Below are 43,267 nucleotides of genomic sequence, written 5' to 3'. Positions count from 1 at the left end.
CGCACCTGCGGATCTTCGTCACGTTCTTCCGCGTCGTCACCGGGCTGTCGAAACTGCGGCTGTATCACGAGGTTTCCGTCTTCGACGCGAAGCATCAGGTCTACGAATACGTGAACTGCCATCCGCGCACCGGGATGATGCGCGACGCCGTCGCCATCGCCCGCTGAATCCCGCCGGCACCGCCGGGGCCGGCGGTGCCGCTTACCGAACTGGAGAACGTCGATGGCCATCAAACGCCCGACCCGCGAACAACTGTCCGATATGGCAGCCGGCTTCGGCTTCATCTCGATTCCCGGCAACTCGCCGAATACGACGATGCCTTGCAGGCGAACTTCGACGCCTACGATGCGATCGACGCGCTGCCCGACTATCTGCCCGTCGTCGCGTATCCGCGCACGCCCGCTACCGCCCGGAAGGCGACGAGAACCGTTACGGCGCGTGGGCGCGCAAGAGCACGATCCACGGCGCCGCCGACGGCAAGCTGCGCGGCAGGACGGTGGTCGTGAAAGACAACATCTGCGTCGCCGGCGTGCCGATGCGCAATGGCTCGACCACGTTCGAGGGCTACGTGCCCGATGTCGATGCGACCGTCGTCACGCGGGTGCTCGACGCCGGCGGCACGATCGCCGGCAAGTCGACCTGCGAGTACTACTGCTTTTCCGGCGGCTCGCACACGAGCGCGTCGGGGCCGGTGCACAATCCGCGCAAGGCAGGGCACTCGTCCGGCGGCTCGTCGTCGGGCAGCGGCGCGCTGGTTGCGAGCGGCGAGGTCGACATGGCGCTCGGCGGCGACCAGGGCGGCTCGGTGCGGATCCCGTCCGCCTATTGCGGCATCTACGGGATGAAGCCGACGCACGGGCTCGTGCCGTACACCGGCGCGATGCCGATCGAGGCAACCGTCGATCATCTGGGGCCGATGACGGGCAACGTGCTCGACAACGCGCTGCTGCTCGACGTGATCGCGGGCGACGACGGGCTCGATCCGCGCCAACGGACGTTGCCGCCGCGCGCCGACTATCTCGGCGCGATCCGCGACGGCATCGCGGGATTGCGGATCGGCATCCTGCGCGAGGCGTTCGGGCTTGCCAATTCGGAGAAAGTGGTCGACGAGGCCGTGCGGGCCGCCACGCAGCGGTTGCGCAAGCTGGGCGCGCGCGTCGAAGAAGTGTCGGTGCCGCTGCATGCGGCCGGCACCGCGATCTGGCTGCCGATTGCGGCCGAGGGCGCGACGCAGCAGATGATGAAGGGCAACAGCCACGGGTTCAACTGGGGCGGCCTGTATGTGACCGGCATGATCGATCATCACGCGGGCTGGCGCGAGCGCGCCGACGAGTTGCCGGATACCGTGAAGGTGACGATGCTGCTGGGCGAATACTTCACGAGCCGGTATCGCGGGCGTTACTACGCGAAGTGCCAGAACCTCGCGCGACGCTTGCGATCGGCTTACGACGCGGCGCTGCAGTCGTATGACGTATTGCTGATGCCGACCGTACCGATGCGCGCGTCGAAGCTGCCGGAGCCCGGTTGCGCGATGTCCGAGTCGCTGACGCGGGCGTTCGAGATGCTCGCGAATACCGCGCCGTTCGACGTGTCCGGGCATCCGGCAATGTCGCTGCCGTGCGGGGTAGCCGACGATCTGCCGATCGGGCTGCAACTGGTCGGGCGCCCGTTTCGACGAGGCGACGCTCTACCGCGTTGCGTATGCGTATGAACAGTCGTCCGACTGGCGTCGGACGACGTGCGCATGACATGCCCGGAGCGGTAGCATGCCGCCGCCGCGCCGCGTGCCGGTTCGACCGGCCACGCGGTGTACGCGGTCATCGATTGGACAATGCGCTTTTGAACGGGCACGCTGTCGGCTGCGTGTTTGCTAACCCATGTGGGGCACGACCATGACGATGCGTCCTTTCCCGCGCGCCGCACGCGGCGACGCGCCCGTTCCGGCGTCCGGCAGCCCGCTGGACGAACGGACGAACGCGGCCATCGAGGTGCCGATCGACGGCTCGGTCAGCCAGCGTATCGAATTCTGGCGCGAGACGATTCTGCGCCTGTTCGCGGACGTGCAGATCGCGGCCGTGCAGAAAGCCGATTTCTTCGGCCGGGTGCGGCAGCGCAAGTGCGAAAAGATGCGAATCTCGGAAATCCACGCGAGCGAGCAGGCCGTGATACGGCGTTATCGCCAGGCGCGCAGCGAGTACGAGGACAAGTATTTCGGGGTCTTGATGCTCGAGGGCAGCCAGTCGGTCGAACAGGACGGCAAGATCGTCACGCTGCATCCCGGGGATTTCGCGATCTACGATGCGACACGGCCTCACCACCTGCAGTTCGGCCAGTCGTGGCGCGAGATCGTCGTCAGCATTCCCCGTGCGACGCTGAACCAGCTCGTCGTCGGGATGGAGCACCGCACGGCGTGCCCGACGCAAACCGGGGACGGCGTCGGCAGCGTCATGCGTGCGTTTCTCGAGCAGATGTCGTCGCAGATCCGCAGTGTGACCGAGGACGAGATGCGGCAGTTGTCGGATACCGCGATCACGCTGATCGCGATGACGCTCGGGGGCATGCAACGCAACGACCTCGCGCAATCGAGGATGAAGGCGTTGACACTGACGCGTGTGAAACGGCATGTGCTCGAGCACCTGCACGATCCGGAGCTGAACCCGATGATGATCGAGCGCTCGATCGGGATTTCGTCGCGGTACATCAACAAGCTCTTCGAGGCCGAGGAGACGTCGCTGATGCGTCACGTGTGGAACCTGCGGCTCGAACGGTGCGCGCAGGATCTCGCGAATCCGCAATGCGCGTCGCTGCGCGTATCGGACGTCGCATTGCGCTGGGGATTCAACGACATGTCGCATTTCAGTCGTGTGTTTCGCGAGCGGTTTGCGATGTCGCCGCGGGCGTGGCGCGAGCAGGGCGGCAAGCCGCGCGCGTAATGCGTCCCGCGCCGCGTTCGTGGCCGGCAAGCGCCGATCGGAGGCGGCCGGACGTCGACAGGCGCAGCCGCCGTCAGTGCAGCGCCCGCGGCGCGTGCGCCGGCCGCGAATCGGTGGAGTCGACCACGCCGGTTGCATCGGTTGCGTCTCCCGCGCGCAGCGGTCCGCCCGCGCAGGGTTCCGTCGACACCGAGAAGCCGAACGTGTTGACGCCGCCCGAACACGCGACGAATACGCTGCCGCCGTGCATCTCGGCGACGGCCTTGACGATCGACAGCCCGAGCCCGTGGTTCTCCTTGCTGTTCGCGCGGGCTTCCTCGAGCCGGTAGAAGCGTTCGAACACGTGCGAGCGCTGCACCGGATCGATCGGCTCGCCGGGGTTCGACACGGCCATCTCGACGAGCGTGTCGCGGCGCGTGATCGTCACGTGCAACGTCGCGCCGGGCGCGGAATGCTGGATCGCATTGATCAGCAGGTTCGTCATCGCACGACGGAACAGCGACGGATCGACGGCCGCGCGCGCGTCGCCGTGCAGTTCGGCGTGCAATTGCGCCTCGTCGAGCGGGATCTCGAGGAAATCGAGCATGCGCCGCACCTCGTCGGCGAGCGACACGTCCTTCAGGTCGGTTGCCCGTTCGCCGCGGTCGCTGCGCGACAGGAACAGCATGTCGTTGATGATCACGCGCAGCCGCTCGAATTCCTCGAGGTTCGACTGCAGCGTCTGCCGCATCCGCTCGACGGTGCGGTCGCGGCTGGTCAGCGCGACCTGGGTCTGGCCGATCAGGATGCTGATCGGCGTGCGCAGTTCGTGCGCGACGTCCGCGTTGAACGCCTCGAGCCGCGCGTAGGTCTGCTGGATGCGATCGAGCGCGCCGTTGAACGACGTGGCGAGGTCGCGCAGCTCGGCCGGCAGTGCGTCGGTGTGCAGCCGCTGGCGGCGGTTCGCGAGGCTGATGGCCGATGCATCCTGCGACAGCCGGTCGAGCGGCGCGAGCCCGAAGCGGGCTACCGCGCGGCTCAGCAGCAGCGTGATGATCGTCGCGATCGCGATCAGCCCGGCGAGCGTCCAGCCGAAGCGGCGCAGCATCCGCTGCGTGCGCTCGCACGAGCTGGCGACGATCAGCCTCAGTGTCGGCCGCTCGCCGTTGCCGGCCACCGTGACGGTCTTGGTCATCACGTCGTAGCTGCTGTCGTTCAGCGCGTAGCGCTGGAATGCGCCGAACGGCGCGCCGACGGGCACGCCGTCGACGGGCTTGCCGAACCGGAAATCCGGATTCGTGCTGTCGACCTGGTAGCGCGTCGAGCCGTCGGGCGGTTCGAGATCGGCGAGCTTTTCCTGCATGAGGCGCCCGCGTTCGGACGTGAGCGCGTGCGACACGATCATCTCGGCGACCTTGGTGCGCGTATCGAGCGTCGCGCGCAGCTCGGCGAACAGCTGGCGCTCCATCATCACGAACAGCCCGCAGCCCACCAGCGTGAACACGAGCAGCGACACGATGCCGAACATCGCCGACAGCCGCAGGACGATCGAGCGTTTCATGCCGGCCTCTCGGTATCGCCGTCCTCGCGCGCCTCGAGCACGTAGCCCATGCCGCGGATCGTATGCAGCAGCTTGTCCGCGAACGGGCCGTCGAGTTTCGCGCGCAACCGCTTGATCGCCGTTTCGACGACGTTCGCGTTGCTGTCGAAGTTCACGTCCCACACGAGTTCGGCGATGGTCGTCTTCGACAGCACCTCGCCGCTGCGCCGCGCGAGCACGCCGAGCAGCTGGAATTCCTGTGCGGTCAGGTCGAGCCGCGTGCCGTCGCGGGTCGCGCGGCGGCCGATCAGGTCGACCCGCAGGTCGCCGATCGAGATCAGCGTCGATTCCTGCACGCGCGCGCGGCGCGTCAGCGCGCGCAGCCGTTCGATCAGCTCGAGGAACGAGAACGGCTTGGTCAGGTAGTCGTCGGCACCGCCGCGCAAGCCCCGCACGCGGTCGTCGACGCGGTCGCGCGCGGTCAGCATGATGACGGGCGTCTGCTTCTGCGCGCGCAACGCACGCAGCACGCCGAAGCCGTCGAGCTTCGGCAGCATCACGTCGAGCACGACCACGTCGTAGTCGAATTCGACGGCTTTCCACGCGCCGTCCTCGCCGTCGAGCGCGGTATCGACGACCCAGCCTTCCTCGGTCAGGCCGCTCTTCAGGTACTCGACGACTTTCGGTTCGTCTTCGACGATCAGGACTTTCATGTTCGAATCCGTTGTCCGCGTAATCCGGTTAAGGGCCCGGGGGCGCTGGCGCCGGTGCCGGGGCTGCGGCGACCTCGGCCGGCGCCGGGCCGCTTGCCGCCTGGCCGTCCCAGCCGCCGCCGAGCGCCTTCGCGAGAAACACGACGAGCGCCGCGCGCTGGCCCTGGATCTGCACGGCCTGCCGTTCGCTCGTCAGCAACTGCTGCTCGGCTGTCAGCACGTCGATGAACGGCGTCAGGCCGCCCGCGTAGCGATCCTGCGCGAGCGACACGAGCTTGCGCGCGTCGTCGACGGCCGCGGAGGCCTGCTGCGCGGCCTCCGCGAGCACCGACAACCCGGTGACCGCATTCTGCACCTCCTGGAACGCGGTGAGCACGGTCTGCCGGTAATTGGCCTGCGCGGCGACATAGCCGGCCTGCGCGAAATCGACGCCGGCCTTCAGCTTGCCGCCTTCGAACAGCGGCTGGCTGAGCGACCCGCCGACCGACCACAGCAACGCCGGGACGGTGAACAGGCCGGCGAAGCGCGTCGCGTCCCAGCCGATGTCGGGCGACAGCGTGATGCGCGGGAAATACGCGGCGCGCGCGACGCCGATCTGCGCATTCGCGGCGGCCATCGCGCGCTCGGCCGACGCGACGTCGGGGCGCCGCTGCAGCACGTCGCTCGGCAGGCCGGTCGGCAGCGCGGGCGCATTGATCGGCACGACGCGCGGCGCGATCGAGAAGGTGGGGGCCGGCGTGCCGACCAGTGTCGCGATCGCGGTTTCGACCTGCACGCGCTGCTGGAGCAGCAGCTGCGCCTGGGTGCGCGTCGCGTCGAGCTGCGCGCGCTGCTGCAGCAGGTCGAGGCCCGACACCGCGCCGAGGTCGTGCCGCGCGCTCACGTAGTCGAGCGCCTTCTGCTGCAGGTCGATCGAGCGCTTGACGACGTCGATCTCGGTGTCGAATTCGCGCAGCGCGAAATAGCTCGACGCGAGATCGGCGGTCAGCACCAGGCGCGCGTTCGCGAAATCGTCGCGCGCCTGTTCGGTGGTGGCCTGCGCCGATTCGACGCTGCGCCGCACGCGGCCGAACAGGTCGAGCTCGTAGCTGACGCTCGCGCCGACCTGGACGTCGTTCTGCACGGTCGACGCGCTCTGCGTCGCGTAGTTGGTCTGCGGCCGGTCGGCCGAGATCTTGAAGCGCTGGCCGCTCGCGTTCAGGCCGACGGCCGGATACTGCGCCGAGGCGACCGACGCGAGCGTCGCCTTCGCCTGGTCGTAGCGCGCGGCGACGGCCTTCAGGTTCTGGTTGTTGCGCAGCGCTTCGGCTTCCAGCGCGTCGAGCTGCGGATCGCCGAACGCGGTCCACCATGCCGGGTCGAGCGGCGCGCGGGCCGGCGCGGCCGGGTGCCAGTACCCATCGGCCGGATCGAGCCGCCACGCGGCCGGCGTGGCGACGTCGGGCCGCCGGTAGTCGGGGCCGACCGTGCAGCCGGCGAGGGCGGCGGCGAGCGCAACGGCGGTGGCGGAGACGGCGGCGGGCCGCCGGCGGATGCGCATCGCGATCACGACTTCGCCTCCGCGGCGCTCGATGCCGGCTTCGCGGCCGGCACCGAGACGATCACCTGATCGCCGTTGGCGAGGGCGTCGCTCGGGTTCGTGACGAGACGGTCGTTCGGCGTGAGCGGGCCGTCGACTTCGAGCGTCTGCCCGATCGTGCGTACGACCGTCACCTGTTTCAGGCGCACCTGGCCGTTCGCATCGACCGTCGCGACCGTCGGGCCTTCGGCGCGGAACAGCAACGTATTGGCCGGCACCTGCAGGCGGCCGACCGGCGTCATCGGCAACGTGGCCTGCACGTAGGCGCCGGGCAGCAGCCGCCCGTCCGGGTTCGGCAGCGTGATCTCGATCTGCAGCGAGCGCGTCGCGACGTCGATCGCCTCGGACGTGCGCGTGATCGTCCCGTCGAACGTCCGGCCCGGCAGCTCGGCCTGCGCGACGCTCACGTGCTGGCCGACCTTCACCTGCTGCGCGTACGCCTGCGGCACCTGCACGTAGAGGCGCAGCCGGTCGGCCTGCACGACCGTGAACAGCGAACGCCCCGCGTTGCCGGAGCTGACGAGATCGCCGACGTCGACGTTGCGCTGCGTGACGATCCCGTCGATCGGCGCGACGATCCGCTGGAAGCCTTTCAGCTCGGTGAGGCGGCGCATGTTCGCGTCGGCCGCGGCGAGGTTCGCGGTGCCCTGGTTGAACGCGCCTTGCCGGTCGTCGAGTTCCTGCTGCGAGACGGCATCGCGCTGGCGCAACTGCTGCGCGCGGTCGAACGACGTCTTCGCGAGCGCGAGTGCGGCTTGCGCCTGCTGGCGCTGCGCGGTGGCCTGCGCGAGTTCCTGGTTCAGCTCGGGCGTGTCGAGTTCGGCGAGCACCTGGCCCTGCTTCACGTGCGCGCCGATGTCGGCCTGCCAGCGCAGCACGTAGCCGCTCGCGCGTGCATAGATCGGCGCCTCGACGAAGCCGCGCAGCGTGCCGGGCAGCGACAGCTTGCCGCCGGTGGCCGCATCGACCGGATGCGCGATGGTCACGTACTGGCGCGTGTTCTGCTCGGCGACCGTGTCGAGCCGGTTGCGGTTCAGCACGTTGACGACGATCGTGCGCGCGGCGCCGGCGGCCAGCAGCACGCCGATCACGATCAGGACGATGCGTCCGCGTCGCGACACCGACGTGCGTGTCGGCAGGTGCATGCCGTGTTCGTCCACCTGGATGCCGACGGCGCTGTGATGTTTCTCTTCCATGAATTCAACCAATTCAACCGGGTAGTGGGACGAAAGGGGACGAAAGTCAGTGTCCGGCCTGGCGCGCGCGCCGGCGGGCCAGCCGCGCATGCACGCCGCCGAACACGAGCGGCACGAACAGCAGCGTCGAAACGGTCGCGAACAGCAGCCCGCCGATCACCGCGCGGCCCAGCGGCGCGTTCTGCTCGGCGCCTTCGCCGAGACCGAGCGCCATCGGCACCATCCCGATGATCATCGCGAGCGCCGTCATCAGCACCGGCCGGATCCGTGTCGCGCCGGCCTCCAGCGCGGCCGTGAGCGGCGGCGCGCCGGCTTCGAGACGCTGGCGCGCGAACGACACGACCAGGATGCTGTTCGCGGTCGCGACGCCCACCGTCATGATCGCGCCCGTCAGCGCGGGCACGCTCAGGTGCGTGCCGGTGATGAACAGCATCCACACGATGCCGGCGAGCGCGGCCGGCATCGCGCTGATGATGATCAGCGGGTCGAGCCACGACTGGAAATTGACGACGATCAGCAGGTAGACGAGCACGATCGCCATCGCGACGCCCGCGCCGAGGCCGAGGTACGACGTGCGCATCGTCTCGATCTGGCCGCGCATCGTCAGCTCGGTGCCGCGCGGCAGCGTCGCGCGCGCGTCCGACACGATGCGGTCGATCTCGCCCGCGACCGCGCCGAGGTCGCGGCCCTCGACGCTCACGTACACGTCGATCGCCGGGCGGATGTTGTAGTGCGTGATCACGGCCGGGTTCGCGGTGCTGCGCACCTGCACGAGGTTGCCGAGCAGTTGCAGCGGCATGCCCGTGCGGCCGCTCGCCGAAATCGGCGTGCCGAGCAGGTCGTCGACCGACGAGATGCTGTATTGCGGGGTCTGGATCTGCAGCGGGTACTGGACGCCGGTGCGCGGGTTGATCCAGAACGACGGCGTCGTCTGCGAGCTGCCGGACAGGGAGATCAGCATGTTCTGCGCGACGTTCTGCGCGGAGAGATTGAGCTGCTGCATGCGCGTACGGTCCATGTCGGCCAGCAGGGTCGGCTCGTCGTTGCGTTGCAGCACGTGCACGTCGACGGCGCCGGGGATTTGCCTGAACTTTTTCATCAGGCTGCTCGCGATAGTCATGTTACTCGCGAGATCGTTGCCGAGCACCTGCAGGTCGATCGCGGCCGGTTGGCCGAAGTTGAGGATCTGCGTGATGATGTCCGACGGCTGGAAGAAGAACTCGACGCCCGGGAAGCGCTCGGGCAGCACCGTGCGCAGTGCCTGCACGTAGTGCTGGGTCGCGCGGTGGCCGGGCTTCAGCGCGATCAGCAGCTCGCCGTCGAGCGTGCCGATCGTGCCGGCGTTGCTGTACGACAGGTTGATGCCGCTCACCGGCAGGCCGAGGTTGTCGACGATCGCGCCGAGCTCGTCGGGCGGCACGGTTGCGCGGATCACGCGCTCGACCTGGTCGGCGAGGCGCGCGGTTTCCTCGATCCGGTAGCCGGTCGGCGCGCGCATGTGCAGGCGGATGTTGCCCGAATCGGCGTTCGGGAAGAAGTCGCGGCCGAGCACGAATACGAGGCCGGTCGACAGCACGCAGAAGCCGAGGAAGCACGTCGCGTAGAAGCGGCGGCGCACCAGCAGGATGCTGAGCAGCACGATGTACCACGCGCGCAGCCGCTCGAACGCTTCGTTGAACGCGTGATGGATGCGTGCGAAGCGCGACGTCGAACGATCCGGGCCGGCGCTCGCCTGCTGCGGGCGGAACAGCAGCATCGCGAGCGTCGGCACCAGCGTGCGCGACAGCACGTACGACGCGAGCATCGCGAACACGACGGCTTCCGCGAGCGGCACGAACAGGAAACGCGCGACGCCCGTGAGGAAGAACATCGGCACGAACACGATGCAGATGCACAGCGTCGACACGAACGCGGGCACCGCGATCTCGCCGGCGCCTTCGAGGATCGCGTCATGCAGGTTCGTACTGAACGACGACCCCCACGCTCCCTCCGGTCGCTGCCCCCCGAGGGGGGCGCTCGGCACGCTTGGGGCGGCCCGGCGCGTGCCGAGATGCAGGTGCCGCTCGATGTTCTCGATCGTCACCGTCGCATCGTCGACCAGGATCCCGACCGCGAGCGCGAGCCCGCCGAGCGTCATGATGTTGATGGTCTCGCCGAGCGCGGACAGCGCGATCAGCGACGTGAAGATCGACAGCGGAATCGAGATCGCAATGATCAGCGTGCTGCGCCAGTTGCCGAGGAACAGCAGGATCATCATCGCGGTCAGCACGGCGGCGATCAGCGCTTCGTGGATCACGCCCTGGACGGCCGCGTCGACGAACACCGACTGGTCGAACAGCGGCGTGATCGTGAGCCCTTCGGGTAGTGTCGGGATCACCTTCGGCAGCAGCGCCTTCAGGTCCGACACGACCTTGAGCGTCGACGCGTCGCCGCTTTTCAGGATCGAGATGAGCACGCCGCGCTGGCCGTTCTGGCGCACGACGTTGGTCTGCGGCGCGAAGCCGTCGCGTACCGATGCGACCTCGCGCAGATAGGTCGTCGCGCCGTTGACGGTCTGGACCGGCAGGTTGTTGATGTCGGCGACCGTATCGGCCGACGCGTTGGTGTCGATCCGGTATTCGGTCTGGCCCATCTTCGCGGTGCCGGTCGGCAGCACGAGGTTCTGCGCGTTGACCGCGTTGACGATGTCGGCGGGCGTGAGCCCCTTCGCGAGCAGCGCCTGCGGATCGAGGTCGATCGCGACCACGCGCGTGCGGCCGCCGTACGGGAACGGGATCTGCACGCCCGGCACCGTGATCAGCTGCGGGCGCAGGAAGTTGAGCGCGATGTCGGCGAGCGACTGTTCGCTGAGCGTCTTGCTCGACAGCCCGAGCTGGATCACCGGGATGCTCGAGGCCGAATAGGTGATCACGAGCGGCGGCGTCGCGCCCTGCGGCATCTGCCGCACGATCGCCTGCGCGGACGAGACCGTCTGCGCGATCGCCGTCTGCACGTTCGCGCCCGGCTGCAGGAACACCTTCACGACCGCGATGCCGGGCAGCGACGTCGATTCGACGTGCTGGATGTTGTTGACGGTCGTCGTCAGGATCCGTTCATGCACGGACGTGATGCGGTTCGTCATCTCCGTCGCGGAGAAGCCGCTGTAATTCCAGATGACGCTGATCACGGGGATGTTGATCGCGGGCAGCACGTCGACCGGCGTGCGCATCAGCGCCAGCGGGGTGGCCAGCACGATCATGATGGCCATGACGATGAACGTGTAGGGGCGCCTGAGCGCAAGATTGACGATCCACATGGAGGCAGCGGGACAGGCGGTGATCAGGCGTCGGTGAAGGGAACCCGCATGATAGGCGTCGGCGTGGAACGGGTTACTGTCGCGAAACTGGCGGAATTGTCAGGTTGCGGCGGGGCGGCCCGGCGCCGATTCGGCAGAGGAAACGCCGCGGGGCGCGCCGGCCACAAAACGGTCGCGATACCGGGCGGGCCGGCTGCGCCTGCGGCGGTTCCGCTCATGGGCCCGTGCTCAGATCTGCTCCATCCCGACACGCGCGAGCGCCCCCAGATCGACGACCTCGATCTGGTTGTACGCGAGCCGCAGCACGCCGAGTTTCTCGAGCTGCTGCAGCGCCTGGTTGATCCGCTGCCGCGACACGCCGACGAGCATCCCCAGTTCCTCCTGCGAGATCGACAGCGACGGGCCGGTGTCCGGGTACAGGTCGGGATTGAACAGTTGCGCGAGCGACTGCGCGACGCGTGCGTCGACGTCCAGCAGCCGGCTGTTCTGGATCGACGCGATGAATTCGCCCATCCGGTTGTTCAACTGATGAATCACGAAGCGCGTGAACGGCAGGCTCGTGTCGAGCAGTGCGTGGAACGTGTCGACCGGCACGAACAGCACGGTCGAGCGCTGGATCGCGACGACCTCGTACTTGCGCAGCTCGCGCTTGATCACGCTGCCTTCGCCGAACCAGCCGCCCGACGGCACGCCGGAGAACGTGCAGCCGCGCCCGGACGCATTGAAGATCGCGAGCTTCAGCAGCCCGCGGTGCACGCCGATCCAGTATTCGGACGGCGCGAGCCGATGGGCGATCACGTCGCCGGCCTCGCACTGCTCGACGCGCGATTGCGCGAGCACGAGCGCCTGGTGTTCGGGCGCGAGCGTGCGGAACCACGCGCACTGGCCGAACAGCGTGGACAGCGCCGGCAGCGGGCCCGGTGCGGAAAGGGCGTCGGCCGGGTGGGCGGGCGCGTCGGGCGGGGCGGCGAGAGGGTCGTGCATGGGTGCGGGTTTGCGAGGATAGGGATAACGCGCAGCGCGGGAAAGGCACTCTGTCGTTTCGATGACAGACGGCTCACAATAGCGCCCGTTAGGCTGTCGGCAATTGAACCACATCAAAACGATCCGGGGTGGAAGCGCCCCGGTCGACAGAACACGGGAGACAGGATCATGACGCAGATGTTCGAGGCCGGACTCGGCCGCCGCGACGCCAATTACGTGCCGCTCACCCCGATCGACTTCCTGGTCAGGACGGCCGAAGTCTACGGCGAGCGCCTCGCGATCGTGCACGGCGACGTGCGGCGCACCTGGGGCGAGACCTACTCGCGCGCGAAGCAGCTGGCGAGCGCGCTCGCGCGGCTCGGCGTCGGCCGCGGCGACACGGTCGCGGCGATGCTGCCGAACATCCCGGCGATGGTCGAGGCGCACTTCGGCGTGCCGATGGCCGGCGCCGTGCTGAACACGATCAACACGCGGCTCGACGTGTCGTCGGTGCTGTTCATGCTGCGCCATGGCGAGGCGAAGGTGCTGATCGTCGACACCGAATATGCGGAATTCGCGCATCGCGCGGCGCTCGAAGTGCCGGGCCTGAAGATCGTCAGCGTGGCCGATGCGATGCCGGCGGACCCTGCACGCTTCGCGGGCGCGACCGACTACGAGGCGCTCGTGGCAAGCGGCGACGCCGACTACGCGTGGACTCCGCCCGCCGACGAATGGGATGCGATCGCGCTGAACTACACGTCCGGCACGACCGGCGATCCGAAGGGCGTCGTCTACCACCATCGCGGCGCGTATCTCGCGGCGATCAGCAACATCCTCGAATGGGACATGCCGAAGCATGCCGTCTACCTGTGGACGCTGCCGATGTTCCACTGCAACGGCTGGTGCTTCCCGTGGGCCGTCGCGGCACGCGCGGGCGTGAACGTCTGCCTGCGCAAGTTCGACGCGAAGACGGTGTTCGACCTGATTCGCCGCGAACGCATCACGCACTACTGCGGCGCGCCGATCGTGCAGAGCGCGATCGCGAACGCGCCGGCCGAATTCCGCGCCGGCATCGACCACACGGTGCACGCGATGGTGGCGGGCGCGGCGCCCGCGCCGGCCGTGATCGCGAAGATGAAGGAGATCGGCTTCGACCTGCTGCACGTGTACGGGCTGACCGAGGTCTACGGCCCGGCGACCGTGTGCGCGAAGCAGGCGCATTGGGAGGAACTTCCGGATGAGGAGCGTGCGCGGCTCAATGCGCGCCAGGGCGTGCGCTACCACCTGGAAGCGGGCGCGACGGTGCTCGATCCCGACACGATGGCGCCGGTGCCGGCCGACGGCGAGACGCTCGGCGAGATCATGTTCCGCGGCAACATCTGCATGAAGGGCTACCTGAAGAACCCGAAGGCGACCGACGACGCGTTCCACGGCGGCTGGTTCCATACCGGCGATCTCGCGGTGCTGACGCCGGACGGCTATATCCGGATCAAGGATCGCAAGAAGGACATCATCATCTCGGGCGGCGAGAACATCTCGAGCATCGAGGTCGAGGATGCGCTGTACCGGCATCCGGCCGTGGCAGTCGCCGCCGTCGTCGCGATGCCCGACCCGAAATGGGGCGAGGTGCCGTGCGCGTTCGTCGAGCTGCGCGAAGGCGCGAGCGCGACCGAAGCGGAGATCGTCGCGCATTGCCGGCAGTTGCTCGCGGGCTTCAAGGTGCCGAAGGTCGTGCGCTTCGGCGAGCTGCCGAAGACGTCGACCGGCAAGATCCAGAAATTCCAGCTGCGCAACGCGGTCGGCTCGGACAAGGCGATCGACCTGGCGGGCGACAAGAAGTAGGCGAGCCGCCCGGCCCTGGCCGATCGTCCGTCGTCCGCTCCGGTCACGCGTCCCGCTCGAGGCGGAACACGCTGACCGCGTCCGCCAGCTGCGCGGCCTGATCGCGCAGCGCGACGGCCGCGCGTTCGGCGTCCGAGATCAGCGAGGCATTCCGCTGCGTCGCGTCGCCGATCTGCGTGACGGCCAGGTTCACCTGTTCGATGCCGGTCGATTGTTCGCGCGACGCGGCGCTGATCTCGCCGATCAGCGTGCTGACCTGGTCGACGCGCGCAACGATGTCACGCATCGTGCCGCGCGCGGCGTCCGCGATCCGGTAACCCTGTTCGACGGTCGTCGACGATTCGGCGCTCAGCGCGTCGATCTCCTTCACGGCAGCCGCGCTGCGCTGCGCGAGCGTGCGCACCTCGGCCGCGACCACCGCGAAGCCCTTGCCGTGTTCGCCCGCGCGCGCGGCCTCGACGGCCGCGTTCAGCGCCAGGATGTTGGTCTGGAACGCGATGCCCTCGATCGTGCCCGTGATCTCGGCGATCCGGCGTGTTGCGCGGCCGATGTCGTCCATCGTCGCGACCACGCGCTGCACCGCGGCGTCGCCGTTCGTCGCGGCGGCCGACGCGTGGGCGACCAGCGCGTTGGCCTGCGCCGCGTGCTCGGCGCTCTGCTGCACGGCGGCGGTGATCTGCTCCATGCTGGCGGCTGTCTGTTCGACGCTGCTCGCCTGCGTCGCGATCCGCGCGGCCATGTCGCCGCTGCCGGCCGCGATGTCGACGGTGCCGCGCGCGATGTCGGCCGAGCTGTTGCGCACCTGCTCGACGATCCGGGCGAGGCCGTCGCCGATCCCGTCGACGGCCTGCACGAGCCGGCCGATCTCGTCGTTGCCGGCGTGGCCCGCGTGGCCGCGCATGGCTGCGTCGTCGCGGATGCGCACGCTGAGATCGCCCGCCGCATAACGCTCGGAGGCGCGTGCCGCCGCATCGAGCGGCCGGCTCACGACACGGCGGACCACGATGACGAACAGCGTCGCGAACGCCGCGACGAGCAACGCGCCGATCATCAGGAAGCGGTTGCGGGTGGCGCGCATGCCGGCGAGCAGTTCGTCGTCGAGCGCGATGCCGCCGACGAGCCATTGCCACTGCGGAATCGTCGTGAACGACACGAATTTCGCGGTGGGCCCGCTGTCGTGCGCGGCCGGGTCGGTCGACGTGTATGCGAGCTGTCCCGCGCCGGCCGCGAGCATCTGCGCGTACGGCGCGCGCGTGTCGTCGGCAGGCGCGCCGGCCGCATCGGGATGCACGACGAAGGTGCCGCGCGACGGGCCCTGCGATGCGTCGAGCACGAAGTAGTAGCCGTTGCTGCCGATCTTCAGCGAGCGGATGCCGTCCTCGACGAGCTTGAGCTCGGCGCCGATGTCCAGGCCGACGAACAGCGCGCCGATCACGCGGCCGGTCGCATCGGTCACCGGCTTGTATTGCGTGACGTACGGCCGCCCGAACAGCTTCGCGAGGCCCGTGTACACGCGTCCGGCGACGAGCGGGGCGTACGCGGGGCCCGCACGGTCGAGCTTCGTGCCGACGGCACGCGCGCCGTCCTGCTTCTTCAGCGATGTCGTGATGCGCACGAAATCGTCGCCGTCGCGCGCGAAGATCGTCGCGATCGCGCCGCTTTTCTTCAGGAACTGGTCGGGAATCGAATAGTCGAGGTCGAGCGGCTGGCCGCCCGCGAGGAGCGTCGGCGCGGCGACGCCGCCGATGTCGACGGTGCGCGCCGGGTCGATCGAGAACTCGGCCGGCAGGAAGCTCGCGAACAGCGACATCGAGCGATCGGCTTCGGCGGTCAGCGCCTTGTCGAACAGGTCGACCATCGCGCGGATCGACTGCTCGTTGTCGGCGATCCGCAGGTGCGCCTCTTCGGCGAGCTGCCGGCCGGCGAAATGGGCGAGCGTCCATGCGAACACGGTAAACAGCAGGGCGACGAGCGCGCACGCCAGCGCGGCAAGACGCGCGCCGACGCTCACCCGGCCCAATTGGGTCAATCTCATGAAACTTCCTGAGTGGGGAGGGAGAGGGGCGGAACGCACGCGTCACCGCTGATCGACCTTAATACGGCAGCAGCGGCGAATTCTTTAGCGGCGCGTCGTCGATGGCGACGCCGGCAGGTGCGGCGGGAACGCGGCTGTCAGTGCGTGACGAGCCACGCGACGGCCAGGTAACGGCCGACCTTCGCGATCGTCACGATCGCGAGAAAGCTCGGCAGCGGCTCGCGCAGCACGCCGGCGATCATCGTCAGCGGATCGCCGATCACGGGCGCCCAGCTGAGCAGCAGCGACCAGCGGCCGTAGCGCGCATACCAGCGCTCGGCGCGTGCGAGCGCGGCGGGCTTGACGGGAAACCAGCGGCGCGCGCGGAAGTGCTCGATGCCGCGCCCGAGCGCCCAGTTGATCGCGGAGCCGGCGACGTTGCCGACGCTCGCGACGAGCACCAGCGCCCATACGGGTTCGCGCCCGGCAAGCAGCAGGCCGGCGAGCACGGCTTCGGACTGGAGCGGGAACAGGGTCGCGGCGACCATCGACACGGCGAACAGGCCGCCGTAAGTGAGCAATTCGGACATCGCGCGATTGTACCGGGCGCATGCCCGCCGCCGCGGGTCATGCGGTCACGAGGCCATGCGGTCACGGGCTCGACAGGTCATGCGGCATCGGCCGTGCCGAACAGCAGGTGCGAGATCATCGACTTGTCGACCGGTTCGTCGTTGAGCGTGCTCGCGAGCAGTTCGCCCGCGAGCTGCTGCGGCGAAAACACCATGTCGGGCTTCAACAGGCGCAGCCGTTCGAGGTTGCGCTGCTGGTTCACGAGCGCGACCGTGCGCACCGACGGCGCGATCTCGCGGATCGCGAGGATGATGAACGCGTTCTCGGCGTCGTCGGAGCGCAGCGCGAGCACCGCGCGCGCGGTCGCCGCGCCGGCGCTTTCGAGCACCGCATGGTCGGTCGCGTCGCCGACGATCAGGTCGGTCGCCGCCGCGTAGTTGTGCTCGACGCCGGCCGGCACGACGACGGTCACCGCGTAGCCGCGCTTGCGCAGCCCGTCGTGTACCGCATGCGCGACGGGCGTCGCGCCGACGATCAGGAAATGATGCTTGCGGATCACGTTCGAAATGCCTCCCTTGACGATCCGTTTCAGATTGCCGCCGATCACGGGGCCGACGACGGCGCTGATCGACGTCGCGAACACCGTGATGCCGAGCACGATCACCGAGGCGGTGAACAGGCGCGCGGTCGGCGCGTGCGGAACGATGTCGCCGTAGCCGACCGTCGACATCGACACGATCGAGAAATAGACGGCGGTGGCGAGGTCGTGGACGGGCGGCGTGAATTCGTCGCCGAGATACAGCACGCCGAAGGTGGCGTAGATCAGCAGCGACACGATGCTCAGCAACGCGAACAGGCTGCTCGCGGCGATGCTCGCGCGGTCGAAATGCCGCCAGTAATAAAGCAGCGCGACGGCCAGCACGGCCGTGTAGGCGAACACGCCGTGGCTCGGATAGCCGCCGAGCGCGCTGAGCGCGGCGGCCGCGACCAGCAGCAGGATCGACAGCACCCACGCGACGCGCGCACGCAGCAAGATGCCGATGGCCATGGTCGCGAGGCCGGCCGCGATCACGACCTGCGGCAGCACGACGAGCCCCGCGTTGTCGACGAGGTTCAGCGCATCGGCAAGCCACGCACCGTGGCGGCCGAGCTTCGCGTTGTCGACGACCGGGCGCAGCACCATCAGTGCATCGAGCGCGAGGAGAAGGGCGAGATACCAATGCAGGCCGATCGGCGCGAACAGGCGCCGCAGGCGGGTAGTGACGTGCTTCATTCAGTCGCCCGGCAGGCCGGGCATGTCCAACGAACCAGGCGCTACCCTAAAGCATTCCGCGATCGGCTGCTTTTTCGCGGGGCCCGGCGGCGGTGGCGACGACGCGCGCAGCGGCGGCCGTTCAGTTCCAGCCGGCCATGATCGCGCCCATCCCGACGAGCAGCCCGCCCGTGACGCGGTTCATCGCGCGCATCCGCGCGGGCCGCTGCAGCGCGCGGCTCAGCCGGTGCGAGAACAGCGCCATCGACGCGACGCCGCCCGCGAACAGCACCGCGAAGGTCGCCGAGAGCAGCAGGAACTGCTGGTTCAGGCTCCAGTCGGCGTCCGGGACGATGAACTGCGGGAAGAACGACGGGAAGAACAGCAGCGTTTTCGGATTCAGCCCCGAGGTCGCCAGACCGCGCCAGAACAGCGCGCGGTGCGAGTCGGTCTCCGGCGTTGCCGCCCCGGCGGCCCCGGCCGTAGCGGGCGTCCCGGCCGGCGCGCGGCTGAGCCATTGCTTGCAGCCGAGCCAGACGAGGTAGGCTGCGCCGGCCCAGCGCAGCACGGTCAGCGCGCGCTCGTCGAGATGCACGAGCGAATTCAGGCACAGCGCGGTCAGCGCGAGCTGCAGCAGCACGGCGAGCGTGCCGCCCCAGACGCACGGCAGCGCGCGGCGCCAGCCGGCGCGCAGTGCGTGGTTCATGGTGAGGAGGTTGACGGGGCCGGGAGCGTAGACGAGAACGGCGGAAGCAGCGAGAAACGAGAGGTAAAGCCTGAACGACATGACGGGTAGGGCAGGAACAGGAACACGGGCGCCGAAGCCGCGCGGCCGGATAGGCGCGCGGGCGGCGGGGAATCGCATGCCTGCTGGCCGGCACCGCAACTCGTGATTGCGGCCGTGCGTCCCGCTGCGAAGGGGTTGTCGCGGGGAGCGTGCCGGACAACAGGCATGGGGAAAATATATCAAGGGGCCGGATTAAAAGGCTTCCGCATTTCCACACAAACCGACACAAATCCGGAATGTCGTTCAGATAGAATCGCGCTTTTCAGTAGAAGATTCTTCCTGCCATGGCCACACGTGAACGCTCGCCGAAAACGCTCGACAGCCAGGACCGCAAGATCCTGGGTGCACTGCAGAAAAATGCGCGCCTGTCGAACGCCGAACTGGCCGAACAGATCGGCATGTCGACCACCGCGTGCTGGAACCGCACACGGCAACTCGAGGTGGACGGCTACATCGACGGTTATGTCGCGCTCGTCAACCAGCGGAAGCTGGGCTATGCGGACATCGTGATCCTCGAAGTCACGCTCGATCGCCACGAGGACGACGCGCTCGCCCGCTTCGGCGAGGAGCTCGCCGCGCTGCCCGAGGTGCTCGAGGCGTATCTGGTGTCGGGCGAGTACGACTACTGGATCAAGGTCGCGGTGGACGGCACGGCCGGCTACGAGCGCTTCCTGCGAGAAAAGCTGTACAAGATTTCGAGCATCCGTCACAGCCGCTCGATGTTTGCACTGCGCTGCATGAAGGACGTGCCGTCGATTCAGGTGTGAGGAAGGCAGGGGTGAGATGCGGCCGTCGTTGAAACGACGGCGCTTGTGGCTGCGCGTATGCGCGGAGAAAGCCGGCGATCGGGCGGAGGACAGGGCGCGCGGCGCGGTTCGGAACCGCGGCCGGCAACGCGGATGAATCTTCCGTCCGCGATGGTCCGGCCTTCCCACGTGCTGGCTGGATAACGGCTGCCCGCCCGGGCAACCGTCAGACAGAACCGCGCCGAAGCCGATTCGATACCGCGTCGACGCGGATTGCCGCCGGCATCGGCTTCAAAGCGACCCCGACACGCTCCCGACACCGGGAGCGCATTCAACCGGGGCAACTCTTGCCGGTTTCCACGTTGTTTGCCGCGCCAGGCGTTGCCGGGTGCCGCGGCCTTGTGGCGCGCATCCGGGCAAGCGGATCAGGACGGCATCGTGCGGCCGGCTGTTGGCCGGTCGTACCGCTCAGCGCGGCAGGCGTGCGTGTGCTTCAGCGATGACTTCGCAGGTCTCGAGGTGGAGTGCCCAAGCTTCTGCAATCAGCTCGCCCACACGTGCGAGCCAGCCAGCGGATTCGGTGGAACGGTCGGAGACATTAGACGTTTGCATGACGAAGCCCCATATAGGTGGCGAGTTAGGGATAACCCTAATCATAACGAAACGACTCCGTCTTGTGAAATGCGATTTCGTTATATGAGAATTACTGACACTTTGTGTTGCTGCTTCGCAACATGAATATCGGGTGCCTTGGCGCGGCCGTGCTGGCGCGACGAGGCCGTGCCGGCACGGCCTCGCATCGAACAAGAGAGGGGATTCGGGCGCTGCGGAGGATGGCGGAAGCGGGCGTCGGCTTACGGGCCGATCCATCCGAACCGCCACGACAGCCGTCGCGTCGCGGCGAGCAACGCCTGCGCGAGATCGCTGTCCGGCCCGCGCGGGAAGCCGCGCGACGAACCGATGATCGCGATCACGAGCCGGATGCTGCCGGTGTGATCGAACACGGGCGCGGCGACCGTCCCGATGCCCGGCACCGGCGCGTCGAACGCGAAATCGAGCGCGTCCGCGCGGATCGTCGCGAGCCGCGCCCGGAATGCGTCGTCGGTCGGCGGGGCGATGCGGCCCGCGAGGCGCACGGGCTCGTCGGCGAGCAGGTCGGCCAGCACGTCGTCGGACATGCCGGCCGCGAAGATCCGGCCGATCGCCGTATTGACGAGCGACATCACGGTGCCGACCTGAAGGCTCACGTGCTGCGGCCGCGCCGATTCCTCGAGGCGGATCACCGTCGGGCCGAGCGGCCCGAGCGTCGCGGCCGCCACGCTCATGTCGGTCGCGCCGGCCAGCGCGACGATCTCGGCTTCCGCGTCGCGCGTCGGCGACACGCGCTGCATCGCGATCAGGCCGAGCGCCTGCCCGAGCGGGCCGCCGCCGAAGCAGCCGGTGTCGTCGCGGCTCAGCAGGCCGATCTTCTGCAGGCTGACGAGATGCGGAAAAGCCTTCGCGGCCGGCATCCCGGCCGCCGCCGCGAGGTCGCGCAGCGGCAGCGCGCGGCCCGCCGACACCAGCGCGAGCAGCAGCTCGCCGGTGCTGTCGAGCGCGTTGATCCCGCGCTGCGCCTTCGCATCGTCGGCCAGCGCGGGCGGCACGCGCGGAGCGGCCGGGGCTGCGCCGGGTGCGGGCGGCGGGGCATCGTGCGCCGCGCCGAGCGATGCGCTCGCCTGCCGCGCCGCGTCGCGCAGTGCCGCCGCGATCGGGCCGTCCCACGCGACGTCGATCGAGCCCGTCGAACCGATCACCGTCAACGCGAGCTGCAGCGCGCCCGCCGCGTCGAACACCGGCACGCACATCGCGCTGACGCCGGGGCTCGGCAGGTCGACGCCGCGCTCGATCCCGCGTGCGCGGATCGCGTCGAGCTCGGCCTGCGGCACGCCGGTGTCCGGCACGGGCTGCTCGCCGCCCGCAAGCGTGTCGGCCGCGCCGGCCTGGCTGGCGGCCATCGCGCGGAGTTGCGCGGGGTCGCCGAACGCGCGGAACACGCGGCCGGTGGCCGTCGTGTCGAGCGACATCACCGAACCGACATGCAGGTTCACGTGCAGCGGATAACCGCCGTGCTCGATGCGCACGATCGTCGGCCCGAGCGCGCCCGGCACCGACAGCGCGACGCTCAGGCCGACCGCTTCCGCGAGCCGCGCCGCGTGCGGCAGCGTCGCGCGATAGGCCGGCTGGCGCTCGATCGACGTCAGCCCGAGCCGCAGCGACAACGGGCCCGGCTCGTAGTTGCCGGTGAGCGCGTCGCGCTTCACGAGCGCGAGCCGGGTCAGGCTGACGAGATAGGTGTGCGCCTGCGCGGTCGACAGGTCGGCCGCCGCGGCCAGCTCGGACAGTCCGAGCGGCTTGCGCCGGCGCGCGAGCGCGTCGAGCAGCCGGCCGCCGACCTCGACACTCTGGATCCCGCGCTGCGCCTTGGGCGGCGCATCGTCTGCGCTGACTTCGTGGTTCTGCACGCGATGATTCTTCCGTTGACGAAACCCCGCATGGTATCCGACGCCATTTATCGCGCCAGCCCGCAGGTTTACCCGTATTAGACAATAGCAAGCGACTTTGTCATTGACAAATATTCGGCGCGAGAAGATGATCCGCTCACTCCCCTCAACACATGGCTCGCAGCCACGGAACGCAACATGGCCAAAGCATTCGCCTCCCAAGCCGATCTGGAAGAGAAGAAAGTCACCTGGACGAAGCTGTCCGAGAACGCGTACGCGTACACCGCCGAAGGCGATCCGAACTCGGGCGTGATCATCGGCGACGACAGCGTGCTGATCGTCGACACGACCGCGACGCCCGCGATGGCGCAGGACCTGATCGCGAAGATCCGCAGCGTGACCGACAAGCCGATCAAGCACGTCGTGCTGTCGCACTACCACGCGGTGCGCGTGCTCGGCGCGTCCGCGTATTTCGACGAAGGCGCGCAGCACGTGATCGCGAGCCGCGGCACGTACGAGATGATCGTCGAGCGCGGCGAGGCCGACATGAAGTCGGAGATCGAGCGCTTCCCGCGCCTGTTCGCCGGTGTCGAGACGGTGCCGGGCCTGACCTGGCCGACGCTCGTGTTCGAACGCGAGATCACGCTGTTCCTCGGCAAGCTCGAGGTGAAGATCATGCACGTCGGCTCGGGCCACACGAAGGGCGACACGATCGTCTGGATCCCGTCGCAGAAAGTGCTGTTCTCGGGCGACCTCGTCGAATACGACGCCGCGTGCTACTGCGGCGATGCGCAGCTCGAACAGTGGCCGGCCACGCTCGAGGCGCTGCGCGCGCTGAACGCCGAGAAGCTGGTGCCGGGCCGTGGCCCCGCGCTGCTGAACCCGGCCGAAGTGAACAACGGCCTCGACTACACGAAGGATTTCGTCACGACGCTGCTCGCGCAGGGCCGCAAGGCCGTCGAGCAGAAGCTCGACCTGAAGGCGTCGATGGCGCTCACGCGCGAAGCGATGGACCCGAAGTTCGGCCACGTGTTCATCTACGAGCACTGCCTGCCGTTCGACGTGTCGCGTGCGTTCGACGAAGCGAGCGGCATCACGCATCCGCGCATCTGGACCGCGCAGCGCGACAAGGAAATGTGGGCCGCGCTGCAGGACTGAGCGGCTTGCACAGGCGGGGTGTCCGACAGGACGCTCCGCCTTTTTTCTGAAGCGGCGACCGGCCGCGGCATTCCGCCGTCTTGCCGTCCGCCGTGATCCGAGCTCACTAGAAAGCAGGGCGCACGTACGCCCTGGGAGACGGCTGCGCGCCCGAATCGCGCAGCCTGTTTGGAGAGAGACATGCCCCAATCGCTTCATGCCGAAGCGACGCTCGCGCACGCGAGCGCTTCGGCTTCCGCATCCGCCGCCACGGACGACGCGCTGCTGTTCCGCAAGATCGCATGGCGGATCGTGCCGTTCCTGTTCCTCTGCTACGTCGTATCGTTCCTCGACCGCATCAACATCGGCTTCGCGCAGTTGCAGATGAAGCACGATCTCGGCTTCAGCGACGCGATGTACGGCCTCGGCGCCGCTGTGTTCTACGTCGGCTACGTGTTCTGCGAAGTGCCGAGCAACATGCTGCTCGCGCGCTTCGGCGCGCGCCGCACCTTCACGCGGATCATGCTGCTGTGGGGCATCGCGTCGACCGGGATGATGTTCGTGTCGCAGCCGTCGCATTTCTATGTGCTGCGGTTCCTGCTCGGCGTGTTCGAAGCCGGCTTCTTTCCCGGCATCGTGCTTTACCTCACTTACTGGTTCCCCGCGAACCGGCGCGCGGCCGCGATCTCGGTGTTCTTCGCGGGCGTCGCGGTGGCCGGCGTGCTCGGCGGCCTGATGTCGGGCTGGATCATGCGCGACATGGGCGGCGTGCTCGGCCTGCACGGCTGGCAGTGGATGTTCGCGATCGAAGGCGCGCCGGCGATCCTGCTCGCGTTCGCCGCGTTCACGTTCCTGGTCGACCGGCCGCAGGATGCCACGTGGCTCACGGCCGATGAAAAGGCGCGGGTCGCCGCGCTGTGCGCCGACAGCCGCGGCCACGGCCACGGCCACGCGCACGACGGGCGCAGCCTCGTGGCCGCGCTCGCCAATCCGCGCGTGTACCTGTTCGCGTTCATCTATTTCTCGCTGACCTGCGCGTCGCTGACGCTCAACTTCTGGATGCCGCTGATGATCCGCGATTTCGGCGTGACCGACGTCGTGGCCGTGAGCCTGTACACCGTCGTGCCGAACGCGGTCGGCGCGGTGGGGCTGGTCCTGATCGCGCGCCGTTCGGACCGGACCGGCGAGCGCCGCAAGCACTTCGCGTGCTGCACGATCGGCGGCGGGATCGCGCTCGCCGCGCTGACGCTGCACCTGCACAGCTTCGCGGCGATGCTCGCGTGCCTGTCGATCGCGGCGACGCTGATCTTCGCCGCGCTGCCGATCTTCTGGGCCGTGCCGACCCGCTACCTGTCGGGCAACGCGGCCGCGGCCGGGATCGCGCTGATCAGCAGCATCGGGATCACGAGCGGCATCGTCAGCCCGTGGGTGATCGGGATGATCCGCACGCGCACCGGCAGCATGGATCTCGGCGTGTATCTGCTGGCCGCGTTGCTGGTGGCGAGCGGCGTCGCGCTGATGCTCGGCGTGAAGGGCGAAGCCGCGCCGCGCGACTGAACGCGCAACGGCCGGTCGCCGCGCGCGGGCGGCGGCGACCGGCACCCCCTGTTCGCACCGCACCCGAATCCATCGAGGAGACGATCGATGTCAGCCCCTCTTCAAGCCGATGCCGCGCGTGCCGTCGCGTCCGGCGCCGCTGCACAGGACGACGACGCGCTGTACCGGCGCATCGGCATGCGGATCGTGCCGTTCCTGTTCATCTGCTACATCGTGTCGATCCTCGATCGCAGCAACATCGGCTTCGCGCAGTTGCAGATGCGGCAGGATCTCGGCCTGACCGACGCGATGTACAGCCTCGGCGCCGTGCTGTTCTTCGTCGGTTACGTGCTGTTCGAGGTGCCGAGCAACGCCTTGCTGCGCCGCTTCGGTGCGCGCCGCACGTTCGCGCGGATCATGTGCCTGTGGGGCGCGGTGTCGGTCGCGATGATCACCGTCGACAGCGCGAAGCATTTCTACGTGCTGCGCTTCCTGCTCGGGCTGTTCGAGGCCGGGTTCTTTCCGGGCGTGGTGTTCTACCTGACGTACTGGTATCCGGCGCGGCGGCGTGCGTCGGTGCTGTCGATTTTCTACGCGGGCGTCGCGGTGGCGGGGATGGTCGGCGGGCTGCTGTCGGGCTGGCTGATGCGCGGGATGTCGGGCGTGCTCGGGCTGCACGGCTGGCAATGGATGTTCGCGATCGAGGGCGCGCCCGCGATCCTGCTCGGCGTGATCGCGTGGTTCTGGCTGTGCGATCGTCCCGAGCAGGCGCGCTGGCTGTCCGACGCCGATCGCCAGCGGCTTGCGGCCGACCTGGCCGCCGACCGCGCCGGTGCTGCCGGTGCACCGGCGCCGCATTCGCTGCGGCAGGTGCTGGCCGAACCGCGCACGTACCTGTTCGCGTTCATCTATTTCTCGCTGACCACCGCGCTCCTGATGCTGCTGTTCTGGATGCCGCTGATGATCCGCGAATTCGGCATCCACGACGTCGTGCAGATCAGCCTGCTGTCGGTTGTGCCGAACGCGATCGGCGCGGCCGGCCTGATCGCGATCGCGCGGCGTTCCGACCGCAAGCGCGAGCGGCGCCGGCACTTCGCGGCATGCGCGTTCGGCGGCGCGGTGGCGCTTGCGCTGCTGACGCTGCACCTGCCGAGCATCGTCGCGATGATGGCGCTGCTGTCGGTCGCGGCGATGCTGATCTTCGCCGCGCATCCGGTGTTCTGGGCCGTGCCGTCCGCGTATTTCTCCGGCGCGGGCGCGGCCGGCGGGATCGCGCTGATCAGCAGCATCGGCGTGTCGAGCGGCATGATCACGCCCTGGCTCGTCGGGCTGATCCGCACGCGAACCGGCAGCATGGATCCGGCGATGCTGATGATCGCCGCGCTGTTGGCCGCGTGCGCGGTCGCGATGCTGCTGGGGGTGCGGGCGGTGCCGCGGGCGGAGGCGGCGTGACGCCGGCGGCTGCGGTGCGATTCAGTGGAAGGACAGAAACAGCCCGGGCAGGACGAGCAGGCCGTGCACCACCAGCGCCCCGTAGATCACGCCGCCGCGCGCCCGCAGGTCGATCGACAGGCAGGCGATCGCCGCGATGACGCCGATGGCCGAGAGGCCTGCCGCCCAGAACAGCGCGGTAATCAGCACGCGAACGCCGGCGTACGGATCGTCCATCGAACTGGCGAACACGTAGCCGATCAGAAGCGCCAGCAACTCGACGAGCGCGACGACGAGCAGACCTGTCGCGATTCGCGCGGTTCGTTTGGCATTGTCCATGGCAAGTCGTGGTGAGGGGAGCAAGGGGCGCAAGTCTACACGATCGGTTTCGAACCGGTCGCGCAACGGGGGGCGGGAAATCGGGCGGCGGACGCGGCGCGGATGTCGCCCGGCGTGCCGTCGCGCCGTCGCGTCGGCTACGCCCGATACACCTCGATCCGGTTGCGGCCGCGCTCCTTCGCGAGATAGAGCGCCTTGTCGGCGCGTGACAGCGGCTGGTACGCGCCGAAGTCCGACGCCCGCATCGCGTCGATGCCGATGCTGACGGTCAGCGTGACCTGCTGGTCCTCGTGCATCAGCCGCGCCTCTATCGCGCGTTGCTGCACGCGCTGCGCGAATGCCAGCGCGGCGTCGAGATCCGCCTTCGGCAGCACGACCGCGAATTCCTCGCCGCCGACCCGGCCGACGATCCCGTCGGGCCCGGTTTCCGCGAGCAGCAGCCGCGCGAAATGCCGGAGCGCGCGATCGCCGACCGGGTGGCCCCAGCGGTCGTTCAGCGCCTTGAAGTGATCGAGATCGAGCATCAGCACCGCGGCGGCCAGGCCGGTCGTGCGCACGTTGCGCAGCGCGGCTTCGCTTTGCCGCATGAACGCGTGGCGGTTCGACAGTTGCGTCAGGTGATCGGTCGTGGCCATCCGGTGCAGCTCGGCCTCGATGTGCTTGCGGTCGGTCGCGTCGGTGATGAAGCCGTGCCACACGGTGCCGCCGTCGGCCGTGCGCTGCGGGCGTGCATCGCCTTCGCGCCAGCGCAGGCCCTGGCCGGGCAGCAGCACGCGATATTCGAGGCGCCACGGGGTCAGCCGCACCGACGAGTCGTGCAGCGACAGCCGATAGGCGACCAGGTCGGCCGGATGAATCCGCGTCTCGACCGCCTCCGCACTGTGGGCGACCTGCTCGGGCGTCAGTTCATAGATGTCGCTGACACCCGCGCTCGCGTAGGTAAAGAAGCGGTGCCCGTCGGCCGTTTGCCGCAGCTGGAACACGAGCCCGGGAACCTGGTCGGTGAGATCCGTGACGAGCGCGGCCGAGTCGCGCAACCGCGTGGCGAGCTCGCGCAGCGCGGTGATGTCGGTGGTCGTGCCGACCATCCGGAGCGCGCGGCCGTAGGCGTCGCGGGTGATTACCTTGCCGCGGCTGCAGATCCATTTGTAGGTGCCGTCCTTGCAACGGATGCGGTGCTCGACCGCGTAGCGGTCGGTGCGGCGCTCGAAGTGCGCGAGCATCGCGGCTTTCACGTCGTCGACATCGTCCGGATGCAGCCGTTCGTATGCATCCTCGATCCGGGTGCCGAGCTCGTGCGGCGCGTAGCCGAGCAACGCTTTCCAGGCCGGCGAGTAATGGATCTCGCCGGTTTCCACGTTGCGATCCCACACACCGGTGCCGCTTTCGGTGAGCGCGAGCGTGGTCAGCGTGCTGTGTTCCTCGACGATGTCGAGCCGTTCGCGCAACGCGGCGGCTTCGATCGCGCGGCAAAGCGCGCTTGCCGCCAGCATGGCGAGGTCGCGGAGCAGCGTGCGTTGCGTGGCGTCGAGCGAGCGTTGCGGATCGTCGACGACGCACAGCATGCCCAGTGTCGCGCCATCGGGCGCGGCCAGTTCGCAGGCTGCGACGATCCGCGGCGCGTGAGGCGGGCCGCCGTCGCGTTGCCCGTTCGCATTCGCATTCGCGTTCGTGTCGTCCGGCGCGAACCGCGCATCGGCAGCCGGACCCGGCTCGACCCGGGGTGGCAAGCCATCGGCGAAAAGGGGATCGGGCAGCGCGCCGTCGACGGCGAGCACGCGTGGCGCATCGGCATCCGCGTGCGCAATGAACGCGCCGGCGGCACCGAAATGCGCCCGCGCGACACGACAGACGGTGGCCAGTTCCGGCACGGGCGGGAGCGCGGGCTGAAGGTCGGCCGAACCGCGCGCGGAGGCCGGCGCGTCGCCGGTCTCGGTGATGAACATACGGACCCGCATGGTCGAGTTTGCAACGGACGATTGCCCTCGTGATCGGACGAATGCCGGTCGGACGAGGCCGCTTGGGGGCTGCAATCGCAGAGCTTACTGTTGCGCGGAATGTGTGGCAAGCGAACCGGAATCGTCTGTCGGTATGCGCCATTTGCGCCGATCGGGAAAGAATCCGGTGCATGTTTCGGCAGACGAATCCACCGATCGGCACCCGCCGGGAAACGTGCCGCGGAACCCGGGATGATCGTCAGCGATGCGCTGCATGTCACCGGGTTCCGCGGCGCGTCCCGGAGGGCGACGCGCTTGCTGCCTTCGACCTGCGGGACGTCGGGCGGTCAGCGTGCCGTCGCGTAGCGCGGCGCAGGCGTATCGGCCGACAGGTGCGGGGCCATCGTGCGGCGCGCGGCCTCGTAGGCGGCCCATTCGTCACCCGCATGCAGCGACGGGATCGTCACGAGTTCGCCGCGCTCGAAGCCGATCAGCGCCGCGTCGACGAGGTCGGACGCCGACATCACGATTTCCTTCGGCAGATGCTCGAGCGGCAGGCCGCCCGTCTGCCAGAAATCGGTGGCGGTCGCGCCGGGCAGCACGGCCTGCACCTGCACGCCCTTGTCGGCGAGTTCGTGATGCAGCGACTGGCTGAACGCGAGCACGAACGCCTTCGTGCCGCCGTACACGCCGTTCAGCGTTTCCGGCGAGATCGCGACGATCGACGAAATATTGATCACCGCACCGCGGCCGCGGGCGACGAAGCCGGGCACCGCCGCGTAGGTGAGGCGCGTGAGCGACGTCACGTTCAGGTCGATCATCCGGGTCATCGCGTCGACGTCGCTGTCGAGCAGCGGCGCGTGCGTGCCGACGCCCGCATTGTTCACGAGCAGCGTGATGCTCGCATCCTGCTTCAGCTTCGCCTCGACGGCGGCGAGGGCCGCGCGGTCGTTGAGGTCGGCGTCGACGATCTCGACGCTGCGCTGCGTGTCGTTCGTGATGCGTTCGGCGAGGGCGGCCAGCCGGTCGCGGTTGCGGGCGACCAGGATCAGGTCGTAACCGCGGCGCGCGAGGCGGTCCGCGTAGACGGCGCCGATGCCCGACGAGGCGCCGGTAATGAGGGCGGTACCGCGATGTGCTTGCGTCATGATGTGCTCCGTTTCGATGGGATTGGCCGGATGGCGTGAAGCCATTCTGGCCGTGAATCGATGTGACACAAATGACGTAGATGGGTATGATTCAGGACATCAGGCCAATTCACTGGCCAGGGACGGGAGAACGCACATGCACCGCATCGGCTTTCTGATCAGCGACGGCTTCCAGATCATGGCGCTCGCCGCGCAGTCGGTGTTCGAATACGCGAACATGGGCATGAGCGAGCCGTTCTACGTGATGGGCAACTATTCGGTCGACGGTGGCGACGTGCGCTCGTCGCTCGGGCTGCCGGTCGCCACGCACGCGCTGCGCGGGCAGCTTGCCGTCGATACGTGGATCGTCGCGGGCGTCAACGATCCGGTCGCGTCGCCGGCGCCGCCCGGCGTCGTCGCGTTCCTGCGCCGCGCCAACGCGCGCGCGCGGCGGATCGCCGGCATCTGCACGGGCGCGTTCGTGCTGGCCGAGGCCGGGCTGCTCGCGCAGCGCCGCGCGACGACGCACTGGGCGTTCGGCCGCGACCTGCAGCGGGACTACCCGGAGATTCGCGTCGAGGAAGACCGGATCTACATCGTCGACGGCCCGATCTGGACGTCGGCCGGGATGACGGCCGGCCTTGACCTCGCGCTCGCGATGGTGGAAAAGGACCTGGGCGCGGATGTCGCCCGGTCGGTCGCGCACAAGCTCGTGATGCACCAGCGGCGGGCCGGCGGCCAGTCGCAGCATTCGGAAATGCTGGATCTCGCGCCGAAATCCGACCGGATCCAGAACGCGCTGAACTACGCGCGGCAGCATCTCGGCCGCGCGCTGACCGTCGAGGATCTCGCCGAAGCGGTGCACCTGAGCCCGCGCCAGTTCAGCCGCGTGTTCACGCTCGAGACGGGGCAGTCGCCCGCGAAGGCGATCGAGCGGCTGCGGCTGGAGTCCGCGCGGCTGATGATCGAGCAAAGCCGCCATTCGCTCGACGTGATTGCGAAGGAAAACGGCTTTCGCGACCGGCGGCACATGCGCGAGGCGTTCGTGCGCGGGTTCGGCGTGCCGCCGCAGGCGGTGCGGCGCGACGCGCGGGCGGATGAGCGGTCGGATGAGCGGTCGGATGGGCGGGAGGCGGGCTGACGCGTGTGCCCGAGCCGCTCTGCGCGCGCCGGAAAAATCGCGCAGAATCTCGTCGACCCGCTTCGCGAGGAGACCCGATGCACACCGCCCCGTTCGACATTGCGATTCCCGATCACGCGCTCGATGACCTGCGCCGGCGCCTGCGCGCCACGCGCGCACCGACGCTGACACCCGCGGAGCCGTGGCAGCAGGGCGTCGACGGCGCCTGGTTGCGCGAACTGACCGCGTACTGGGCCGAACGCTTCGACTGGCGTGCGGCGGAGCGTGCGCTGAACCGGCTGCCGCAGTTCGTCGCAGACGTTGGCGGGCAGCGCGTGCATTTCATCCATCGACGCGGCGTCGGGCCGAAGCCTTATCCGCTCGTCATTACGCACGGCTGGCCCGGCTCCGTATTCGAATTCGACGCGCTGATCGATCGCCTCTGCGACCCGGCGGCGTTCGGCGGCGATCCGGACGATGCGTTCGACGTCGTCGTGCCGTCGCTGCCCGGTTTCCTGTTCTCGCCGGCGCCCGCGGCACCCGGCATGTCGGCGTTTCAGGTCGCCGACCGCTGGGCGGCACTGATGTCCGGTCTCGGATACCGACGCTTCGGTGCGCAAGGCGGCGATCTCGGCGCAGGCGTGTCGATTGCGCTCGGCGCGCGGCATGCCGGCGTGGTGGACGGCATCCATCTGAACTTCCTGCCCGGCAGCTACGAGCCGCCGACCGACGCGGCCTTGCCGCTGACCGACGAGGAACGGGCGTTCGTGACGCAGCGCGGCGAGTGGGCCGCGCTGGAAGGCGGATACGCGCACGTCCACACGACGAAGCCGCAGACGCTCGCCGTCGCGCTCAACGATTCGCCGGCCGGGCTGGCCGCGTGGATCGCCGAGAAATTCCGCGCGTGGAGCGATTGCGACGGCGACCTGGCGCGGCGGTTTTCGCACGACACGCTGCTGACCGGCATCTCGTTGTACTGGTTCACCGGCTGCATCGGCTCGTCGATGCAGATGTATTGGGAAAACCGGCTGCAGCCCATGCGCTTCGCGGCCGGGCAGCGCGTGGCGGTGCCCGTCGCGTTTGCGCGTTTTCCGAAGGAAATCGGCCGCCCGCCGCGCAGCTGGCTCGAACGGGTGTTCGACGTCGTGCAGTGGACCGACATGCCGAGCGGCGGCCATTTTGCGGCGATGGAGGAGCCGGATCTGCTGGCCGACGATGTCCGGCGGTTTTTCCGGCGGCTTCGGTAACGCTCAGGCAGGCCGGGGACGTTGGCGACGGGCGCCGGCTGCCATCCGCACATCAGCGCGAGCCCGCACCGCACGGATCGCGACGCGGCGATGCCGCCAGTGTTACCGCGTGACGAACGGCGCGGCGTCGTCCGGCGCGGTGCGCGCATGCTTGCGCTGGCGCAGCAGCGCGACGCGGCAGTTCTCGCGCGCGGTTTCGCGGCCTTCGTCGTCGAGCAGCACCAGATCGCCGCGCATCACGTTCAGCGTGATCACGTCCTCGCCCGGCGCGCCGAGCGTTTCCGGCGTATGCACCGAGCCGGCCGGTTCGAGCACCGTCGAGCCGGCGTGCGCAATCCAGTCGTATTCGAGGTAGCGCCACGCACCCTGCAGCGTATGGACGAATACCTCGCCGTCGTGGCGATGGCGCGGCAGCGTGCCGCCGGCCGGCATCTTCAGCAGCGCGGTGAGCGTGTCCTCGGCCGCGTTGATGTGCAGGTACTTGATCGCGAGCCCGGGCAGGTCGGCGCTCATCGGCAGCCACGGCAGCGCGTCGCCGGGCAGGCACGAGATCGGCGGCAGGTCGGTGGAGAGCGGAGCGGACGGCTGCGTCATGGCGGGAAGCGGAGCGGAAATGGGGAGCCCGCATTATCGCAGAGCTGGCTTGCGCGGCCGAACGCGACGTTTCGCATCGGCTCGAGCGTACGCGAAGGGACGATCCTTACAAGGTGAAATATGCAGCTAAACTGTACAGTTTGACTGTATACCTGCTATCTTGAATTCATGAACCCGCCTTTACCTCCCTCCGACGCGCTCCCACTGGCCGGTCTCGCCGGCGAACTCCGCATCTCGGTCGGCAAGCTGATGCGGCGGATGCGGGAACAGATCCACCCGAACGACCTCACGTCATCGCAGAAGTCGGTGCTGTTGCGGCTCGACCGCGACGGCCCCGCGACCGTATCGGCCTTGGCGCGCGCCGAAAGCGTGCGCCCGCAGTCGATGCGCGTGACGGTCGCGACGCTCGAGGCGCTGGGCGCCGTCAGCGGCGAGCCCGATCCGTCCGACGGCCGGCAGACGCTGATCGCGGTCACGCCCGGTTTCCGCAAGGTGCTGCAGGCGAACCGCGCGGCCAAGGATGACTGGCTGTTCCGCGCGCTGCATGCGCAACTGTCGGCGGCTGAGCAGGCCGAGCTCGCGTCCGCCGTGAAGCTGCTGCAGCGGCTAGCCGAATTCCAGGAAACGCCGCGCCCTTGAACCGCATCGACCCGCTTGTCGAAAGGACAACCCGAACATGAACCTCCCGCATCTCGTCGCGTATTTCTTCGGCGGCGCGTTTCTCGCGAACGTCGTGCCGCATCTCGTCAGCGGGTTGCGCGGGGAGCCGTTCCAGACCCCGTTCGCGAATCCGCCCGGGCGCGGGTTGTCGTCGTCCACCGTGAATGTCGTGTGGGGCGTCGCGAACCTCGTGATGGCTTATGTACTGGTGTGCCGAGTGGGCGATTTCGACCTCCGCGTCACGGCCGATGCGGCGGCGTTCGGTCTCGGCATCCTCGCGCTCGGCCTGTTTCTCGCGCGGCACTTCGGCGAGCTGCACGGCGGCAACGAGCCCGACCGGGAGCGGCCATGAGCGTGCCGGCGGCGGGCGTGTTCCGTTCGCTTCGCAGTTTCAACTATCGTGTGTGGGCGATCGGTTCGCTGGTGTCGAACATCGGTACGTGGGTCCAGCGCACCGCGCAGGACTGGCTGGTTCTCACGCAGCTCACGCATCACGACGCATCGGCCGTCGGCACGGTGATGGCGTTGCAGTTCGGGCCGCAGTTGCTGCTGTTGCCGTGGACCGGCTACGCGGCCGACCGCTTCGACCAGCGCAAGCTGCTGATGGTGACGCAGGCGCTGATGGGCGTGCTGGCGCTGGTGCTCGGCGCGCTGACGGTCACGGGTGTCGCGCGGCTCGAGCATGTCTACGTGTTCGCGTTCCTGTTCGGCTGCGCGGCGGCGTTCGACGCGCCCGTGCGGCAGACCTTCGTCGCGGAACTGGTCGGCGATCGCGAACTCGCGAACGCGGTCGCGCTCAATTCGACGTCGTTCAACGCCGCGCGGATGATCGGCCCGGCGGCAGCGGGTTTCATGATCGCGTCGGTCGGCACGGGCTGGGCGTTTGTCGCCAACGGGCTCAGTTTCTTCGCTGTGCTGGTGTCGTTGTTGCTGCTCCGCGAGGACGAACTGCGCGCGAACCTGCGGGCGGGCCGCTCGCGCGGCGGCCTGCTCGACGGGTTCCGCTACGTGTGGCGGCGCGACGACCTGAAGGCGATCCTCGTGATGCTGTTCCTGATCGGCACGTTCGGGCTCAATTTCCAGCTGTTCATCTCGACGATGGCGGCCAGCGTGTTCCACGTCGATGCGCGCGGGTTCGGGGTGCTGTCGTCGATGATGGCGGTCGGCACGGTGTCGGGTGCGCTGCTCGCCGCGCGCCGCGAGCAGCCGCGCTTCCGGCATCTGTGGTTCGGCGCGGCGCTGTTCGGGCTCGGCTGCACGCTCGCCGCGCTGGCGCCGGGCTATTGGCTGTTCGCTGCCGCGCTGGTGCTGACCGGGATCGCCGCGATCACCTTCATGAACTCGACCAACAGCCTGATGCAGTTGTCTACCGAGCCGGCGATGCGCGGCCGCGTGATGGCGCTGCGCCTCGCGGTCGCGCTCGGCGGCACGCCGATCGGCGCGCCGGTGGCCGGCTGGGTCGCGAACCATCTCGGCCCGCGCTGGGCGCTCGGCGTCGGCGCGATGTCCGGTTTTGGCGCGGCGCTCGTCGCGACGCATTTCGTGAAGCGCAGCCGCGCGCAAGCACAAGCCGACCGCGCGCGCGACCGGTTCGACGGCGTGTGACCGGGGCGACCGGGCGGGGCGCTGGTGCCGCCGCCGCGCTTGTCGGTCCCTTCATTGCCGGCACGCCGCCGCACGACGGGCGGCCGGGAGCCCGATCCTTTGCGTGAGTCGCCTACGCCGCCGGCCGTGCGGTTGTCGCGTGCGCGGCTTCCAGACACGACTGGAACAGCAGCGCGGCCCGCGACGGCCGCGGCGAGCGCCGCAGCAGGCTCACGAACCGGCACCGGTAATTGAACCGGTGCGGCGCGATCGGCTGCATCAGCCCCTTGTTTTCAAAACTTTCCGCGTAATGGTCGGGCAGGAAGCCGAGATAACGACCGGACAGGATCAGCGTCGCGATCGACTCCTGATCCGACGCGGTCGCGCTGCGCGTGAGCTTCGCGCGGTGGCTCAGTTCCATGTTCGGCGAATGGAAGCCGAGCCCCGCGAATGCGTGGTTGCGGATCGTCGTCCACGTGAGCTTGCCGTGCGGCGCGTCGTAAAGCGGATGCTGGCGGCCGCAGTACAGCAGCATCCGTTCGTCGAACAGCTCCGAATACACGAGGCTGCCGGAGTTGCGGTGCGCGGGAATGATCCCGACCTGATAGCTGCCGTCGATGATCCCGCGCTCGACCTCGTTGATCGACGCGACATGCAGGTTCAGCGCGACGTCGGGCGCCTCGTCGGCGAACTGGCGGATCGCGTCGCCGAGGCGGGCGTTTGCGTTGGTGGCCGTCTTGTCGAACACCGCGACGTGCAATTCGCCGCCCATCCGGTCGTGAATGCCGTCTATCCTGCTTCTAAACGCTTCCATCGACGCGAGCAGCCGCAGCGTCTCCTCGTATACGGTCTGCCCCTCGGGCGTCAGCGTGAAGCCCGCGCGGCCGCGCCGGCACAGCACGAGGCCGACGCGCGTTTCCAGGTCCTTCACGTGCCGGCTGATCGTCGAGATGCCGATATTCAGTTCCAGTTCGGCCGCCGCCATCCCGCCGCACTGCACGACGCCCTTGAAGACCCGCAGCAGGCGGAGATCCATGTCGCTGAGCTGCCCGAGCAGCGCGCGGCTCTTCGGTTTCTTTGCTTGCATAGTTGCGCAAGTGAACATTGATATTGCGATATTGAAGAGACTAATTGGCCTCCCGACAATGCGCAACATCATCACAAGAAGGAGGGGCGCGCCGCGCCGACCGACATGACCGACATCACCACCGCCGCGCAGCAGGACGACACGACCATCCGCACCGACGCCGCGTGGCTCGACGCGCACTGGATGCCGTTCACGGCCAACCGCCAGTTCAAGGCCGACCCGCGCATGATCGTGTCGGGCAAGGGCGCGTATTACACGGACGCCGAAGGCCGCAAGATCTTCGACGGCCTGTCGGGCCTCTGGTGCACGGGCCTCGGCCACGGCCGCACGGAAATCGTCGAAGCCGTGAGCCGCCAGGTCGCGCAGCTCGACTACGCGCCGGCGTTCCAGTTCGGCCATCCGAAATCGTTCGAGCTCGCCAACAAGATCAAGGAACTGACGCCGGCCGGCCTCGACTACGTGTTCTTCACGGGGTCGGGCTCGGAAGCGGCCGACACCTCGCTGAAGCTGGCCCGCGCGTACTGGCGCGCGAAGGGCAAGGGCACGAAGACGCGCCTGATCGGCCGCGAGAAGGGTTATCACGGCGTGAACTTCGGCGGTATCTCGGTCGGCGGGATCGGGCCGAACCGCAAGCTGTTCGGCCAGGGCCTCGACGCCGACTTCCTGCCGCACACGCAACTCGCCGAAAACAAGTTCTCGCGCGGGATGCCCGAGCACGGCGCCGAGCTGGCCGACCGCCTGCTCGACCTGATCGCACTGCACGACGCATCGAACATCGCGGCCGTGATCGTCGAGCCGTTCTCCGGTTCGGCGGGCGTGGTCGTGCCGCCGAAGGGCTATTTGAAGCGCCTGCGCGACATCTGCACCGCGCACGACATCCTGCTGATTTTCGACGAAGTCATCACGGGCTTCGGCCGTGCCGGCGCGATGACGGGCGCCGACGCATTCGGCGTGGTGCCGGACATCCTGAACTTCGCGAAGCAGGTGACGAACGGCGCGCAGCCGCTCGGCGGCGTGGTCGCGACGAAGGAAATCTACGACACGTTCATGGCCGCGGGCGGCCCCGAGTACATGCTCGAGTTCCCGCACGGCTACACGTACTCGGCGCATCCGGTCGCATGCGCGGCCGGCGTCGCGGCGCTCGACCTGCTGGTGAAGGAAGACGCGGTGGCCCGCGTGCGCGATCTCGCGCCGCATTTCGAGGCGGCCGTGCACGGGCTGAAGGGCCAGCGCCATATCGCGGACATCCGCAACTACGGGCTGGCTGCCGGCCTGACGATCGCGGCACTGCCGGGCGAGCCGGCACGGCGCCCGTACGAGATCGCGATGCGCTGCTGGGCGAAGGGCTTCTACGTGCGCTACGGCGGCGACACGATCCAGCTGGCGCCCCCGTTCATCTCGGAGAAGCGCGAGATCGACAACCTGGTCAACGCGCTGTCCGACGCACTGAACGAAGTGGACTGAGCCGCGGCGCGCACCGACCGACAACCGCATTCACGAAAGAGCCTCAACGATGAAACACGACAGCAATGTGACCTCCACCGTCGGCCACCTGATCGACGGCAAGCGCGTCGACGGCGGCAGCCGCGTCCAGCCGGTGTTCGACCCGGCGACCGGCGAATCGCACAAGAGCGTCGCGCTCGCCGACAAGCTGACCGTCGAAGCCGCGATCGCGTCCGCGCAGGCCGCGTTCCCGGCCTGGCGCAACACGCCGCCGCTGAAGCGCGCCCGCGTGATGAGCCGCTTCAAGACGCTGCTCGAGGAACACGCCGACGAGCTGTGCGCGCTGATCACGGCCGAGCACGGCAAGGTGCTCGCCGATGCGATGGGCGAACTGCAGCGCGGGATCGAGAACGTCGAATACGCGACCTACGTGCCCGAGCTGCTGAAGGGCGAGCACAGCAAGAACGTCGGCCCCGCGATCGATTCGTGGAGCGAGTTCCAGGCGCTCGGCGTCGCGGCCGGCATCACGCCGTTCAACTTCCCGGTGATGGTGCCGCTGTGGATGTGGCCGATGGCCGTCGCGTGCGGCAACACGTTCGTGCTGAAGCCGTCCGAGCGCACGCCGTCGTCGACGCTGCGCATGGCCGAGCTCGCGCTCGAAGCGGGCCTGCCGCCGGGCGTGCTGAACGTCGTGAACGGCGACAAGGAAGCGGTCGACACGCTGCTGACCGACCCGCGCGTGAAGGCCGTGAGCTTCGTCGGCTCGACGCCGATCGCCGAATACATCTATTCGACCGGCTGCGCGCACGGCAAGCGCGTGCAGGCGCTCGGCGGCGCGAAGAACTTCGCGGTCGTGATGCCGGACGCCGACATCGGCAACGCGGTGAACGCGCTGATGGGTGCCGCGTACGGGTCGTGCGGCGAACGCTGCATGGCGATTCCGCTGGTCGTCGCGATCGGTGACGAGACGGGCGACAAGGTCGTCGCGGGCCTGAAGGCCGAGATCGAGAAGATGAAGGTCGGCCCGGGCAACGGCGCAGGCGTCGACATGGGCCCGCTCGTCACGCAGCAGCATTTCGAGAAGGTGACGGGCTTCGTCGACGCGGGCGTGGCGGCGGGCGCGACGCTCGTCGTCGACGGCCGCGGCGTGAACGTCGACGGCCACGACGGCGGCTACTACCTCGGCCCGTGCCTGTTCGACAACGTGAAGCCCGGCATGCCGATCTACCAGCACGAGATCTTCGGGCCTGTGCTCGGCGTGATCCGCCTGAAGTCGCTCGACGAGGCGATGGCGCTGATCGACGCGCACGAGTACGGCAACGGCACGTGCCTGTTCACGCGCGACGGCGAGGCCGCGCGCTACTTCAGCGACAACATCCAGATCGGCATGGTCGGCATCAACGTGCCGCTGCCGGTGCCGGTTGCCTATCACTCGTTCGGCGGCTGGAAGCGGTCGCTGTTCGGCGACCTGCATGCGTATGGCCCGGACGCCGTGCGTTTCTACACGAAGCGCAAGACGATCACGCAGCGCTGGCCGTCGGCCGGCGTGCGCGAAGGAACGGTGTTCAGCTTCCCGTCGAACCGCTGACGCGCTACCCGGCCGCATGAATCGCCCGCTTGCGGGCGGACGATGCGACGCGGCCGGCAGGCCCGCCCGGATCGACGATCCGGGCGGGCTTTTTTACGTCCTCGAGGCGGGCGCGGAAGACGGCGGGACGACGCTTACGGCGCGACCACGTGCCACATGTCCTTGAAGTTGTCGCCGTTGCGGTCGCCCTGTTTCATGTCCTTCGAGAAGAAGTACAGCGGCTTGCCCTTGTATGCCCATTGCGGGCTTCCGTCGTCGCGCTTGACGATCGTGTAGGGCCCGACCGGAACGTCGGTCGCGCTGGCCTTGTAGGGCGGCCAGAAGGATTCGCACTGGCCCGTGCACGCGCTGGTGCCGGCGTTGGCCTTGTCCTTGTCGAACGTGTAGACGGTCATCCCGTTCGCGGCGACGAGCGAACCGTTTTCGACTTTCGTGATCGAGCCTTGAGCCGACGCCGATGCGGATGCAATGGCGAGCAGGGCGGAGCTGACGAGCAGCGCGGCTTTCATGAGGGCCTCCTGTAATCCGGTGGGCGGCCGCGATCGTGCACGGGCGAGCGTGCGCCGGATCGCGGTGAATGGTGCCGGAGCGCGGGGCCGTCGCCGCCGGTGCGAGCGACGCAGGGTCGAATGGCGGCGAACGGAGCGCTCCATTCACGATAGGCGGTTTTTGGCGGGGCTGCGAGAACATCGGGGGCGTATCGGGGGGGCATATCGGTAGCGGCCGCCCGGCTGCGTCGCGGAACCGGGGCGTGATCGCCGCCGCGCGCCGCTCCGGTATTCGGCATCCGTCCCCGAGCGCGCGTCGCGCACGTCCATGGATCAGCGTTTCGCGCGATTGGTCAGCGCGACGCCCGCGATCACGAGCGCACCGCCCGCCAGCATCGACGGCGACAACGGCTCGCCGAGCAGCGCGACCGACAGCAGCACGCCGAACACGGGCACCAGGTTGGTGAACACGGCCGCGCGGGCCGGCCCGAGTTCGCGGATGCCCTGCGAATACCAAACGAACGCGACCACCGTGCCGATCGCGCCGAGATAGAGCATCGACGCGACGGCCTGCCACGTCAGCGGCGTGCCGCTGCCGGCGGGTGAGCCGAACAGGTGCGCGACAACCAGCAGCGCGAGGCCCCACAGCGCCGCATACGTCGTCGCCGCCAGCGGCGACAGCCCGTCGAGCGCGCGCCGGCCGATCACGGTGTAGGCGGCCCAGCTCAGCACCGCGCACAGCATGAAGCGTTCGCCGGCACCGAACGTGTTGCCGAGATCGGTCAGCACCCGCAGCAATTCGCCGCGGCTGATCACGACCAGCGCGCCGAACAGCGCGACGGCGATGCCGGCCCAGCGCGACAGCGACAGGCGTTCCCCGCGCACGACGATCGACAGCAGCACGGCGGTGGCGACCGGGTTCAACGCGACGAACAGCGCGGTGCGGCCCGCCGGCATCCGCGCGAGCGCCGCGAAAAAACACACGTTGTACAGGAAGATGCCGGTCGCGCCGAGCCCGAAGGTCGTCACGACCTGGCGGCCGCTCAGCTTCGGCAGCCCGCCTTCGATCTTCCACGTCAGCACGACCAGCATCAGCGCGGCGATCGCGAAGCGGCCGGTGGCCGCCGAGGTCGCGGACATCGTCGCGGCGAGGATCCGGCCCGCGATGAACGTCCCGCCCCAGAACAGCGCGACGAGCGTGAGCTTCACGTAGACGGCCGCGTGCGGCCGGGTGGCGGCGATGGCGGCGGGCGGGGCGGGAGCGTTCATGTGACGGGGTTTCTCGGTGAGCGCCTGCGGCAACGCGCGAACGAGCACGCGCGGCCGGTTATGCCGAATCGCGCGATGGCCCGCGTGTAGGCTGGATTCAGGGGGAAATGGGCGGTCGTTGCGTCGTCAGCGAAACGCGGGTGCCGACGCGAGCGCGGTCAGCACGACGGGCATCGCGAGCGCCGCCGCGATCGTCTGGAACGCGGTGATGCCGGCCATCAGCGGCGCGTCGCCGCCGATGGCCGCGATCGTCTGGAACGCGGTGATGCCGGCCATCAGCGGCGCGTCGCCGCCGAGCTGGCGCGCCATGATGTACGACGCCGACGACGTCGGCAGCGCCTGAAACAGCAGCGCGACCGTCAGCGCCGCATCGCCGAGCCCGAACAGGCGGCCGGCGGCGAGCGTGATGAGCGGCATCGCCATGAACTTGAACGCCGACGCGACGCAGACCGGCTGCAGCCACGCACGCGCAGCATCGAATTTCAGTGCCGCGCCCACGCACAGCAGGCCGAGCGGCATCGACGCGACGCCGAGCGCGCGCACGGCCGGCTCGACGGCCGTCGGGAACGTGACGCCGCCGGCCTGCATCGCGATCCCGAGCGCGCACGCGACGACGAGCGGATTCGACAGGATCTGGCGCACGAGGGCCGCCGCGCCGAGCCGTGTGTCGCCGTAGCGCGCGAATACGAGCACGCACATCAGGTTGACGGTCGGGACGATCGCCGCGACGCACACGGCCGCGAGCGCGATGCCTTTTGCGCCGAACAACCCGGCCGCGAGTGCGGTGCCGACATAGTTGTTGAAGCGCACGGCACCCTGGAACACCGACGTGAAGCCGGCGCCGTCGACCCGCACGAACGGGCGAACCAGCAGGAGAAGCGCCGCGGCGAGTGCGGTCGAACCGACCAGCGCCGCCGCGAGCGGTAAAACGGGCAGTGCCTGCAGCCGCGCGTTCGCGAGCCCGTCCGCGAACAGCGCGGGCAGCAGCACGTAGTAGCACAGCCGCTCGGCCTGCGGCCAGAAGGCGTCGGCGATGAAGCCCGTGCGCCGCAGGCCGTGGCCGCATGCGACCAGCAGCGCGACCGGCGCCAGCGCGAGCAGGATCGGGCCGATCATCGGAGCGCCTTTACGCGAGGCGGGATGACCGTGCAGGCCGCCGTGAGCGGCAGGCACGCAAAACGGCGGAACGAGGCGGGCATCCATCCGGCGGGCAACATGGCGACACGCAAGCGAAAGAGTGACGATGCCGCCAAGTTAACACGCGCAAACAACAGGAATAATGGTTAATTATCGGGTGTTCAATGAGAAATTCTCATCGATGACGCGGTGACTTCGGCCGCCAGCGCACGTGCGAAACGTTCGGCCGGACGCGACTGGTGTTCGAGCAGGACGACCGCGCGCCCCATCTGCGGCTGACCGAACGGCAGGCGCGTGACGGGCGGCAGGCGCGCGAGCGTCGAATCGGGGAGTGCGACGATCGCCGCGCCGAGCCCTCGCGCGACCATGCGCGCGATCGTTTCCGCGCTGTCCAGCACCATCTCCTCGCGCACCCGCACGCCGATGCGGCGCAGTTCGGCGGCGATCATGCGGCCGGCCCACGCCTGCGCATCGAAGCGGATGAACGGCAGCGCGCCGAGCAGCGTGCCCGCGTCGCGTTCCGTCTGGTCCGGCGGCGCGAGCAGCCAGAAGCGATCCTCGTACAGCGTGGTCCACGTGAGTTCCGCCGGATGCGGGCGCACGGGGCGTGTCGTGATCGCCGCATCGAGTTCGCCGGCCGCGACACGGTTCGCCAGTTCGGCCGACATGCCGGCCGACACGTGTACGCGCAGCCCCGGGTGCGCTGCGCGCAGCGCGAGCAGCGCGTCGGGCAGCGGGCCCGACAGCGCGGTCTGGATCGCGCCGATCCGCAGGCGGCCGACGAGCTTCTTCTCGTCGCTGAGCGCATCGGGAATCCGGTCGACCATCGCGAGCACCTGCTCGGCCTGCGCGAGCAGGATGTTGCCGGCCTCGGTAAGCACCGGCTGCCGGCGCGAGCGATCGAACAACTGCACGTTGTATTCGCTTTCCAGCGTCTTGATCTGCAGGCTCACCGCCGATTGCGTGAGGCCGATGGCTTCGCCGGCGCGCGCGAAAGTCCGGTATCGGGCGATGGCGACCAGCGTTCTGAAGGCGCGGAGTGACATGGGCGAAGTGAGGTGAGCGGGAGGGCCGGCATGCGGATTGCCCGCATGACAGGCCGCGGAGGCGGTGAACTTGGCGAGACGCGCAAGCGGACACACCAGGCGGCAAGGTCGCGGACATCATGCCCGTGGCCGCCGAATCGGGCAACCGCGGGAGCGCCGGCATGCGACGGAACGCGCGGGCTGCCCGCCAAGACGCTTGCCGGCATGGTTGCCGCCGGGCGGGTTCCGCCGCACTATCCGAAGCGACGCGAGCGACGCTTGCGCCGATCGTTGAAGGAGGGCCCGACGATACTGCCGAATCCCGGCGACGTGGCGCGTGCGTGCTATCGCGCATACGCCGACAAGAACCGCGACGCGATTAAAGCGCTGATTGCGCCGGACTTTCATTTCACGAGCCCGCTCGATAACCGGCTCGACCGCGACACCTATTTCGCGCGCTGCTGGCCGAACAGCGCAATGCTCGCGGGAGTCGACTGCGTCGATGTCGTCGTGCACGGCGAGCACATATTCGTCGTGTACGGTGCCGAAACGCGTGGCGGAAGGCGGTTCCGGAATGCGGAGCGGTTGCGTGTCCACGATGGCCGGATCGTCGAGGCCGAGGTGTA

35 protein-coding genes and 1 pseudogene (1 of these 36 cut by a window edge) are annotated in these 43,267 nt (G+C 68.8%); 16 read left to right on the top strand and 20 right to left on the bottom strand.

Features of this window, described 5'->3' with window-relative positions; genetic code table 11:
* From APZ15_RS40210 to APZ15_RS32385, 3 genes and pseudogenes are all read left to right on the top strand, one after another.
* Positions 1–167 (top strand): phenylacetaldoxime dehydratase family protein (locus tag APZ15_RS40210; RefSeq protein WP_167562620.1); only part of this gene is annotated, 167 nt, incomplete at its 5' end.
* A gap of 55 nt (positions 168–222) precedes the next feature.
* A pseudogene (locus APZ15_RS32390) lies at positions 223–1,748 on the top strand (amidase).
* Between the two features lie 144 nt (positions 1,749–1,892).
* Positions 1,893–2,933 carry an AraC-like ligand-binding domain-containing protein gene (locus APZ15_RS32385; RefSeq protein ID WP_027791488.1) on the top strand — a complete coding sequence of 347 codons (1,041 nt, stop codon included), beginning with the start codon at positions 1,893–1,895 and terminating at the stop codon, positions 2,931–2,933.
* A gap of 73 nt (positions 2,934–3,006) precedes the next feature.
* On the opposite strand, the gene APZ15_RS32380 is transcribed toward APZ15_RS32385, so the two are convergent.
* The 6 genes from APZ15_RS32380 to APZ15_RS32355 form a co-directional block, all read right to left on the bottom strand.
* Positions 3,007–4,473 (bottom strand): heavy metal sensor histidine kinase, encoded by a 1,467-nt coding sequence (locus APZ15_RS32380; RefSeq protein WP_027791489.1) that lies wholly within the window; start codon positions 4,471–4,473, stop codon positions 3,007–3,009.
* Positions 4,470–5,165, bottom strand: a complete 696-nt coding sequence (locus APZ15_RS32375; RefSeq protein ID WP_021159240.1) for a heavy metal response regulator transcription factor — start codon at positions 5,163–5,165, stop codon at positions 4,470–4,472. Before APZ15_RS32375 ends, APZ15_RS32380 begins: the two co-directional genes overlap by 4 nt.
* 28 nt (positions 5,166–5,193) lie before the next feature.
* A complete protein-coding gene (locus tag APZ15_RS32370; RefSeq protein WP_080981945.1) occupies positions 5,194–6,705 on the bottom strand; it encodes an efflux transporter outer membrane subunit in 1,512 nt (503 codons plus the stop codon).
* A 5-nt stretch (positions 6,706–6,710) separates the two neighbouring features.
* Positions 6,711–7,940, bottom strand: coding sequence for an efflux RND transporter periplasmic adaptor subunit (locus APZ15_RS32365; protein ID WP_027791491.1), 1,230 nt, complete (start codon positions 7,938–7,940; stop codon positions 6,711–6,713).
* A 46-nt stretch (positions 7,941–7,986) separates the two neighbouring features.
* Positions 7,987–11,235, bottom strand: a complete 3,249-nt coding sequence (locus tag APZ15_RS32360) for an efflux RND transporter permease subunit (protein WP_027791492.1) — start codon at positions 11,233–11,235, stop codon at positions 7,987–7,989.
* A gap of 228 nt (positions 11,236–11,463) precedes the next feature.
* Positions 11,464–12,219: a Crp/Fnr family transcriptional regulator gene (locus APZ15_RS32355; RefSeq protein WP_027791493.1), complete on the bottom strand. Its 756-nt coding sequence runs from the start codon at positions 12,217–12,219 to the stop codon at positions 11,464–11,466.
* A gap of 168 nt (positions 12,220–12,387) precedes the next feature.
* Between APZ15_RS32355 and APZ15_RS32350 the strand changes: the two genes are divergently transcribed.
* Positions 12,388–14,040 (top strand): acyl-CoA synthetase, encoded by a 1,653-nt coding sequence (locus APZ15_RS32350; RefSeq protein WP_027791494.1) that lies wholly within the window; start codon positions 12,388–12,390, stop codon positions 14,038–14,040.
* 43 nt (positions 14,041–14,083) lie between these two features.
* On the opposite strand, the gene APZ15_RS32345 is transcribed toward APZ15_RS32350, so the two are convergent.
* The 4 genes from APZ15_RS32345 to APZ15_RS32330 form a co-directional block, all read right to left on the bottom strand.
* Positions 14,084–16,075 (bottom strand): methyl-accepting chemotaxis protein, encoded by a 1,992-nt coding sequence (locus APZ15_RS32345; protein WP_027791495.1) that lies wholly within the window; start codon positions 16,073–16,075, stop codon positions 14,084–14,086.
* A 137-nt stretch (positions 16,076–16,212) separates the two neighbouring features.
* On the bottom strand, positions 16,213–16,644 hold the full coding sequence (locus APZ15_RS32340) for a YqaA family protein (RefSeq protein ID WP_027791496.1): 432 nt from the start codon (positions 16,642–16,644) through the stop codon (positions 16,213–16,215).
* 77 nt (positions 16,645–16,721) lie between these two features.
* Positions 16,722–17,897 (bottom strand): voltage-gated potassium channel protein, encoded by a 1,176-nt coding sequence (gene kch / locus APZ15_RS32335; protein ID WP_027791497.1) that lies wholly within the window; start codon positions 17,895–17,897, stop codon positions 16,722–16,724.
* Between the two features lie 121 nt (positions 17,898–18,018).
* Positions 18,019–18,663 (bottom strand): LysE family translocator, encoded by a 645-nt coding sequence (locus APZ15_RS32330; protein WP_027791498.1) that lies wholly within the window; start codon positions 18,661–18,663, stop codon positions 18,019–18,021.
* Between the two features lie 284 nt (positions 18,664–18,947).
* Between APZ15_RS32330 and APZ15_RS32325 the strand changes: the two genes are divergently transcribed.
* Positions 18,948–19,430, top strand: coding sequence for an Lrp/AsnC family transcriptional regulator (locus APZ15_RS32325; protein WP_021159229.1), 483 nt, complete (start codon positions 18,948–18,950; stop codon positions 19,428–19,430).
* An 833-nt stretch (positions 19,431–20,263) separates the two neighbouring features.
* On the opposite strand, the gene APZ15_RS32320 is transcribed toward APZ15_RS32325, so the two are convergent.
* Positions 20,264–21,913 carry an IclR family transcriptional regulator gene (locus APZ15_RS32320; protein ID WP_027791499.1) on the bottom strand — a complete coding sequence of 550 codons (1,650 nt, stop codon included), beginning with the start codon at positions 21,911–21,913 and terminating at the stop codon, positions 20,264–20,266.
* A gap of 177 nt (positions 21,914–22,090) precedes the next feature.
* On the opposite strand from APZ15_RS32320, the gene APZ15_RS32315 reads away from it, so the two are divergent.
* The 3 genes from APZ15_RS32315 to APZ15_RS32305 all read left to right on the top strand — a co-directional run bounded on the left by APZ15_RS32315 (position 22,091) and on the right by APZ15_RS32305 (position 26,017).
* Positions 22,091–23,050 carry an MBL fold metallo-hydrolase gene (locus APZ15_RS32315; RefSeq protein WP_027791500.1) on the top strand — a complete coding sequence of 320 codons (960 nt, stop codon included), beginning with the start codon at positions 22,091–22,093 and terminating at the stop codon, positions 23,048–23,050.
* 180 nt (positions 23,051–23,230) lie between these two features.
* Positions 23,231–24,586 (top strand): MFS transporter, encoded by a 1,356-nt coding sequence (locus APZ15_RS32310; RefSeq protein WP_027791501.1) that lies wholly within the window; start codon positions 23,231–23,233, stop codon positions 24,584–24,586.
* A gap of 87 nt (positions 24,587–24,673) precedes the next feature.
* A complete protein-coding gene (locus APZ15_RS32305; protein WP_027791502.1) occupies positions 24,674–26,017 on the top strand; it encodes an MFS transporter in 1,344 nt (447 codons plus the stop codon).
* A gap of 21 nt (positions 26,018–26,038) precedes the next feature.
* On the opposite strand, the gene APZ15_RS32300 is transcribed toward APZ15_RS32305, so the two are convergent.
* The 3 genes from APZ15_RS32300 to APZ15_RS32290 form a co-directional block, all read right to left on the bottom strand.
* The gene (locus APZ15_RS32300; RefSeq protein WP_027791503.1) at positions 26,039–26,335 is read right to left on the bottom strand and encodes a hypothetical protein; all 297 of its coding nucleotides are present in this window, start codon (positions 26,333–26,335) and stop codon (positions 26,039–26,041) included.
* Between the two features lie 137 nt (positions 26,336–26,472).
* Positions 26,473–28,293, bottom strand: a complete 1,821-nt coding sequence (locus APZ15_RS32295; RefSeq protein WP_027791504.1) for a sensor domain-containing diguanylate cyclase — start codon at positions 28,291–28,293, stop codon at positions 26,473–26,475.
* A gap of 326 nt (positions 28,294–28,619) precedes the next feature.
* Positions 28,620–29,420: an SDR family NAD(P)-dependent oxidoreductase gene (locus APZ15_RS32290; RefSeq protein ID WP_027791505.1), complete on the bottom strand. Its 801-nt coding sequence runs from the start codon at positions 29,418–29,420 to the stop codon at positions 28,620–28,622.
* A gap of 136 nt (positions 29,421–29,556) precedes the next feature.
* Here APZ15_RS32290 and APZ15_RS32285 point away from each other — a divergent pair, with 136 nt between their 5' ends.
* Complete coding sequence (locus APZ15_RS32285; RefSeq protein ID WP_027791506.1) at positions 29,557–30,540, top strand: GlxA family transcriptional regulator; 984 nt, start codon at positions 29,557–29,559, stop codon at positions 30,538–30,540.
* Between the two features lie 77 nt (positions 30,541–30,617).
* Entirely contained in the window at positions 30,618–31,766 is a 1,149-nt protein-coding gene (locus APZ15_RS32280; RefSeq protein WP_027791507.1) for an epoxide hydrolase family protein, read from the top strand.
* Positions 31,767–31,868: 102 nt separating this feature from the next.
* Here APZ15_RS32280 and APZ15_RS32275 read toward each other — a convergent pair whose 3' ends face one another.
* Positions 31,869–32,360 carry a 2,4'-dihydroxyacetophenone dioxygenase family protein gene (locus APZ15_RS32275; protein WP_027791508.1) on the bottom strand — a complete coding sequence of 164 codons (492 nt, stop codon included), beginning with the start codon at positions 32,358–32,360 and terminating at the stop codon, positions 31,869–31,871.
* Positions 32,361–32,528: 168 nt separating this feature from the next.
* Between APZ15_RS32275 and APZ15_RS32270 the strand changes: the two genes are divergently transcribed.
* From APZ15_RS32270 to APZ15_RS32260, 3 genes are read left to right on the top strand one after another with little or no spacing between them, the layout of a single operon-like run.
* The gene (locus APZ15_RS32270) at positions 32,529–32,999 is read left to right on the top strand and encodes a MarR family winged helix-turn-helix transcriptional regulator (RefSeq protein ID WP_027791509.1); all 471 of its coding nucleotides are present in this window, start codon (positions 32,529–32,531) and stop codon (positions 32,997–32,999) included.
* A gap of 37 nt (positions 33,000–33,036) precedes the next feature.
* On the top strand, positions 33,037–33,372 hold the full coding sequence (locus APZ15_RS32265; RefSeq protein ID WP_027791510.1) for a hypothetical protein: 336 nt from the start codon (positions 33,037–33,039) through the stop codon (positions 33,370–33,372).
* Complete coding sequence (locus tag APZ15_RS32260; protein WP_021159215.1) at positions 33,369–34,625, top strand: MFS transporter; 1,257 nt, start codon at positions 33,369–33,371, stop codon at positions 34,623–34,625. Before APZ15_RS32265 ends, APZ15_RS32260 begins: the two co-directional genes overlap by 4 nt.
* A gap of 112 nt (positions 34,626–34,737) precedes the next feature.
* Here the strand turns inward: APZ15_RS32260 and APZ15_RS32255 are convergent, their stop codons facing one another.
* A complete protein-coding gene (locus tag APZ15_RS32255; protein ID WP_027791511.1) occupies positions 34,738–35,691 on the bottom strand; it encodes a LysR family transcriptional regulator in 954 nt (317 codons plus the stop codon).
* Between the two features lie 105 nt (positions 35,692–35,796).
* Here APZ15_RS32255 and aptA point away from each other — a divergent pair, with 105 nt between their 5' ends.
* Positions 35,797–37,155, top strand: coding sequence for an omega-aminotransferase AptA (gene aptA, locus APZ15_RS32250; RefSeq protein ID WP_027791512.1), 1,359 nt, complete (start codon positions 35,797–35,799; stop codon positions 37,153–37,155).
* A 49-nt stretch (positions 37,156–37,204) separates the two neighbouring features.
* Positions 37,205–38,722 (top strand): CoA-acylating methylmalonate-semialdehyde dehydrogenase, encoded by a 1,518-nt coding sequence (locus tag APZ15_RS32245; protein ID WP_027791513.1) that lies wholly within the window; start codon positions 37,205–37,207, stop codon positions 38,720–38,722.
* Between the two features lie 134 nt (positions 38,723–38,856).
* On the opposite strand, the gene APZ15_RS32240 is transcribed toward APZ15_RS32245, so the two are convergent.
* The 4 genes from APZ15_RS32240 to APZ15_RS32225 form a co-directional block, all read right to left on the bottom strand.
* A complete protein-coding gene (locus tag APZ15_RS32240; protein ID WP_021159211.1) occupies positions 38,857–39,231 on the bottom strand; it encodes a COG4315 family predicted lipoprotein in 375 nt (124 codons plus the stop codon).
* Between the two features lie 312 nt (positions 39,232–39,543).
* A complete protein-coding gene (locus APZ15_RS32235; RefSeq protein ID WP_027791514.1) occupies positions 39,544–40,479 on the bottom strand; it encodes a DMT family transporter in 936 nt (311 codons plus the stop codon).
* A 126-nt stretch (positions 40,480–40,605) separates the two neighbouring features.
* Positions 40,606–41,595 carry an AEC family transporter gene (locus APZ15_RS32230; protein ID WP_034196048.1) on the bottom strand — a complete coding sequence of 330 codons (990 nt, stop codon included), beginning with the start codon at positions 41,593–41,595 and terminating at the stop codon, positions 40,606–40,608.
* Between the two features lie 182 nt (positions 41,596–41,777).
* Positions 41,778–42,662, bottom strand: a complete 885-nt coding sequence (locus APZ15_RS32225) for a LysR family transcriptional regulator (protein WP_027791516.1) — start codon at positions 42,660–42,662, stop codon at positions 41,778–41,780.
* A gap of 288 nt (positions 42,663–42,950) precedes the next feature.
* Here APZ15_RS32225 and APZ15_RS32220 point away from each other — a divergent pair, with 288 nt between their 5' ends.
* On the top strand, positions 42,951–43,267 hold the 5' portion of the coding sequence (locus tag APZ15_RS32220; RefSeq protein WP_370448695.1) for a nuclear transport factor 2 family protein. 10 nt of this gene lie beyond the right edge of the window; the window shows 317 of its 327 coding nt (coding positions 1–317); the start codon lies at positions 42,951–42,953; its stop codon lies beyond the right edge, outside the window.

Origin of the sequence: Burkholderia cepacia ATCC 25416 (genome assembly GCF_001411495.1) — a bacterium.
Classification (GTDB): Bacteria; Pseudomonadota; Gammaproteobacteria; order Burkholderiales; family Burkholderiaceae; genus Burkholderia; species Burkholderia cepacia.
This window is presented reverse-complemented; position numbering and strand designations above follow the sequence as displayed.

Bases quoted from the DNA above. Each gene is read 5' to 3' on its own strand.
- APZ15_RS32370 (WP_080981945.1), bottom strand. From the start codon at position 6,705: ATGCGCATCCGCCGGCGGCCCGCCGCCGTCTCCGCCACCGCCGTTGCG.
- APZ15_RS32225 (WP_027791516.1), bottom strand. From the start codon at position 42,662: ATGTCACTCCGCGCCTTCAGAACGCTGGTCGCCATCGCCCGATACCGG.
- APZ15_RS32295 (WP_027791504.1), bottom strand. From the start codon at position 28,293: ATGCGGGTCCGTATGTTCATCACCGAGACCGGCGACGCGCCGGCCTCC.
- APZ15_RS32245 (WP_027791513.1), top strand. From the start codon at position 37,205: ATGAAACACGACAGCAATGTGACCTCCACCGTCGGCCACCTGATCGAC.
- APZ15_RS32230 (WP_034196048.1), bottom strand. From the start codon at position 41,595: ATGATCGGCCCGATCCTGCTCGCGCTGGCGCCGGTCGCGCTGCTGGTC.
- APZ15_RS32330 (WP_027791498.1), bottom strand. From the start codon at position 18,663: ATGTCGTTCAGGCTTTACCTCTCGTTTCTCGCTGCTTCCGCCGTTCTC.
- APZ15_RS32240 (WP_021159211.1), bottom strand. From the start codon at position 39,231: ATGAAAGCCGCGCTGCTCGTCAGCTCCGCCCTGCTCGCCATTGCATCC.
- APZ15_RS32345 (WP_027791495.1), bottom strand. From the start codon at position 16,075: ATGAGATTGACCCAATTGGGCCGGGTGAGCGTCGGCGCGCGTCTTGCC.
- APZ15_RS32285 (WP_027791506.1), top strand. From the start codon at position 29,557: ATGCACCGCATCGGCTTTCTGATCAGCGACGGCTTCCAGATCATGGCG.
- APZ15_RS32315 (WP_027791500.1), top strand. From the start codon at position 22,091: ATGGCCAAAGCATTCGCCTCCCAAGCCGATCTGGAAGAGAAGAAAGTC.
- APZ15_RS32290 (WP_027791505.1), bottom strand. From the start codon at position 29,420: ATGACGCAAGCACATCGCGGTACCGCCCTCATTACCGGCGCCTCGTCG.
- APZ15_RS32265 (WP_027791510.1), top strand. From the start codon at position 33,037: ATGAACCTCCCGCATCTCGTCGCGTATTTCTTCGGCGGCGCGTTTCTC.
- aptA (WP_027791512.1), top strand. From the start codon at position 35,797: ATGACCGACATCACCACCGCCGCGCAGCAGGACGACACGACCATCCGC.
- APZ15_RS32365 (WP_027791491.1), bottom strand. From the start codon at position 7,940: ATGGAAGAGAAACATCACAGCGCCGTCGGCATCCAGGTGGACGAACAC.
- APZ15_RS32270 (WP_027791509.1), top strand. From the start codon at position 32,529: ATGAACCCGCCTTTACCTCCCTCCGACGCGCTCCCACTGGCCGGTCTC.
- APZ15_RS32355 (WP_027791493.1), bottom strand. From the start codon at position 12,219: ATGCACGACCCTCTCGCCGCCCCGCCCGACGCGCCCGCCCACCCGGCC.
- APZ15_RS32385 (WP_027791488.1), top strand. From the start codon at position 1,893: ATGACGATGCGTCCTTTCCCGCGCGCCGCACGCGGCGACGCGCCCGTT.
- APZ15_RS32380 (WP_027791489.1), bottom strand. From the start codon at position 4,473: ATGAAACGCTCGATCGTCCTGCGGCTGTCGGCGATGTTCGGCATCGTG.
- APZ15_RS32350 (WP_027791494.1), top strand. From the start codon at position 12,388: ATGACGCAGATGTTCGAGGCCGGACTCGGCCGCCGCGACGCCAATTAC.
- APZ15_RS32310 (WP_027791501.1), top strand. From the start codon at position 23,231: ATGCCCCAATCGCTTCATGCCGAAGCGACGCTCGCGCACGCGAGCGCT.
- APZ15_RS32305 (WP_027791502.1), top strand. From the start codon at position 24,674: ATGTCAGCCCCTCTTCAAGCCGATGCCGCGCGTGCCGTCGCGTCCGGC.
- APZ15_RS32300 (WP_027791503.1), bottom strand. From the start codon at position 26,335: ATGGACAATGCCAAACGAACCGCGCGAATCGCGACAGGTCTGCTCGTC.
- APZ15_RS32375 (WP_021159240.1), bottom strand. From the start codon at position 5,165: ATGAAAGTCCTGATCGTCGAAGACGAACCGAAAGTCGTCGAGTACCTG.
- APZ15_RS32260 (WP_021159215.1), top strand. From the start codon at position 33,369: ATGAGCGTGCCGGCGGCGGGCGTGTTCCGTTCGCTTCGCAGTTTCAAC.
- APZ15_RS32275 (WP_027791508.1), bottom strand. From the start codon at position 32,360: ATGACGCAGCCGTCCGCTCCGCTCTCCACCGACCTGCCGCCGATCTCG.
- APZ15_RS32255 (WP_027791511.1), bottom strand. From the start codon at position 35,691: ATGCAAGCAAAGAAACCGAAGAGCCGCGCGCTGCTCGGGCAGCTCAGC.
- APZ15_RS32280 (WP_027791507.1), top strand. From the start codon at position 30,618: ATGCACACCGCCCCGTTCGACATTGCGATTCCCGATCACGCGCTCGAT.
- APZ15_RS32360 (WP_027791492.1), bottom strand. From the start codon at position 11,235: ATGTGGATCGTCAATCTTGCGCTCAGGCGCCCCTACACGTTCATCGTC.
- kch (WP_027791497.1), bottom strand. From the start codon at position 17,897: ATGAAGCACGTCACTACCCGCCTGCGGCGCCTGTTCGCGCCGATCGGC.
- APZ15_RS32235 (WP_027791514.1), bottom strand. From the start codon at position 40,479: ATGAACGCTCCCGCCCCGCCCGCCGCCATCGCCGCCACCCGGCCGCAC.
- APZ15_RS32325 (WP_021159229.1), top strand. From the start codon at position 18,948: ATGGCCACACGTGAACGCTCGCCGAAAACGCTCGACAGCCAGGACCGC.
- APZ15_RS32340 (WP_027791496.1), bottom strand. From the start codon at position 16,644: ATGTCCGAATTGCTCACTTACGGCGGCCTGTTCGCCGTGTCGATGGTC.